The following is a 56,802-nucleotide window of genomic DNA, read 5'->3' on the forward strand; positions in this document are numbered from 1 at the left end:
TGGCCGTGCACCCGGCGCGCGAGCGAGCGCAGCCCGTCCGCGCCGTGATACGAGGCGTACATGGCGGCCAGGATGGCCAGCAGCACCTGCGCGGTGCAGATGTTCGAGGTCGCCTTCTCGCGGCGAATGTGCTGCTCACGGGTCTGCAGGGCGAGCCGGTAGGCCGGGTTGCCGTCCGCGTCCACGGAGACGCCGACCAGGCGGCCCGGCAGCTGTCGCGCATGCGCGCTGTGCACCGCGAGGTAGCCGGCGTGCGGCCCGCCGAAGCCCAGCGGCACGCCGAAGCGCTGCGTGGTGCCGAAACAGGCGTCCGCGCCCTGCTCCCCCGGCGGCGTAATCAGCGTCAGCGCAAGCAGATCCGCGCCGACCGCCACCAGCGCGCCCCGCGCGTGCGCGGCCTCGATGACCGGCGCCCAGTCCACGATCCGGCCGGACGCGCCCGGCTGCTGCACGATCACGCCGAAGAAGTCGCCTTCGGGCAGCTGCCCGGCCGCCAGGTCGGCCTCGACGATCTCGATGCCCAGCGGCTCGGCCCGGGTGTAGAGCAGCGTCCGGGTCTGCGGGAACAGATCGGTGTCGATGAGCAGCCGCTCGGACTTGCTCTTGCGGTTGGCCCGCTGCAGCAGTGTCATGGCCTCGGCCGCCGCGGTGGCCTCGTCCAGCATGGAGGCGTTGGCGACCTCCATGGCGGTCAGGTCGGCGACCATGGTCTGGAAGTTCAGCAGCGCCTCGAGCCGGCCCTGGCTGATCTCCGGCTGGTACGGCGTGTACGCCGTGTACCAGGCCGGGTTCTCGACGAGATTGCGCAGCAGCACCGGCGGGGTGAGGGTGTCGTAGTAGCCCAGCCCGATCATGGAGGTGGCCACGGTGTTCGAATTCGCCAGCGCCGCAAGCTCGGCGAGCGCCTCGTGCTCGGAGAGCGCGGCGGGCAGCGCGTTCAGCCCGTTGCCCTCGGGCGCATCCAGGATGCCGGCGGGCACGGCCCGGGTGGCGAGTTCGTCCAGCGACTCGACGCCCACGGCCTCCAGGATGCGGCCGGTCTCGGCGCTGTCGGGGCCGATGTGGCGGTCGGCGAAGGATCGAGTCCAGATCACGGCTGCTCTCCAAAGGGGTGGGCGGGGGTCGGCTCGGCGGCCGACGTGTCGTCTGCCCTCCCCCTCTGTCCTCGATGCCTGAGAGATTCGGACCCCGGCCTTGCGGCCGTTGACCTTTCACCATGGGCGGGTGACGCGAGGTCACCACTTTCCAGAGGCGTCGAAACTCCGCACGGTCCCTGGTGCCTGAGAGATTGACGGGGAGGTGCTGCTCCTTCGGCGTCCGAGACTATCCCCGGAACTCTCCCGCACGGCTGCGACGCACTGTCAGTCTAAGCGGCGCCAGGTTACAAGAATGTTGCCTGGGCAGGTTTCAGACTGTGGCGCAGTTCAAAAGGCCCGCCCCGGATACCCGAAACGCGCGCCGCAAGAAGCGACGCGCGTCCGGAAAAGGGTGCCTAGCCGGTCTTGCTCATGCGGGCCTTGCGGCGGAAGGACAGCTCGTCCTCGGGACGGTCCGAGGTGGTCGCGGTCTCGGCGCGCTCGGCCGGGAAGTTGGCGATCGCTCCGGTGAGTTCGCGCATGGCGCCGCTGACGGCGATGCCGAACACGCCCTGGCCACCCTGCAGTAAATCGACCACCTCTTCGGCGGAGGAGCACTCGTAGACGGTGGTGCCGTCGGAGAAGAGGGTGATACCGGCGAGGTCTTCGACGCCCCGGCTGCGCAGGTGATCCACGGCGATGCGGATGTTCTGCAGCGAGATGCCGGCGTCGAGGAGCCGCTTGACGATCTTCAGGACCAGGATGTCCTTGAACGAGTACAGCCGCTGGCTGCCGGATCCGGTGGCACTGCGGATGGACGGGACGACCAGTCCGGTGCGGGCCCAGTAATCGAGCTGGCGGTAGGTGATGCCGGCCACCTGGCAAGCGCTGGGCACGCGGTAGCCGACGAGTTCGTCGGGCACCGTGTCATCGGGGAACAGCCCTGGCTGCACCACATCCTGAGGTTGCGGTTGATCTCCCACTGACTACTCCCTTACTGCTTACCTATCAGGGCTCGGGCTCTGTCAATCGACGCTGGAGCGTTGGCCTAACAATCGAGGCTACTCCCCTGATTGTCGCGGCAGAATCGGCACCGGCAAAGCTTGATCAGCCGCGTGTTTTTAACCCTAAACCTGAGGTAGAGACCCTGTTTTGTCCCGTTTGGAGATCATTACCAGGTCAGGAACTGGTCAGCTGTCCGTGGCCTTGAAATCGTCGGGAGATACCGATTCGAGAAACTCCTTGAACTTCTCGACCTCGTCCTCGCGCTCGTCCGGCATGACCAGTCCGGCCTCTTCCAGTACCGGCTCCTCGGCATAGATCGGGCAGCCCACCCGCAGCGCGATGGCCACCGAATCCGAGGGCCGCGCGGAGATGCGCAGATCGTTCTCGAAGACCAGGTCGGCGTAGAAGGTGCCCTCCTGCAGATCCACGATCCGCACCTCTTTGAGGGTGTGCCCGAGCTCCTTGATCAGGATCTTGATCAGATCGTGGGTCAGCGGGCGGATGGGCGTGACGCCCTCCTGCTCCAGCACGATCGCGGTGGCCTCGGCCTGGCCGATCCAAATAGGTAGATAGCGGTCGCCGGAGACCTCTCGGAGCAACAGCACGGGCTGATTCTGTGGTTGTTCGACACGGATGCCGATCACACGCATTTCGCTCATCGCACTGCCTCCCAAGATCCTCACCGGCCGCCCAACCCGGCTGTAATACCGAGTCTAGGCGAAGAATTCAGCCCCCGAGGGAAGCGCGCACAGAGGTCTTCACCAGGCAGGTGTGCAGAGTCAGCGACAATGCCGCCAACTCGCGGACCGTCTCCTCGGCCCGGGCGCGGGCATCCGCGTCGCGGCTCTTGGCGATCGGCGCCGCGATCTGCGCGACCATGGCGGCCTCGCGATCGGCGGCCAGTTTGAAGGCGCGCAGATGCCTTGCCTCCAAACCGAATTCGCTCAGAGCCTTGGCGGTGCGGGCCAGCGTGACGGCGTCGCCGTCGAAATAGCCTGCGGCACCGGGGGTAATGAGGTTGGCGCGAATCAGCTCGGTCAGGAACTTCTCGTCGATGCCCGCCTGCTCGAGCAGATCCGCCCGGGTGATCCGGATTTCGTGGTCGAACCGGAGCTCCTCGGGCGATACCTCACCGGGCACGGCGGTCAGCCGCCGCAGGCGGCCGCCTCCATTGGGCGACAGACCATCTCTCGTGTCGGGCCCAGGTCTGGAATCGGGCACGGCCCCTCCCACGGCGTTCGCCCGGGCCCGGGCCTCCCGGACCCCGAGCGTCGCCGCCCCACTGTCGATCGCTTCGAGCTGTTCCTTGATCACCTTCAACGGCAGGTACTGATCCCGCTGCGCGGTCAGCACGAAGCGCAGACGCTCGACGTCCGCCACATGAAAGCGGCGGTACCCCGAGGGCGTGCGCTCCGGGCTGATCAGGCCCTCCGACTCCAGGAATCGGATCTTGGAGATGGTGATGTCCGGAAAATCCGGACGCAGGAGATCCAGCACGGAGCCGATCGACATGCCTCCGCGCGTCCACTGCGCTGCGCCAGTCATTCCGCTCGGTCCTATAGACCCGAGTCGCTCGTCGCCGGTCGCGGTCCCGTCAGGAAGACGAGACGGAACTTGCCGATCTGGACCTCGTCACCGTTCTGCAGCTCCGAGGAATCCACCGGCTCCCGGTTGACGTAGGTGCCGTTGAGGCTGCCCACATCGACGACCTGGAAGGTGTCGTCGTCCTGGCGGAATTCCGCGTGACGCCGGCTGACGGTGACATCGTCCAGGAAGATGTCGCTGTCGGGATGGCGTCCCGCCGAGGTGGTCGGCTGGTCGAGCAGGAAGCGCGAGCCGGCGTTCGGACCACGCTTGACCACCAGCAGGGCCGCGCCCGCGGGCAGGCCCTCCACTCCCTGCACCGGCTGCTCGCCGGTCTGCTCGGTGCGCGACGTGTCGACCTCGTTCAGGAAGTCGGCACGGAACACCGAAGTGGTCTCTGCTGCCGTTTCCTGGTAACCCGGGTCCTTGTTCTCGCTCACCCTTGCTCTCCTCCTCGAACCGAATAATCCATGCAAGCAGTTGATGCCCTCAGCGATGCGGCACTCCGGCCGCTCCCCGCTTCGGGTAGGTCCGGATAATCCGGACACCGGCTGCGCGCACTTCTGTTGGCATTGACCGTACCCTGCCAGGGCGTACCCGTGCAGGTAGAACTGTGAAGGCTCCTTCAGCCTCCGATAACTCCTTGATAACCTGCGGCATCGAGGAGCTTTCCGAGCGCCGCTTCGAGCGCCTCGGCGGACTCCGCCTCGACCTCGAAGAGCCACCCGTCGCCGTAGGCGTCGGAGTTGACCGTCTCGGGTTCGGCATCCAGAAGATCGTTCACCGCAACGACTTTCCCGGCCAGCGGGGCGTAGATGTCGGACACGCTCTTGGTGGATTCGATCTCGGCGATGCTGTCACCGCTCGCCACGTCGGAGTCCACCGCCGGCAGCTGCACGAACACGACGTCACCCAGCTGCGACTGCGCGTAATCGGTGATACCCACCCGCACCCGGGTCGGACCCACTTTGCTCACCCACTCGTGCTCTTCGGAGTAGCGCAAATCCTCGGGTACTGCGGTCACTGGCAGTGTCCTTTCAACGGGCGTTCCTCTCGGGATCGTCGTCGATCCGTCCGCCGCACACCCTATCGGGAGTGATCATGGTGTGGCACGGGCGGTATCGCTCGGGCCACGGCGACGGCTTTGCGGAGATACAGGATTCCGGTCCAGACGTAGACCGCCGTGCCCCAGATCAAGAATGCACCACCGAACGCGCGGCCGAAACCTGCCGCCGCCCAGTCCATCTGCCCCGCCAGCAGCCAGGGCAGCGCGGACATCAGCGCGAAGGTGGCGGCCTTGCCCAGGTAGATGACCTCGGGCGGGGGGAGGTTGCGGCGCCGGTAGATGCCGAGGGTGAGGGTCAGGATCGCATCGCGGCCGACCAGGATCAGCACCACCCACCAGGGCAGGATGCCGCGAATCAGGAAGCCGCCCAGGGTCGCCAGCAGGTAGAGGCGATCCACCAGCGGATCGAGGATGGCGCCCAGTTTGGACGACTGATCCAGCAGCCGGGCCAGCTTGCCGTCCAGGAAGTCGGTGATGCCGCTGAGAACCAGCAGCGTGAAGGCCCAGCCGTCGGCTTTCTCGGCGAGCAGCAGCCACAGGAAAACCGGGACGCCGATCAACCGGATCACGCTGAGCACGTTGGGCACGGTGAGGATGCGGTCGCTGTAGACCGGTTCGGCATTCCGCTCGGTTGTCACAACCCGGTCATACCCCAATCGCTGCGCCATCTCCATCCGGGCACGCCGCCGCGCCGCCGCCGGAGCCCACCGATATGTTCGCTGTCATACTCACCCGATGAGAGAATGACATCAGTATTTTCTCATCGTATTGGAGGGTGCGAATTCGCGGGGCGTGCTGCGGTTCGGGCCCGAGTGGTGAAGGCTGATCGGTACAGCCCAGGGAGAGGAAAGACCATGCCCGACTTCGACTATGACGTCGTCGTTATCGGCTCCGGGTTCGGGGGGAGTGTGAGCGCGCTGCGCCTGAGCGAGAAGGGCTATCGGGTCGCCGTGCTGGAATCCGGCCGCCGCTGGAACGCCGAGGACATCCCCAGGACGAACTGGAATGTGCGCAAGTCGATCTGGGCCCCGCGGCTGGGGCTGACCGGCACCCAGCGCATCAGCATTCTGGGCAAGTGCGCGGTGTTCTCGGCGGCGGGCGTGGGCGGCGGGTCGCTGATCTACGGCAACACCCTCTACGAGCCGCTGCCGGCCTTCTACACCGACCGGCAGTGGGCCCACATCACCGACTGGCGCTCGGAGCTCGCGCCGTACTACGACCAGGCGCAGCGCATGCTGGGCGTGGCCCCGAATCCGCGCATGACCCCGGCCGACGACGTGATCCGTTCGGTGGCAGAGGATCTGGGCGTGGCCGACACCTTCCACACCACCAATGTGGGCGTGTTCTTCAACGAGGCCGCGCCGGGCGAGGAGGTGGACGACCCGTACTTCGGCGGGGCGGGACCGCGCCGGGCCGGCTGCATCCACTGCGCGCGCTGCTTCACCGGCTGCCCGCACAATGCCAAGAACACCACGCCCAAGAACTACCTGTACCTGGCCGAGCAGGCCGGCGCGCACGTGTTCGAGCTGACCACGGCCACCAAGGTGCGGCCCATGACCGGCGGCGGCTACGCCATCGAGACGCAGCGCTCGGATCGCTGGATCCGCAAGGGGCGCAAGGTGTTCACCGCCGAGCAGGTGGTGTTCGCGGCGGCCGCGCTGGGCACCCAGAAGCTGCTGCACAAGATGCGGGACGAGGGTGTGCTGCCGAACCTGTCGCCGCGGCTGGGCGAGCTGACCCGGTCCAACTCCGAGGCCATCCTGAACGTGGTGAGCAAGGCCCGCGACGACTTCGCCGAGGGCATCGCCATCACCTCCTCGATCCATCCCGAGCCCGACACCCATGTCGAGGTGTGCCACTACGGCAAGGGCCAGAACGGCCTGTTCCCGCTGTCGGTGCCGCTGGTGGACGGCGGCGCGTTCCGGTTCCTGCGCTTCCTGCTGGCCATGCTGCTGCACCCGGTGGTGTTCGCGCGCAGTCTCAATGCCCGCCGGGCGTCGGAGAAGTCGGTCATCCTGCTGGTCATGCAGTCGCTGGACAACTCGCTGACCTCGTTCCGGCGCTGGGGGCAGCTGAAGACCAAACAGGGCATGGGCAAGCCGAATCCGACCTGGATCCCGCTCGCGCACGATGTCGGCCGCCGCTTCGGGGCGAAGGTCGACGGCGACGTGCAGATGCTGGCCATGGACGTGTTCAACATCCCGGCCACCGCCCACTACATCGGCGGCTGCGTCATCGGCGAGGGCCCGGAAAGCGGTGTGGTGGACCCGTATCAACGCGTGTACGGCCATCCGGGCCTGCATGTCGCCGACGGCTCGGCGGTGACGGCGAACCTGGGCGTGAACCCGTCGCTGACCATCACCGCCCAGGCCGAGCGCGCAATGGCGTTCTGGCCCAACCGAAACGAGGCCGATCCGCGGCCAGAGCTGGGCGCCGCGTATCGTCGGATCCGCCCCGTCGCGCCCAAGCACGCGGTGGTGCCGGACTTCGCGCCCGGCGCGTTGCGACTGCCCCTGTTCCCGAACGATCACGAGCTCTCCGCGAACTGAGCGCGGCGGCGTGCCCGGCGGTAATTTGGGGTGTTGTGCCCGTACCATTTCCCGGTATCGATTCGACGAGGAAGGTGAGAGCCGATGCTCGTCCGAGTGCAGAACGCCGCCGGCAGCCACGCCGAGAAGGTGCTCATCGATTGGCTGCGAACCTGGAAGGGCAGCACCGATCCCAAGGGCGTCGCCACCGTCAATTGCAGTCTGTTCCACGGCGATAAGCTGCATCCGTTCGACGCGGTGGTGTGGACGCCGACCAGCTGTGTGGTGATCGAGGCCGAGGCGCTGTCGGAGCGCATGGACGGCGAGCTCGAGATTCCGGTCAACGGCCCCTGGCGGGTCGGCGACCGGATCATCACCTTCGAGGGCGGCGACAAGCGCAGTCCGCTGGACAAGTCCCGCGATCACACCTTCGCGCTGCAGAACTGGCTGGCCGAACGGGGACTCGGGCAGCGCGTCATCCACGGCATCGTGCTGGTGGTGCCGGCGCCCGGTTCGAATCTGCGGGTCACCCAGCTGTGGAACGATCCCAGCTTCCAGGTGCTGCTGGGCGACGAGCGGCGGCTGCGCGACCACTTCACCAGCCTGCTCTCGCGCGGGCGGCCGCAGTGGTCGGCCAATGACGTGGCCTGGGCGTTCCGCGGTCTGGGCATCCTGCCGTACCTGCCCGCGCCGCAGGATCTGCTGAACGAGGGCTTCCTGGGCCCGGTGGATCCGACGCTGTGGCACGGCGGTCCGCAGCAGGCCCAGGCCGAGGCCTTCGCCGAGGAGCAGGCCCGGCTGGAGCGCGAGCACGCGTCGGCACGCGGTCTGAACATCCCCGAGCCGTGGTTCAGCCCGCGCAAGCTCTACCCGCGCCGCAGCGACCGGATCGAGGTGACCCGCGGGCTCATGCGGGTGATGCTGACGCTCGGCTTCCTGGTGGCTGTGCTGTGGGTGGTGTGGTTCATCATCGCGGGGGCGGCGTCGTATTAGACGGCGCCGCAACCGGTGTAGCCGTGAAGTAGCGGAACGGTAGGTAGAGGGCGGTCACGAGCGCGACCGCGGCCGCCGTTCCGCCCAGGACATCGGTCGGATGGTGGTATCCGAAGCCCACCATGCCGATCATGACGGCCGGCAGCACCACCACCATGACGATCACCGTGCCGGTCCGCACGCGGGCGGATTCGGCCACGAGCGCGAAGGCGGTGACGACCGCGACCAGCTGGACGGTGTGCCCGCTGGGGTAGGCGAGATAGTGGTCGAGCCTGCGGTCCCAGAACGGTTTGAGCGCAAAGGTATTGACGGCCACCACCAGCTCGGGGGCCACCAGGGCGAATCCGGCCTGCCACCATTGGCGGCGGTAAGCGAACCACGCCGCGGAGGCGCACAGCAGCGGCAGAACCACATAACTGTTACTGGGGAACACCAGGACTCGGTACACCCACGTGTGCACGTCCAGCCCCGAGTGGATATCGCGCTCCAGCACCAGATCCGCGCTCGTCGACCCGCCGCCCGCCGGAAACGACAGCGGCACAAGCACAGTGACGATGACCCCCGCCAGCACGACAGCGGGCAGGGCGGCACGGCGTATCCGGTGATCCGGCGGGGTGGGGGCGGGCGCGGTCGATCGAGTCACGGCTGCACGATACCGACGGCCCGCCCGCGCCTCAGGATCGGCGCTCGCGCAGCATGCGCCGCAGCAGCCCGTCCCGCAGCCCGATCGCATGCCACAGCACCGCGGACATATGGGCGGTGAACAGGGCCAGCAGCAGATAGGCCAGCCAGGAGTGCAACGTGCGCAACTGTGCGTAGAGGTGCGCGTTCTCCGGCGCGATCGCGGGCAGATGGATGCCGCCCCCGATCCGCACCGGAATCCCGGAGGCCGACACCAGCGCGCAGCCGACGACGGGCTGGAGCAGGAACAGCGCGTACAACGACAGCTCCGACGCCATCGCGATCCGGCGCTCGGCCGGTGACAGCGCCGCCGGGGCGGGCGCCCGCCGCAGCAGCCGGTTGACCAGCCGCGCCACGCCGAGCACCAGGATGGCGATGCCGACCGTCCGATGGACGCTCAGCAGCACGCCGTAATCCCCGACCGATCCGACCAGGGCGGCCCCGAGGAACAGCATGGCCACGATGAGCACGGCCATCAGCCAGTGCAGCGCCCGCGTGGTCAGGTCGAAATGGCCCGCCCGCGGGGTGGGCTCGGCGGGCGCCGTGGCGTCGGCCTCCGGCCCGTCCGGTGTCGTCGGATCCGCTTCGTCGACCGTGGTCCCGGCCGGTTCCATCGCCCCGCTCATGCCAGACCCTCCACCCGCAGCGGCTGCCGGGTCGCGGTCTCGCCCGCCCGGCGTCGATACGACTCGGCATAGGCGGCCGAGCGGGCTTGCAGCACATGGTCGTCCGAGGCCGCAATGCCGTTCGGCAGGACCAGCGGATCGAAGTTGACATCCCGCACATTGGCCGCGGACTCGCTCTGAACCCCGGTCAAAACCAGTGTGCCGGTGTCGATGCCGCGTCGCTCCGCCGGCCAGGGGATGGTCGGGTCGTGTGTCGGATCGGTGCCGCGATTGCCCACCACCGCGATCAGTTTCCAACGCAGCGATTCCCGGCGGAGGTCCCGGACCAGCCCGGTGAAGAGCTGATCGTCACCGGATGCACCGGTGGCGCCGGTGGTTTCGGGTTCGAGCCGCCAGCGGACCGGAGTCCGGGTGCCGTCCGCGTCGACGCATTCGAAGGCGTTGAGGCCGTGGAAGGTCGAGGTGGCGAAGCTCGCCGTCGGCGGGTTCCGCTTGATGACCTCCAGTGCGGCAGCGGTTTTCGGGTGGGTGGCCAGATAGGCGCGGACTCGCTCCGGATCCGGTTTCCCGGTGGCCGGGTCGGGCGCATAGGCCGCGGTCCGGTCGTGGAAGTCCTGGGCGGAGGCGTCGGTGAAGACGGGGATATTGAGCAGCGCCAGCCGCCATTCCTCACCGGCGGGCAGGGTGATCCGCAGTCCGAGCCCCCGGCGCGCGTCGAGAACGTCGGGCGCGAAGGGCTTGCCGCCCGCCAGCGAGAACCGCCCGTCCACCGGGTAGCTGCCGGGCCGGAACACCGCGGCCGTCGACAGCTCGGTTCCGGCCCCGTTGCTCTCGAAGCGTCCCGCCACCGCGACGCCCTTGGCATGGTTGCGCCGATAGCCCGGGACGAAACCGTTGGCGGCCTGCAGGCCGTCGACGATGCGCCGGGCGGTCAGCCGCGCCGGGCCGATGGCATTCTCCGCGAACAGGAATCCGCCGACGCCGGCGGTTCCCGCACCGGCGATCACCGCCGCGGCCAGCAGCGCGCGCCGATTCAGGCGTAGCGGACCGTTCTCCTCGCCCATTCGTATCTCCTCGTGTCGATCGTCGAAACGGGAGAGACAATGCCGCGCGAGCGGGTGCGGACGCCAACCGACACGGCGGGTATCGGCGCGACTTCACGGTTCCGTAAGAACTCGCGCGCCGTGGACGGTGGCGACGATCAGCCCGACCGTGCCGTCGCGGCGGCGGGTCCCGGCTCGGCATGAGTTCGGTCCGGGGTGAGACGGCCTTGATTGTGTGGATCGTGTGTGCAATCTCTCAACGATGCACGGCGGCAACAGGATTCAGCCGCGACGGCGCTCGGGGTCAGCCGAGCATGGCGGCGCGCAGCAGGCCCTCCGGGACGCCGAGTCCCTCGATCAGGGTGAGCGCGTGCGGCCGCAGCCGATCGACGAGTTCGTTGACGCCGCGGCGCACCGCCTTGGCCCGCTCCACGGACATGAACCGGTGCATGATGTACCAGGCCTGGTTCTGCTCGATGGTCCAGTAGACATACAGGTCGCAGAGGGAATCGGCGAGGGCGCGCGCGTCCGGGTCCTCGATCTCCGCGATGCCGTCGATGAAGGCCTCCAGCACCAACCGCTCGATGTGCGCGGTGCCGGCGGCGAGGATGTGGTCCTGGGCATTGTTGAACGCCTCGAAGGGCCCGGTCTCCTTGGCGCGGGCCTGGAGCCGGTGCGCGGCGGTGCGGACCATGTAGTCCTCGCGATCGGCGAACAGCTGCAACTGGACCGACCGCCGGGACAGGTCGGCCTCGTCGACGGATTCGTCGCCGCGGTCGCGCAGACGCTGGATCATCTGCCGCACACCGGATCGCTCGCGCACCACATCGCGCGCCATGGTGGCCGCGAAGCGCACCCAGCCGAGGGCATCGAGGTCGCGCACCTCATCGGCGTAGGCGGTCAGCAAGTCCTTGGCTACCAGCTGGGTCAGGACCACGTTGTCGCCTTCGAAGGTCGTGAACACATCGGTGTCGGCCTTGAGGGTGACCAGGCGGTTCTCGGTGAGATAGCCTGCGCCGCCGCAGGCTTCGCGGCATTCCTGGATCGCCTGGGTAGCGTGGCGAGTCTGGGCGACCTTGAGTCCGGCGGCGCGGTTCTCCAGGGCGCGCTGGGCGCGCGGGTCGGCGGTCTGGCCGGTCTGCACCAGGTGCATGCGGTGCACGAGATCGTTCTGCGCGAAAGCCAGTGCGTAGGAACGCGCTACGAGCGGCAGCAAACGGCGCTGATGGCTGCGGTAGTCCAGCAGCACCGTCTCCTCGCCGGTGTCGGGGTCGGCGAACTGGCGGCGCTGCTCGGCGTAGCGGACGGCGATGCTGAGCGCGACCCGCGTGGCCGCCGAGGCCGCGCCGCCGACACTGATCCGGCCGCGCACGAGGGTGCCGAGGGTGGTGAAGAAGCGGCGGCTGGGGTTCTCGATCTCGGAGCTGTAGGTGCCGTCCGGTGCGACGTCGGCGTAGCGGTTGAGCAGGTTCTCCCGCGGAATCCGCACCTGGTCGAACAGGATTCGGCCGTTGTCGACACCCGGCAGGCCGCCCTTGAGACCGCAGTCGGAGGTGGTCACCCCGGGCAGATCGCTGCCCGCCTCGTCGCGGATGGGCACCAGGAAGCAGTGCACGCCCTTGCTCTCGCCGCCGGTGATCAGCTGCGCGAAAACCGCTGCCATGCAGGCGTGTTCGGCCGCGCCGCCGATGTAGTCCTTGCGGGCCGAGGGGGTCGGGCTGTGGACCACGAACTCCCGGGTCGCCGGATCGTAGGTGGCGGTGGTCTCCAGGTTGGCGACATCGCTGCCGTGCCCGGTCTCGGTCATGGCGAAGCAGCCGAGCAGGCGCAGCGGAATCAGTTCGTCGATGTACTCGCGGTGGCGCTCGGTGCCCAGGTTTTCGACCGCACCGCCGAAAAGACCCCACTGCACACCGCTTTTCACCCACAGCGACAGGTCGGTGTAGGCCAGCATCTCCAGCGCGGTGACCACCGCGCCCGGGTCACCCGGGCTGCCGTCCGGGTGCCGGAAGCCGCCCTCTACCCAGCCGAAGGAGGCGACCAGCTGCATCTGGTCCAGCACGCGCGCCCGCGCCGCCTTGATGTCGAGGGCGGGGTCGCCGTAGAGGCGGTCGTCGTCGAGAATGCCCCGCGCGCGTTCGCGCACGTCACGCCAGGGGCCGTCGAGTGCTGCGCGTAGCTCTTCCGAAATAGAAACGCCGCTCGTCGCCATACTCGAAAACACTACTGCCATCGAACTGCTCAACCTGGTGATCTCCCGCACCCGTGTACGTTGCTGTATGTGAGCACCGATGTGGCTATCGAGGCGGAGGCGCCTTCCGGGCTGCGCGCCCGGTGGCGTCGGATGCTGACCGGCGCGGTGGACCGCTTGGTCGCGGACCGCCGCGCGACGGTCGACGCGGTGGTCGAGGCGCCCGCTCCGGTCCGGCCGATCGATGTCACCGACGATGCGACGGTCACCGAGGTGATGGATCTGGCCGAGCGGGTGGGCGAGGTGGTGCTGGCGTCCGGGACCGCGGTCATGGACACCACGACGCAGATCGAATTCATCGCCTCCACCTACGGGCTGTCCAAGTGCGATATCGATGTCACCTACAACTCGATTCGTATCTCCGCCGACCGGGGACCGCGGCTGCCGCCGTACAGCACCATGCGCGTCGTGCATTACCGGTCGCTCGACTTCACCCGCCTCGCGGCGGCCGATCGGCTGACCCGCCGCATCCGCCGGGAACTGGTGCCGCCGCAGGAGGCGCTGGCGGCGCTGGACGAGATCACTTCCGCGCCGCACCCGTACCCGCGGTGGCTCGCGACGGTCGGCTGGGCGGTCATGGCGGCGGCGGTGGCGCTGCTGCTCAATGGCGGCCTGCTCGTCGCCCTGGTGAGCTTCGCCGCCACCACCATGATCGATCGCACCAACCGGATCCTGAATCGGCGCGGTCTGCCGTTCTTCTTCCAGCACATGGTGGGCGGCATCATCGCCACCGTGCCCGCGGTGCTGGTCTCGACCTTCGCCGAGAGCCTGCATCTGGACCCCGCGCTCATCATCGCCGCCGGAATCACGGTGCTGCTGGCCGGTTTACAGCTGGTCGGCGCGGTCGAGGACGCCATTACCGGCGCGCCGATCACCGCGTCGGCGCGCATGCTGGAAGTGATCATGATGACCGGCGGCATCATCGCCGGTATCGCGTTCACGCTGCGGGTGGCGGAGGTGTTCGAGGCGACGGTTCCGATCGCCGACATGACCTCGACCCGCGATCTGACCAATCTGCCCCTGAAGCTGTTCGCGGGCGCGCTCACCTCGGCGGCCTTCGCGCTCGCCTGTTATGCGGAGCGGCGCGCCGTCGCGGCGGCGGCGGTCAGCGGTGCGGCGGCCACGATCGTCTATCTGCTGGTCCAGCACTTCGGATTCGGCCCGATCGTGTCGTCGGGTGTGGCGGCCACGGTGGTAGGTCTGGCCGGTGGTCTGGTGGCGCGCCGCGCCCTGACTCCCCCGTTGGTGGTGGCGGTCGCGGGCATCACTCCCCTGCTTCCCGGTCTGCGCGTCTATCGCGGTCTCTACGCGCTGCTCAACGACGAATTGATCGTCGGGCTCAACCAATTGTTCAGCGCGTTCGCCGTCGGCCTGGCGCTGGCGGCCGGTGTGACCCTGGGTGAGTGGATCGCCCGCGATCTGCGCCGGCCCCGGATCGTGAAGCGGATGGGCTCGCTGCGCCGGCCACGGCTCAGCTCCGGGTGATCACAGCCCGGCGATCCGGCACGGCCTTTTCACCACGATCCATACTTGTTTTCTATCGCTAAATCACGTTCCGGAATTCACTTATTGTATTCTGATACAACGATTTTCACTCCTCGTGATCTTGACTGCTACCGTGCAGTATGACCACGAGAAGCCCGCGTGACCGCGATGTCTTCGCGCTATGGGGAAAACTCGTAGCCAACCACCGTTTTCTCGTTCTGGGTATCGTGGCGGCCGCCCTGCTCGGTCTCGGCGGCTACGCCTGGGGCTTCGAGAGCCGGCTCAGCGCGGGCGGTCTGGACGATCCGAACTCGGAGTCCGCGCAGGCGGCGGTGCTGGCCGCCAAGGCGTTCGGGCCGAACCACGCCGCCGATGTGATCGTGCTCTATCAGGCGCCCGACGGGAAGACCGTCGACGATCCGGATGTGAGCCAGTCGATCGTGGACAGCCTCAACGGGCTCACCCAGCGCTTCCCGAACGACATCGCCGGCGTGTACGCCACGTATTGGCCCGAGGTCTCCGCCATCCGTGGTTCCTCCGCGGCCTTCGCCACCAAGGACCGGACCCGCGCGGTCGCCTCCGTCGCGCTGAAGGACAATGCCGCCACGACCGTCAAGGACGCGTTCTCGATTCCGGGTATCAAGGTGTACGTCGGTGGCCTGCAGCCGGTCTCGACCGCCCTGACCGACACCATTTCGGCCGATACCCATCGCATGGAACTGCTCGCCATTCCGGCGGTGGCGGTGCTGTTGTTCTTCATCTTCGGCGGCGTGGTCGCCGCGGCGCTGCCGCTCCTGATGGGCGTGCTGACGATTCTGGGCGCGAACGGCATCGTCCGGGCGATCACCAATGTGACCGAGGTGAATTCCTTCGTGGCGCCGGTCGTTTCGATGATCGGCCTGGGCCTGGCCATCGACTACGCATTGTTCATCGTGAGCCGGTTCCGCGAGGAGGTGGCCGCCGGATACGACACGCCCGCCGCCGTGCGGCGCGCGGTGATGACCGCGGGCCGCACGGTGTTGTTCTCGGCCACCATGATCGTCGCCAGCCTGGGCGGCATGCTGCTGTTCCCGCAGGGTTTCCTCAAGTCCATCGCGTACGGCGCGATCGCCACCGTCACCCTGGCGGCGCTGACAGCCGTCACGATTCTGCCCGCCATGCTGGCGATCCTCGGGCCATGGGTGAATGCCCTGGGTATCAAGCGATTCCGTCGTACCGATTCGGCGCGAGAGGTGGAGGAGGGCTTCTGGGGCCGGTCCACCAGCTGGGTGATGCGGCATCCCCGCGAGATCACCGCGGTCCTGATCCTCGGATTGCTGGTGCTGATCGTGCCGGTCCGCAATATCGCCTTCGGCGGCTTCAGTGAGAAATATCTGCCGCCGGACAATGCGACTCGTGTTGCCCAGCAGCAGATCGACACCTATTTCCCGCTCCGCAAGCCCGACCCGATCGAGTTGCTCATCACCGCCAGTGACAGCACCGAGGTCGGTCCCTTCATCGAACAGGCGAGCCGTGCTCCCGGGCTGGTCACCACCGGGGTCTCGACCGGTTTCGAGATTCCGACCCGCTCCCAGACGCAGCCGAACGTCTATCGCACCCAGGCCTATCTGATCGATTCCACCAAGTACGACAAGACCATCGACTATCTGCGGGCACTGCCGGTGCCCGACGATATGACCGTGCTGGTCGGCGGCGTGCCGACGGTTCAGCACGACGCCATCGCCGCGCTGCTGAAACGGCTGCCCCTGATGATCCTGCTGGTGCTGGCCATGACCACGCTGCTGATGTTCCTCACCTTCGGATCCCTGGTCCTCCCGCTGAAGGCCGCCTTCATGAGCGTGCTCGGCCTGGGGTCCACGCTCGGCATCCTGACCTGGATCTTCACCGAGGGCCACGGCGCGACCCTGCTGAACTTCACCCCCCAGCCGATTCAAGCGAACATCCTGTTCCTGATCATCGCCATCATCTACGGCCTCTCCACCGACTACGAGGTTTTCCTGGTGTCCCGCATGGTCGAAGCCCGCGCGCGCGGCGCGACCACCGAGGAGGCCATCCGCTCCGGCACCGCCCAGACCGGCCGCATCATCACCGCCGCCGCCCTGATCCTGCTGGTGGTCACCGGCGCCTTCGCCTTCTCCGACCTGGTCCTCATGCAGTACATCGCCTACGGCATGATCGCCGCCCTGATCATCGACGCCACCGTTCTGCGCATGCTCCTGGTCCCCGCCGCCATGAAGCTCCTGGGCGACCGCGTCTGGTGGGCACCGGCCTGGATGAAGCGCATCCAGCAACGCATCGGCCTGAGCGAACCCGTCCTGCGCGACGAACCCGCTCACCTACGCCACACCGAATTGGCCGACGCCCGAAGCTGATTCATCCCAGGAACCGACACCATGATCGACATCCAGGTCCTCCGACCCGACGATTGGCCCCTGTGGCGCGAACTCCGGCTGCAGGCCCTGACCGAATCGGCGGCGGTCTTCGGTTCGACCCTCGCGGAGTGGAGCGGACCCGGCGACACCGAACAGCGTTGGCGCGCCCGGCTGACCGATGTCCCCCTCAACTTCATCGTGCGCCTGGACGGTACGCCCGTGGGGATGGCCGGCGCCTACATCCGAGACGACGAAGCGGCAGAACTGATCTCGCTGTGGGTCGCCGAGTCGGCCCGCGGCCGCGGCGTGGGCGACGCGGCCGTGCGCGCGGTTGCGGACTGGGCGGGCCGGCGCGATGTCGTGCTCTCGGTCAAGTCCGGCAACGACAGTGCGATCGCGTTGTATGTCCGTCACGGATTCGTCGACGCCGGACCATCACCGGATGACGACTGCGAACGCTTCATGCGCCGCGTCCACCGGACAGTGGGCTGATCAGTCGGCGACGAGGCCGATGCCGCGGCCGATGTCGGCGAGGGTGGAGTCGAAGAGGACGTCGGGGTGGCTGACCGGGATGGGGTAGTTGCCGAAGACCTCGAGGGTGACGTGGCCGTAGAGGCGGGCCCAGAACTGGATCATGACGTAGCTGACGCCGAGGTCCAGTTTTTCGGCGGGGAACTTCTGACCGGATTCGGCGAGCACGCGGAGCAGGTCGGTCTGGAATTTGATGAGGTCGTCGCGGAGCTCGGGCGGGATGAGGGCCGTGGGCGGGGTGACGACGTCGTAGTCGGTGAGGAGGCGGCCGGCGGCGCCGAGGAAGATGCGGCCGACCGGTTCGCCGAATTGCTGCATGGCGCTGGTGATTCCGGCCCCGACCGGGGAGGCGAAGACCAGGGTGAATTCGCGGGAGTGAGTGAGGGCCCAGCGGCGGAAACCGCGGCAGATGGCGAAGAAGCGAACGCCCGCGTCGTCGGGGAGGCCCTCGATGGCGGCCTCCAAATCCTTTGCCAGATCGGCACATACGTCGGTGCGGACGGCGGCGACGAGGTCGTCGCGGGACTCGTAGTACCGATACAGCGCGGGAGCGGTGATGCCCAGCTCCCGCGCGATGGCCCGCAGCGTGATCGCGTCGGGCCCTTGGTCGACCAGCAGTGACCGCGCGACGCGCCGGATGTCGGCGTCGCTGACCGCCGGCATCCGGCCGCGTCGGCGAGGTTCACTCATGCTGACTCCATAGGTCGAAAGAACGGGGCCCCTACCGGGTTACGCACACTACCTCCTCGGGGCCCGGACGCTCATTCGTACGCGACTTCCCAGCTCTTGATGCCGTTGAGCCAGCCCGAGCGCAGGCGCACCGGCTCGGAGATCTGGTGCAGGTTCGGCATCACGTCGGCGATCGCGTTGAAGATCAGATCCAGCTGCAGCCGAGCCAGATTCGCGCCCACGCAGTAGTGGGTGCCGGTGCCGCCGAAGCCGACGTGCGGGTTGGGGTTGCGCAGCACGTTGAACGTGTACGGGTCTTCGAAGTAGTTCTCGTCGAAGTTGGCCGCGCTGTAGAACATGCCGACGCGCTGGCCCTTCTGGATCAGCTGGCCGCTGAGCTCGACGTCCTCGATGGCGGTGCGCTGGAAGGCGATGACCGGGGTGGCCCAGCGGACGATCTCGTCCGGAGCGGTGCGCGGACGCTGCTCCTTGTAGAGCTCCCACTGGTCCGGGTTGTCCACGAACGCTTTCATACCGTGCGTGGTGGCGTTGCGGGTGGTCTCGTTGCCGGCGACCGACAGCAGGATCACGAACCAGGCGAACTCGTCCGACGCCAGCGACTCGCCGTCGATGTCGGCCTGCAGCAGGGTGGAGGCGATGTCGTCCATCGGGCAGGCGCGGCGCTGCTCGGCCAGGTTCCAGGAGTAGCCCATGACCTCGGCGGTGGCGACCTTGTGGTCACCGTTGAACTCGGGGTCGTCGTAGCCGATCATCTGGTTGGACCAGTCGAAGATCTTGCCGCGGTCTTCCTGCGGGATGCCGATGAGCTCGGCGATGGCCTGCAGCGGCAGCTCGCACGCGACCTGCTCGACGAAGTTGCCGGAGCCGTTCTTCTTGGCCTCGTGCACGATTCGCTCGGCGCGCTCACGCAGCGCGTTGCGCAGCGACTCGATGGCGCGCGGGGTGAAGCCCTTGGAGATGATCCGGCGCAGCTTGGTGTGGCGCGGCGGGTCCATGTTCAGCAGCAGGTAGCGCTGTACCTCGATCTCTTCGCGGGCGATGTCGCCGTAGAAGCGGATGACCGCGGTGTTCTCCTCGTTGGAGAAGGTCTCCGGGCTCTTGGAGATCTCCTTGATGTCATCCATCTGGGAGATGGCCCAGTAGCCGCCATCGTCGAAGCCGGTGAGGCCATTGGCCTGCGGCACCCAGAAGGGCTTGGCCTGCTTGCGGAGTGCGGCGAACTCTTCGACCGGCAGACGCTGCGCGAGCAGGTCGGGGTCGGTGAAGTCGAAACCGGTGGGGATGGACGGCGCGGACACGGAACCTCCTTTGGAACACGTTCGCCACCGAGTGAACCACACCACAGCAGGGTTTGTGAACACCTTTTACTAAAACCCGTTCACTAGATTTTGCCGCCTCCGGAAACAGGACGCGCCCGCTGCGAGGAACGCAGCGGGCGCGTCGGTTTCGGAATTGACGGTCAGTATGCGCCCTCGCCCCTGGTCACCGCGCCGATCGTCTTGGCGATCAGGAGCAGATCCAGGACCATGGACCAGTTCTCCACGTAGGACAGATCGAGGCGCATGGCATCCTCGGGTGTCAGATCCGAGCGGCCGCTGACCTGCCAGAGACCGGTGACGCCGGGTTTCACCAGCAGGCGGCGGCGCATGACACCGTCGTAGGAGTCGACCTCGCGCTGGACCTGCGGACGCGGGCCGACGATGCTCATCTCGCCGCGCAGCACGTTGAAGAACTGCGGGAGCTCGTCGAGCGAGTATTTGCGGATGACCTTGCCGACCGCGGTCACCCGCGGATCGTCGCGCACCTTGAAGAACAGCGGGTTGCCGCCGTTGCTCTCGATGAGCGCATTGATGTGCGCCTCGGCGTCGGCGTACATGCTGCGGAACTTGATCATCCGGAAAGGCCGACCGTCCCGGCCGATCCGCTCGGAGAGATAGAAGACCGGACCGCGACTGGTGACCTTCACCGCGAGCGCGATGGCGGCCAGCGCCGGAGCGATGGCCAGCAGGGCGGCGCAGGCGAAGCAGAAGTCGAAGACGCCCTTGCGAATCGACTTCGCACGGTCGTACTGCGGCTTCTCCACGTGCAGCATGGGCATGGAGGCGACCACCCGGTGGGTGAGCCGGGTGCCGGCGATGTCCACCAGGCCCGGTGTCACGATCAGTTCGGCGCCCAATTCGTCCAGCTCCCAGGCCATCCGGCGGAAGTCGGCCGGGCCGAGGTTGTCGGTGGCGGTGACCGCGACGGTGTCGGCCCCCGTCCGCCGGACCGCCTCGATCACGGCGTGATCGCTTGCGACAACCGGGATCTCCCGTCCGCCCACCTCCAGCGCGGCGTCCGCGACCGCCCCCTCGTCCCGGGTGCACACCCCGATCACCTGGTATCCGGAGTCGCGGTCGCGGGAGAAGGCCGCGAGCATGGCCCGCGCCGCCTCCGGGCTGCCGACCACCAGCATGGCGGTGCGGTAGTGGCCGCGGGCGCGGCGCCCGGCCACCCAGCGCCGCCAGATCCGCCGCTCCACCATGAGCCCGATCATGCCGAGCGGCAGGGCGATGGCGAGATAGCCGCGAGCGATGTCGACCCGCAGTAGCAGCGACACAATGGCTATCCCACCGAACAGCTTCAGGGAAGCGGCCACCACACGCCGGTATTCCTCTGTGCCACTGCCGATTACGCGCGGCGACCGGGTGCCGCTGAGAGTCAGCGTGATCGACCATGCCAGTGCCAGCACGGCCGACACCATGGTGTAGCGAACTTCCAGCGGTAGCTGGGAGGCCAGCGGCGGCTCGGCCCCCGCGCCGCCGAAGCGAATCCATTGGGCAAATCCGATGGATAGTACTAAAACGATCAAGTCACTGATAAACAGCCGACGCGCGTAATCCGCTTGCCAGCGTTCACGATCCGAGCGCGGCTCGGGACGTGGAGGCCGGGCCGCGCGCACGGCGCGACCGGCAGAAATTTCGTAACTCATGAAACGAACGCACCTCCCCCACGGGAGAACTCGGTTCCGATCCCCGCTGATCAGTTCCAACGACCGGCCGACGCCGGTTTCCCAAGGGCTTTCAGGACCATGACAACCGATGTGGCCGCCGAGTCTTTCGGTGGCCAGATGCCGAATGTTACACAACCACGGTAGCGCGCAGGATGTAACCCTTAGTGCCCCAACGTTTCCGAAAAGTAACGGGATTCGTGACGACCGGTTTCCCGCACCCCGCCCCCTATTTCCCCTATTCGCAAAATCGCAGGTTGAACTACGCAAGATCCACCGTGTGAGCTGGTCGAAACCCTTGCACTGCACGGCTCGAGCGTTTGCCGACCGGACGCCTGGTTCTGCGGGTCGCAGAAATCCAGTTGGCTTGGCATCATCGGTCACTCGCCGGGGACCCGAACACCACGCAATCCTGTTGTAACGTAAGGCCGGACCGAGCCGACCACAGGTCATCCGGCGCTGCGCGGGCAGCCCGAACTCGGTGAAAGGTGGGGAACTTCGTGCAATGCCGTCTTTGCCATTCCGATCGACTGCGCAGCGTTCTTGATCTGGGCGCCACACCGCCGTGTGAAAAATTCCTCACCGCCGGCGAACTGGACCTGTGCGAACCGACATATCCGCTGCACCTGAGGCTGTGCGAAAATTGCCTGCTGCTGCAGATTCCGGCGCTCATCACTCCGGAGGAAACATTCACGGAATATGCCTACTATTCGTCATTTTCGGACAGCTGGGTTCGGCATGCAAAGCTCTTCGTCGATCAGGCAATCACGCAGCTAAATCTGACTGATAATAGTTTCATAATTGAGGTGGCAAGTAACGACGGTTATCTCCTGCAGCACGCCGTGGCCGCCGGCATCCCGTGCCTGGGAATCGAGCCATCGGTGAATGTCGGTGCGGCAGCACGCGACAAGGGCGTACCCACCGAGACCGCCTTCCTCGACGAGGAGCTGGCCGCCCGGGTGCGCGCCGAACGCGGACCGGCACATCTGGTGGTGGCCAACAATGTCTACGCTCACGTCCCCGACCTGCTGGGCTTCACCAGGTCACTGCGTGCGCTCATGGCCGACGACGGCTGGCTGTCCATCGAGGTGCACCACGCGCTCAACCTGGTGGCGCTGGCCCAGTTCGACACCATCTATCACGAGCACTTCCAGTACTACACGCTGCTGTCGGCCCAGCGGGCCCTGGCCACCGCCGGGCTGGCCGTGATCGACTGCGAACTGATTGGCACACACGGCGGTTCGCTGCGCGTGTGGGCCCGTCCCGAGGGCGTCGGCGCCCCCACCGCGCGGGTTGCCGAGGTATTCCGACTCGAGGCCGATGCCGGTCTGCACGCGGTCGCCGGCTACCTCGAACTGCGCCCCGACACCGAGCGGGTGCGCCAGGATCTCCTGCGATTCCTGCTCGACGCCAAGGCATCCGGCAAGCGCGTGGTGGGCTACGGCGCTCCCGGCAAGGGCAATACCCTGCTCAACTACTGCGGCATCCGCACCGACCTGCTCGAGTACACCGTCGACCGCAACCCCTACAAACACGGACGGTTCACACCCGGCACCCGCATCCCGATACACGAACCGGAGCGGATCGACGCCGACCGCCCCGATGTGGTGCTGGTGCTGCCCTGGAACCTGGAACGGGAGATCACCGCGCAGCTGCGCCACGTCACCGACTGGGGTGGCGAGATCGTCTACCCGCTCCCCCACCTTCATCATGCGACGCTCGACGACGCCGCCGCATCCACTCATGCAGAAAGGCAAGCGAAGTGAAGGTCGTACTGTTCTGCGGCGGTTACGGCATGCGGATGCGCAACGGCACCGAGGACGTGATCCCCAAGCCGATGCAGATGGTGGGCCCGCGCCCGCTGATCTGGCATGTCATGCGCTACTACGCGCACTTCGGGCACAAGGACTTCATCCTGTGCCTGGGCTACGGCGCCGCGCACATCAAGAACTTCTTCCTCACCTACCAGGAGTCGGTGTCCAACGACTTCGTCATCCGCGGCGGCAAGGTGGAGCTGCTGCAGTCCGACATCAGCGACTGGACCATCACCTTCGTCGACACCGGGGTGGAGTCGCCCATCGGTGAGCGGCTGCGCCGGGTGCGCGATCATCTCGCGGGCGAGCGGTACTTCCTGGCCAACTACGCCGACGTGCTCACCGACGCCCCACTGGACGAGATGATCACCCGGTTCCAGCATTCCGGGGCCGCGGCCTCCATGATGATCGTGCCGCCGCAGTCCTCCTTCCACTGCGTGGACGTGAACTCGGCCGGGGAGGTCAAGAACATCACGCCGGTCTCGGAACTGCCGATCTGGGAGAACGGCGGCTATTTCGTGCTGACGCAGGAGATCTTCGAGCATCTGCCGCCCGGCGGGGATCTGGTGGAGGACGCCTGCGGCGCACTGGCCGCGCAGGGCCGGATGTTCGGCTATCAGCATCACGGGTTCTGGAAGCCCGCCGACACCTTCAAGGAGCGCGCCGAGCTGGACACCGGCTATCTGCAGGGTGACCGCCCGTGGATGGTGTGGGAGCAGCGCAGCGCATGATCCGACTCGACACCGGCGCGATCACCGAGATCGCGCTGCTGGCGGCGCATTGCGACGATCTCGCCATCGGGCTGGGCGGGACGCTGCTGACAATCGCCGAGGCCGTGCCGGGGCTGCGGGTCCGGGCGCTGGTGCTCACCGGCGCGGGTACCGAGCGCGCCGAGGAGGAGCGCGCCGCGCTCGAATCCTTCTGTCCCGGCGCGGATCTGGAGCTGCGAATCCTGGACGTGCCGGACGGTTACGCACCCGCGCACTGGGCGCGGGTCAAGGACGCGGTGGGCGCGCTGCGCCGCGACAGCGCGGCCCAGGTGGTGTTCGCGCCGCAGCGCGGGGACGCCCATCAGGACCACCGGCTGCTGGCCGAGCTGGCGCCCACCGAGTTCCGCGACCACCTGATCCTGGGCTACGAGATCCTCAAGTGGGAGAACGACACCCCGCAGCCGGCGGTGTTCCATCCGCTGCCCGCGGGCTGCGCGGAGCGCAAAGCCACGCTGTTGGTGAAACACTATCCCTCACAGCGCAATCGGGACTGGTTCGATGAGCAGTCCTTTCTGGCCCTGTCCCGGCTGCGCGGGGTGCAGTGCCGCGCCCAGCACGCCGAGGCGTTTCTGCTCGAGAAGGCCACCATCACTTTCGGAGGTGCATAGTCATGCGCGTGCTCGTCACCGGGCATCAGGGGTATCTGGGTACCGTCATGGTGCCGTTGCTACAGCAGGCCGGCCATGAGGTAACAGGGCTGGACAGCGGGCTTTTCGCGGACTGCGTGCTGGGCGAGGCACCGCCCGCGCCGCCCGCCCTCGCGGTGGATCTGCGCGATGTGACAGCCGATCAGCTCGCCGGTTTCGACGCCGTGGTGCATCTGGCGGCGCTGTCGAATGATCCGCTGGGCGCGCTGGCGCCCCGGATCACCTACGACATCAACCATCACGCGTCGGTCCGGCTGGCGCGGCTGGCCAAGGACGCCGGGGTGCGCCGATTCCTCTACGCGTCCACGTGTTCGGTGTACGGGGCGGCCGGTGACGGCCTGGTGACCGAGGACGCGCCGCTGCGTCCGCTCACCCCCTACGCCGAGTCCAAGGTCCGGGTCGAGGACGATGTGGCCGCCATCGCCGACTCCGGCTTCTCCCCCGTATTCCTGCGCAATGCCACGGCATTCGGGTTCTCGCCGCGGCTGCGCGCCGATATCGTGCTCAATAATCTGGTCGGGTACGCGGTGCTGACCGGTGAGGTGAAGGTGCTCTCGGATGGCACGCCGTGGCGGCCGCTGGTGCACGCGCAGGACATCGCGCGCGCCTTCGCCGCCTGCCTGGCGGCGCCCGACGAGGCCGTGCACTGCCGCGCCTACAACGTCGGCACCGAGGCCAATAATCTGACGGTCGCGCAGATCGCGCAGGCGGTGGTCGACGTGGTCCCGGAATCCACGCTGGTCATCACCGGCGAGAGCGGTGCGGACCCGCGCTCGTACCGGGTCGACTTCGGTTATGCCCGCAAGGAACTGGGCTTCGAAGCGGAGTGGAGCATTCCGGACGGCGCGGCCGAGCTGTACCGGGAGTACCGCGCGCGCGAGCTCACCGCCGGGGCCTTCTTCCAGCGTTTCACCCGCCTGGCGTGGCTGAAGTCGCTGAAGGAGACCGGGGTGCTGGACGACGAGCTGCGCCGGATCAGGACCGAGGTGTGAGATGAAGGGCGGCGAGCAGCTCGCGCCACGAGCCCGCGCCCGCGTCCCGCTCCGACACCACGGTCACCGGCTGCGGCCAGGTGATGGCCAGGTCCGGATCGTCATAGGCGACGCCCAGGTCCTCGGCCGGGTCGTGCGGGCGGTCGATGCGGTAGCACACATCGGCCACCTCGGTGAGCGCCTGGAAGCCGTGCAGGAAGCCGGGCGGGACGTAGAGATGCCGGAAGTCGGTGTCGTCCAGCAGGAATGCCTGCCGGCGGCCGAAGGTCGGCGAGTCCGGGCGGATGTCGACGAGCACGTCGTGCACCGCGCCGTGCGCGCAGCGCACCAGCTTGGCCTCGCCGCGCCCGGAGCGGCCGTGCATACCGCGCACCACACCCCGGTGCGAGCGCGACTGCGAGTCCTGTACGAACGTCGCCGACACCCCGGGCGTGCCCAGGTGGGCGTCGAATTCCTCGGCGTCGAAGGTTCTGGTGAACAGGCCGCGATCGTCGCGGAACGGCTGCGGGATCAGGATCAGGACGTCGGCGAGGTCGGTCGATTCGATACGCACCAGGTCATCGTGCCATGAGCGGCGAACCCCGGTACGGGTGTCGCGGCTGCGGGCTGGGCCCGCTGGCCCGGGTGCTGGATCTCGGGAAAATGCCTGCGGCAGACGACTTTCCGAGTCTCGCCTCGGCGGGCCGGTATCGCGAAGGAAGTAGCCCGGCGGCCGAGGCGGCGCATCCGCTGGCCATGGACCTGTGCGCCGTGTGCGGGCTGGCGCAACTGGCCGAGGACGACACCGTCACCGCCGAACCGCGCGGCGTGGAGCCGCAGGCACTGCGGGATCAGGCGGCGGACGCGGTGGCCCGGGTGGCCGCGGCGGGCCGGCTGCCCGGCGGCGGGACGGTGCGGGAGTTCGGCAGCCCGCACGGCGGCAGCTGGCTGCCGCTGCTGACCGAGCGCGGGTACCGGGTGACCGAGCGGACCGCCGATGTGGTGATCGACTGCTTCGGCATCATGCACGAGCCCGATCAGCGGGCCGCCTTCGCGCAGCGCGCGGCGGCCACCGCGCCGGGCGGGGTGTTGCTGCTGCAGTTCCACTCCTTGCACGCCATCGTGCGCGAGGGACAGTGGAATGCGTTGCGGCACGGGCATTTCGCCTACTACACGATGGCTTCGCTACAGGGCCTGCTGCGCCCGGCCGGGCTGGTGGCGGTGACCGCATGGGAGTTCCCGCTCTACGGCGGCACGGTACTGGTGGCGGCCGTGCACGCGCCCGCCGCCCCCGACCCCGCCATTGCGCGGATCCTCGCCGCGGAGGCGGCGGTGGCGGACCCGGTGGTGGTGCGTGGGCTTCAGCACGCCGCCGACCAGCAGGTCCGGTCCCTGCGCGCCTGGCTGGAGTCCGAACGTGCCTCCGGTAGAACCATTTACGCATACGGGGCGGCCTCGCGCGCGGTCGCGCTGCTGCATCTGGCGGGCGCGCATCGCGGCCTGCTGGCCGGGGTGGCCGATGCCTCCCCGGGCAAGCAGGGCCGCCGCATGCCCGGTACCGACATCCCGATCCTGTCTCCGGCGGAACTCGTTGCCGCGCAGCCGGATCGGGTCCTGCTGACTTTGCCCGATATGTTGCCGGAGGTCTCGTCCCGGTGGCCCGAACTTCACGGGAAGTGGGTGATCGACGTGACCGAATCGCTATGAAAGTCAGCAAATCTCGCCCGGCACGCGCATGAATCCGCCGGGCACGCACCACGTCGGCCTGTGATACCGATCATGGGATCGCGGCCACACGCAGGGTAATCGAGTGGGATAGTCTCAGCGTGGGGGTCGATCATCGGCCGAGGGGACGGGGGACGGCGTCTCGCGTTCCACAACACTGGGGAATCATCAAACACGCGTAGGCAATACGCAGCAACACCTGATGAGGGAATGGGATTCATCATGCGCAACAACACGACTGCGCTCTCTCGCACCGCGACCGTCGCGGTAGCGGGCACCATCGGCCTGGTTCTGAGCGGCGGCGCCTCGTCGGCCGCCGTCGACGCCGCCAATTCGATCGTCGACCAGCATGGTCGGACGGTCCAGGCCATCTCCGCCGATACCAAGATCGATTTCGTGCCGCCGCTGGACGGCAACCCACTCACCCGGGAGTGGTTCCACAGCGGGAAGGCATGCTTCAAGGTCGACCTCCCGGCCGGCGACCCGTGGACCGGCCACATCACCCTCGGCTACCAGGTCGGCTATCCGGCCACGCTGTCGGGCAAGCTGGAATTCCAGTACCAGACTCCCGGCCTCGAGCTCGAGATCGGCAATGACCCCAAAGCCGATGTCTTCAATCTGATTCCGACGCTGGGCGTGACCCTCGACGTCGGCTTCGGCCCGGGCATCCAGTCGGTGGACGCCGCCGGCGGCGATGTGTCCGGCACCGAGGGCTGCATCACCATGTCCGGCTTCCACGGCACCGTGTCCGGGGTGCTGGGCACCACCACCATCCGGCCGTTCGTGCGGCTGGTGAGCAGCAGCGGCGACACCGTTGTCGCCTACGGGCCGCTGTCGAGCATCTAGCGGCGGTCAGTGCAGCAGGTCCGGGCGGCGCGATGCGGTCGCGACCGTCCGGACCCGCACCCGTTCGGCGGCGGCGCGCGCCAGCCGCCAGTCGCCGCCGAGCACCGCGCCGCGGCCGACGTACTGCGGGTACTCCGCGCCCAGGCGGTGATGGAAGCGCAGCATCTCGGTCAGCTTGCTGACCGTCGAGGTCTGGCTGCACAGGTTGAAACTCGAATTGCGCCAGGCGGCCAGGATTTCCGGCATGCCGTAGAAGTCGCCGAAGACGCATACGCGGGCGAAGAGATCCACGTCCATCGGGAAGACCAGATCGCCGCGGAAGCCGCCCACCCGGTCGAAGTCCTGACGGCGGAAGAGCGCCGCCGCGGTGGGGCCGAAGTCGGCGGGGCCGCGGTGCACGATGGTCCGCATGAGGGCCCGGACATTGCGGCGGCCCAGCAGGTTGGGCAGGCCCAGGTCGGTCTCCTCGACCGCGCCGTGCTCGTCGATGACCTGGAATTTGGACGAGCAGATGGCGATGCCGTTGTCGCCCATGATCTCCAGCTGCTTGTCGAGAGAGCCGGGCAGCAGGATGTCGTCGGCGCAGACGACCTTCACGAAGCGGCCCGAGGTCAGCGAGACGGCCTTGTTCCAGTTCTCGCCGATGGGCAGGGTGTCCTCGTTGCGGTGCACGTGCACCCGCGGGTCGTCGAAGGATTTCGCGATGGCGCCGGTGTCGTCGGAACTGGCATTGTCCAGGACGAGTACCTCGATATCGGTGTCCTGGTCCAGAATCGAGCGCAGCGTCGTCTCCAGGGTGCGGCCGGAATTGTAGGCCGGGACGCACACCGAAAGGTTCTTCATCATTCCCCCTGAACTGGTTCGGCTGGTTCGCCGGGTGCGCCCTCACCTCCTGCCACGAGCCCGTACACCCGATCCAGACCCGCGCGGCCGGCGTCGATCTGTTCAACTGCCCTCTGCTGCAGCGTATCCCGCAGTTCCGGCGCGGATTCCCACAGCTGGCGAATCGCACGTGACAGTTCGGCGTCGAGGTTGTCCACGTCCAGGTGCACGATGCGCAGACCGGCCCCGGCCGCGCCCGCGCCGAACATGTCGGCCAACCCATAGAATTTGTCGTCGTAGTACTGCGACGCCGTTACAGCCACGGCCGGAATGCCCTGGGAGAGTGCGAAAACCGCGAGGTGGTAGGCGCTGGTCACCAGCACCCGGCAGCGCGAGACCTGACGCGCCACGTCCTGCGCGGTGCCCGCGCGCCCGATGACGGGCCGGGTGCTCGCCGCGCCCGTGAGCAGCGGCAGTGTGTGACGGCGGTCCTCGTCGTCGTATTCGGAGATGATGAGCGGGGCCAGCGCGGTGTTCAGCTCGGCGGCCTCGCGGCGCACCACCACGCCGAGGGTGTCGCGGGCCGAGTCGCTCACCTTGGAGTAATCCGAAATGCGCAGGCACAGACCGAGATCGGTGCCGATGCCGGGCCGCCGCAGCCGGTAGGCGAACTCCACCGCGTCGTCGCCGGTGACCACGATCTTCTCGGCGGCGACGCCGAGTTCGGCCAGCAGCTTGGGGCCGCGCCGGCCCTCGCGCAGGGCGATGAGGTCGGCGCCCGGCAGTACCTCGGCCGCGCGGCGCAGCAGGTGCGCATCGCGCATGGGGCCCAGGCCCTGGCCGATCATGACGTTCGGAATGCCTTGGCGCTGTGCGGCTTCCAGCAGGTTGAGGGTGCGATGGGCCTGGTAGAGGTCGACATCGGTCATGTAGCCGCCGCCCTGGGCGATGACCAGGTCCGCGTCGGCGAGGGCGGCGGGCACCGGCGGCAGGTCGGGCATGCCGGCGGGTTCGGGTTCCCGGTCGCCCGTGGCGAGGACGCGGACCTCCTTGCGCGCCCAGTTCTTGGCGCCGCGCAGATAGTGCTTGGGCACCTCCGTGGCGGAGCGCCAGCGCATGGCGGCGGGGCCGAGCAGGTGGACCCCGGCGGCCTCCTCCAGCCGGCCCGCGAGACCGCTCCGGCCCCAGTGCCCGCCGGTGTGGGCCGGCACGGGTTCGGCCTGCGGCAGCACGCCGCGCAGAATGTGGGGTTCGTCGGTGAGCATGCCGATGCGGGCGTGCGGCCAGTGTTCCCGTAGGCGTTCGACGGTCATCACCATCATGGCGATGTCGCCGCGATTGCGTAACCAGTACTCGCCATTGTCGACGAGCACCCTTATTTTCCCGGCACCATCCCCCGCGCCAGAGTTCCCCACGCTCGATTCCTTCCGACGCCCGGTCCGAGCACGAATCCGCAGCGAATCTATCGCACGTCCAGTGCTTCGCGCCATACGGAGCGGGGGTCCCGGAATGCGAAATCGTTTCAGTGACAGGATCATCGGCGCGGCGGCAGCGACCGGTCAGCTGGGGAACAGGGGGCTCACCAGATTGCTGCACAGCCACTTGCCGTCCACGTACTCCATGGACAGGGTGATCTTCTGGTGATTGGTGGTGTCCGCCTTGCCTTGAGTGGAGTTGATCTGGGTGACGTCGACGGCCAGATCGTAATGAGTGTTGCGGCCCGAGGTCACCGTGCAAGCCGCGTCGGCGGCCCGAGTGTGCTCGGAATCCGACTCCAGCAACACACGGATGGTCGGCAGTAGCGTCTCGGCTTCGGATTTCCAGGTGCCGGTCGCGCCCGCGATCACCTTCGACTGCCAGTCGTCACCGTTGCTGTAGTCGTAGGTGGTCATGAGTTCGGCGTATTCGCAAGCGGCCTTGGTGGCGGCGGCCTGGGAGGCGTCACCGGCTGCCGGCGGCTGGGAGATGGAACGGCCCCCTCCATTACCGAAATGGATTGCGCCCGTTCCGAATCCGACACCCAGACCGCCGGCGAGCAGGAGCGCGGCCAGGAAGGCGCCGAGGAGAACCTTGGGGACGCGGCGGCGAGGCGAGGCGGGTGTGGCAGGGGTGGCGTCGACGGGATGCGGGCCGCTACCGGCCGGGCCGTACTGCAGTGGCGGCGCGGTGAGCGGGACCTGCTGAGGATTGATCTGGGTCTGCGGCGCCGCGAACTGGGGACGCTGCGCATTGATCTGGGTCGGCAGCTCACCGTACGAGGCCGGCGCGGGCTGGGTGGGCAAGCTGGGTTTGGTGGTCGCGCCGGTGAACTTGCTCGGGTCGAAGCCCATCCGGGACTGCGCCACAGCGGGATTCGGCGACAGGCCGCCTTGCTCAGCGGATCCATCCTGGCGGAACCCCGGCCCCCAGGGGCCCGTGCTGGCCGTGAGCGCTTGCTCGGCGGCCGCGGCCAGTTCCCCGCAGCTGCCGAAGCGCTCGTCCCGGTTCTTGGCCAGCGCCCGGTCGATGACCGCGTCGAACGCGGCGGGAACGCCGGAGTGCACCAGGCTCGGCCGGGGAATCTCGGCGCCGAGATGAGCCGCCACCAGCTGTGCCGTGCTCTCGCCCGGATACGGCAGCCGGCCCGTGAGCATGTGGAACAGCGTGCAGCCCAGAGCGTAGACGTCCGCCCGATGGTCGGTGTCGCTGCGCAGTTCGAACTGTTCGGGTGCGGCGTACTGGAAGCTGGCGTACATTTCGCCGGTCCGGGTCAGCGCGCCGGTCTGGTCGACGGCCTTCGCAATGCCGAAGTCCGCCAGGTACACCCGTTGCTCCGGGCCCCAGGCCAGCAGGATATTGGCCGGTTTCACGTCCCGGTGCAGGACGCCGGCGCGATGTGCGTGGTCCAGTGCCCGCGCGGTCTCCCCGATGATGCGCACCGTGTGATCGGGCCGGACCGGGCCCTCCCGCACGATCGCCGACACATCGGTGCCCTCGACGTATTGCATGGCCATCCAGAGCCGGTGGTCGTCATTGCCGCGCGCGTACACCGCGACGATGTTCGGATGCGACAGCCGCGCAGCGGTATCGGCCTCCCGCAGGAAGCGCGCCCGCACCTCGGGGTCGTCGGCCTTGCCGGAAGCCAAGAGCTTCAAGGCCACCGAGCGTGGCAGATCCTTGTCCTTCGCGAGATAGACCTCCCCCATCCCGCCCACCCCGAGCAGCCGTTCAACGGTGTACCCCGCGAAAACCTGCCCCTGCGCGAGTGTCCGCCCCACAGCCTGCCTACCTCCGACCACGTCGTGCCCGCCGATCACCGTAACCCAGATCAGGCGGCGCGGCGCCGGCGTTAATCGGCGGGCTCGACCTGGAATCGGAGATCGGTGATCTGGCCGGAGTCGTCGCAGTGCAGCTTGCGCAACCGAACCGGCGCGGTTCCTTCGAACAGTGCCACTCCGCTACCGAGCAGGATCGGCACGATGTGCATCACGATCTCGTCCACGAGCCCGGCCTCGAGGCACTGCCGGGCCAGATTCGCGCCGAAGATCCCGAGGTCACCTTTCCCCGCCGCGGCTTTCGCCGTGGCGACCGCCGCCGCGACTCCGCAGGACAGGAAGGTGACATCGGGATCGTGCGGCGCCTCCCCGGGCCGATGGGTGAGCACGAATATCGGCCCGGACCACATGCCGCCGTACAGTTTCCGATCGCCGGTCCCGGGCCTGTTGCCCAGGTCGTATCCGCGTCGCCCGGACAGGACGGCCCCGGTCCGCCGCATCGCCTCCACCCCGAGCGGGCCCGCCGCGCCGTGCCCGAACATCCACCCGGTGGAGTCGTCCTCCGGTGCGATGAACCCGTCCACCGACATCGTGATGTGCCACAGAACCTGAGTCATGGGAGTGGAGACGGGTCGGGAGGCGCAAACTCATCGGCGGCGGCCGGTCCTATCGGCGCGGGAGCCTGCGGTCCGCGGGCCGCAGCGCCCACGACGCGAGGACCAGCGCCACGATGCCGGCGGTGACGGTCAGATGCATACCTGCGGCGCCGTAATCGCGCTCGACCAGGTGCGAGATGAAGGCTCCGGTCATGTTGAAGAACATTCCGGCATAGGCCCATTCCTTCAATCGCGGGAAGCCGGGAACCAGAATCGCGGCGCTGCCCAGCAGTTTCCACGTTGCGATGAGAGTGAGGAAGTAGGTGGGATACCCCAGAATCGTGTGGGTTTCCTGGGTCCCGTACTGCTGGGTGTACTCGCCGTAGGCGCCGCTGACCATCATGAACGCCAGACTCACCGTGCACGCCCAGTAGGCGTACGTCCGAATCCGGCCCCGCGCGGCCGGGACGGTCCGGGTCGGGATCTGCTGCGTGATGGTGGCCATGGTCTTCTCCTGTCGGGATGCACTCTTCGGTGTCATCTCCTCGACCATCGGCACGCGGGAAATGTGACCGCACCCGGTGCGAGTTTTCTTACGACAGGTCGGAGAAGCGCACGGTGTGGGCGATGGCGGTCACCTGCAAGCCGCCGGCGCTCGGTTGGATGGACGTCAGCTGCGCGCCCAGCGGCAGCCGCTGCAAAGGCACGGTGAAGGTGAGATTTTGCTGCAGCAGGGCCAGGGGAATCGTCGGGCCGCCGGCCGCGGCCTGGACCGAGACCGGAGTGACCACGATGCCGTCCTCGGTCGGCGCGACGGTGACGACGACCGTCGCGGGCACCGAAAGACCCTCCACCGAAAACGTTCCCGTGACGCGCAGTCCATCCGGAGCATAGGAGATCGACTGCACCCCCTCCGGGGCAAAAGTCTGCACGGTGTCGTACGGAACCAGAGCCGTCGCGGTCGCCGTCGCGGCAACCAGATTCGAGGTGCGGCCGTGCACCACGTCGCTCAGTGGCGCCGATACATCGGTCAGGCTGACATCGAGATTGTGAACAGAAATCTGCTGTCCACTCCAGTCGCCGACCTTGATATCGATGTCATGGAAATTGCCGTCGACGGCCTGCGTCAGAAACGGGAAGCCGCCGATCTCCACGCGCGGCTGCTGCGGAAGGTTGTACTCGGCAGCAATCTGGCGCCCGATCTCGTTCTGTGCCACCACAACCCCGACCCGGTCGCCCACCACCAGCGCAATCGCCAGCACAACCACCAACATCAGCAACGCACGCATGCACTCACCCGCTCAGCCATCCCACCATCATGCTGTCGATCGCGACCATCCGCCGCCTCCGACTCGCGACCGGGTCCCGCGTAGGGCGACGACCGGTTATTTCCTCGTGAGGCGTTGGGTAAGCCATGACTCGGCGTCGCGGAGGGCGGCGGTGGCCATGCCGGTCGGGCGGGAGGTGAAGGCGTGGGAGGACTCGGGGTAGACGCGGATATCCACGTCGTTTCCCGCTGCGGAGAGACGGCCTGCCATGGCCAGGTTGTCTTCGAGGAGGAGATCCAGAGAGCCGACCATCAGGAGCGTCGGGGGCAGGTCGGCGAGGTTGCCATAGAGGGGCGATATGTCCGGGTTGGTGCGGTCGGAGATGTGGCCGGCGTAGGCCTGGATGAAGTACTCGTCGGCGTAGAGTCTGCCGCCGGGAGATCGCCCGCTGAGGTCGTAGGCGCCGAACTGCAGGACGGCACCGGCGAACCGATCGCCCAGGCCTCGGTCGCGCAGTCGTAACAGGGTCGTCATGACCAGGGTGGATCCCGCGGATGCTCCGCCGATCGCCAGATCCGTTGTCCCGAACAATGATTCCGCCTGTTCCAGGAGCCAGAGCGCGGCGGTTTCGCAGTCGTCGGGGGCGGCGGGCCAGGGATGCTCCGGCGCCAGGCGGTAGTCGACGCTCACCACGGCTACCCCGAGGGCGTCGGCAAGGCGAGCATTGCGGGCATCCTCGCCGGCCGCCGAGCCGAGATAGAAGCCCCCCGCGTGGATGTCGAGATAGGCGGCTCGGATGTCGGTGTCTCGGGGGACCGTGATCCGCACCGGGACTCGACGGCCGCCCGTCTCGGCGACGTGCTCGGTAGCCCTGGTGCTCGAGTGGGAGAGGGACATGGCCTGTCTGTCCCGCACCTCGAGGAGCTCCTCGAAGGTGGCCGGGCCGGCAACGGGTTTCGAGGCCGCGTTGAGCCGCCGGCATTCCGCGACATGAATGCCGAGTTCCTCATCGATCAGCCGCGTGAGTCCGATTTCCACGTTTCTCCTGTTCCCAGCCCGGTACCGCGTGGATGTCAGCGACGCATCGCCGCATCCGAACACCCTCGCATCGGCTATGACGATGCAATCAGGCGAGGCACCGGACATCAAACAACCAATCCACCTGCCGCCCACAACGTTTGGTTGTGCGCCGCACCGAATGTGGCCCTACTGCGGTTGCTGGAAGCCGCCGATCTTCTCTTCGAGCAGTTCGGCCAGCCGCAGTGGGGTGCGGTCCTCGAACATCGGGCCGATGAGCTGAACGCCCACCGGGAGCCCCTCGGGTGAGAGACCGGTCGGGATGGCGGTGGCCGGCAGGCCGGGCATGGTTGCCACCCCCGCCCAGACGAGCTGGTCGCCGAATGGGTGTGCGACGCCGTCGATGTCGATCCGCCGGTCCCGCATATCGGCACTGTGGTCGTGCGGGAACGCGGGAGTCGGCGTGATCGGACACACGACGACATCGAACTCGCCGAAGAGCTGCCGCCAGGTCTGGCGGTGGAATTCGCGTCGGGTATTCGCCTCGATCCATTCGCGGTGGCTGAAGACGGCGCCGCGCACCCAGGCCACCTCGGAACCCTCTGCGTCCGCGGGCAGTCCGGCGGCGACCGCCCGCACCTGCTCGTACTGCTCCGCCGGCATGCGCGCCGCGAGGTTCGAAACCAGCAGCTGCGTATAGAGGGTCGCGGCTTCGGTGAGATCGGGCAGCAGCGGACTGTGCCGTTCGACGCGAGCCCCCTCGGCGGTGAGCGCGTCGGCGACTCGATTCACCCCGGCCCGCACGGCCGAGCCCGTTGGAATCAGCGGGTGCTCGTCGATGATCAGGACGCGGAAGTCCGACAGCTTCTGGTGGCGGGCGGGCGGCAGAGCCACTTCGTATGCGACACCGAGGGTCAGCGGATCCGGTCCGGCCATGACGTCGAGCAGCAGCGAGAGGTCGCGGGCGGTGCGCGCCATCGGACCGACGACGGCGAGATCGATCTCGGCCGGCAGCGCCGGTGCCGGCGGCGGCACCATACCGCGGGTCGCCGCCAACCCGAGGGTCGGCTTGTGTGCGTATACGCCGCAGAAATGCGCCGGAGTGCGCAGTGAACCACCGATATCGGACCCGATCGACAGCGCGCCGAACCCGGCCGCCAGGGCCGCCGCCGATCCACCGGAAGAACCACCCGGCGAACGCCCGTGATCCCACGGGTTGTTGGTGGTGCCATAGATCTCGTTGAAGCTCTGCAGATCCTGCAACATGAACGGCACATTGGTCTTACCCAGCATCACCGCACCGGCAGCCTCGAGCCGTGACACCTGCACCGCGTCCTCGGCCGGCACATAATCCCGGAACGCAGGCATGCCCCAGGTCGTCGGCAGCCCAGCCATGTTGTAGGACTCTTTGACCGTCACCGGAATCCCGAGCAGCGGCTTGTCCTCACCCCGCTCGCGCGCCTCATCAGCCCGACGCGCCGCAGCCCGCGCCCGCTCGAAGTCCGGCACACAAATCGCATTGATCGCCTTGTCGTCCCGCTCGATCCGCGCAATCGCCTCCTCGGTCAGCTGCACCGAGGTCACCTCACCAGCGCGCATTGCCGCCGAAAGCTCTTCCGCCGCACGAAAACTCCACTCCATGAACCCGACCCTACCGCCGTGCGCCGGTCCCTCGACCCGACTTTCGCCGCCCCACGATCCGCGGAAGAGTCCGCCACGACAGACCTCGCCCGGTTGTCGATCGCGGCCCACCGCAGGTCACGGTGTCCGCGATGGACTGTTCCCCCTGGTGCGGGGCATGGAATACCGCGTCACACAACCAGATAGATGTCTCAATCCCCTGCTCCGCGCTGCGGCCATGTCGCGGCATACGTTCCGTGTAGCCCTGGCGATGGCGACAGCGCCGGCAGCACCAGGCTCGCCTGTCGCACTACCGACGCCGGGGCCACCGACTCAACTGAATTCAAGTGGATATCAGCTGGCGACTGCCGATGGAGTTGTGCCGTTGGCAGCAGTTCCCGAATCACCGAAGACATCCCGATGACCGCGTGCGGTATCCATGTACTCCCGAATCCGGTGGATCAGACCGTCGCGCAACTCGAACACGAAACAGTAGTCGTTGCTGTATCGATTCCCGTTCGCCAGCGTGGCGCTCATCGTCTCCTCCACGATCACGCGGTCACCATCGGAGTAGAAGCCATGGAATTCCACCACGACATCGCCGACGAACAATCGAGGGAAATCGTGCGCGATGAACTGCGTGATGGCCTCGCGTCCGACCATGTGACTGGGGGCGTTCAGCGCGACCGCGGTCGCGTTGCCGGACGGCGCCAGCCACTCCGCGTCGGTGGTGAAGAATGCCGCGATCTGTTCGGCATCATGGCCGGCGAACGCTCGCCAGGCGGCCTGAACGACGTTCCTGCTGTCGAGTGTCATGAACCGCACCATATAGCCGCACATCGAGGCGAGCTGGCGGAAAAACGACAGCATCATCCGGCCGGTCGAACTGGATGCCGCAAGCGGATGGATTGGGCGGCAATGCATCTGGTGCGAATCATGCGGTAAGGTCGAATGACCGTGCACAATCACGAACCTTCCGGCTACGACTGCCCATTCTGTTTCCTTCTCACCGGTGGCGAGACCCCACTCGACAGCCCGCGAGACATCGTGCTGCGCACCGACCGTGCCACCGCCTTCACCGCAGCCCGGTGGTGGCCGAACAACCGCGGACACGTCCTGGTCATACCGAACGCTCATCACGAGAACCTGTACGACCTGCCACCGGAATACGGCCACGCCGTCCATGACGTTGTCCGCGAGATCGCCATTGCGATGCGCGCCATCTACGGTTGCGACGGAGTATCCACTCGCCAGCACAATGAACCCGGCGGCGGCCAGGGCGTGTGGCACTACCACGTCCACGTCTTCCCCCGATATGACGCCGACAACCTCTATGGGTCACACCCGCTGCCTGGGTACGCAACCGGCGAACAACGATGGATCTACGCCGACCGGCTCCGCAACTACTTCGACTCGTCACCCAGCACCTGACTCCGCCGGTTCGGTGCGGTCGCCAGGTCGCCGACTGTTCGTTCCGTTCAGTCGGTTTCGTTGAACTCGATGATGAAAGCGTCGCCCGGGGAGACACCCGTCTTCACACTCGCGATGCGGCGTCTAGCCCAACCACGGAGTTTGCCGGGCGCGGCGCCGGTAGACCAGCTACCGCAACCGCGGCTTCCCGGGCTCGGGTCCTTGTCGGAGAACGCCTGCCGGAGAATCGCTCCTCGTAGTTGAGAATGCGGAACAGGAGAGTGGAGTGCGAGTGATGGACACCGACGTGATCATCGTCGGCGCCGGGCCTACCGGGCTGATGCTGGCCGGTGAACTGCGGCTGGCCGGGGTGCGGCCGCTGGTGTTGGAGCGGCAACCGCAACTCTGGGATGTTCCGAAGGCCAGTGGGATCGGGGGGCGGATTCTGGATCTGCTGCGGTATCGCGGGTTGCTGGAGCGGTTCGAGGCTGCGAGTGCGGATCCTTATCCGCCGTTGCGGTTGCCGTTCGGCGGGATGCATTTGGACTTCACGCGGATGGGGGAGGCGCCGATGAAGGTGCTGCCCATGGCGCAGATGGAGATCGAGCGGCTGCTGGCCGAGCGGGCGGATGAACTCGGTGCGGAAGTTCGCCGGGGGCATCAGGTGAATGGGGTGCGGCAGGACGAGGATTCGGTGACCGCGGAGGTGAGCGGGCCGGAGGGGGCCTACACCGTGACCGCGCGGTATCTGGTGGCTTGCGATGGCGGGCGCAGCCGGATTCGGGATATGGCGGGGATCGCGTTCTCGGGCACGACTTATCCGGATGTGGTGCGGCTGTCACAGGTTTCGGTGGGCGACGAGGTGACCGTGCACGAGAACGGTGATCTCGAGGTGCCCGGATTCGGCAGGGTCGCGGCGGGATTCACCCGGACCGACAACGGTCAGCTGGCGTTCGCGGCCACACCTGATGGGGTGCTGCATCTGTCGACCACCGAGGACGAGTCCGTCGAATACGACGATGACGTGCCGATGGATATGGATGAACTGCAGGCCAGTATTCACCGGGTGCTGGGCGCCGAGATCCCGATGAAGGACGCGAAGCGGTTGTCGCGGTTCACGTTCAAGGATCGCCAGGCCGAGCAGTATCGGGCCGGGCGGATTCTGGTGGCGGGGGATGCGGCGCACCTGTTCCCGGCCACGGGTATCGCGCTGAACGCGGGCATGCTCGACACCGTGAACCTGGCGTGGAAGCTGGGCACCGGAGGGGCTGCTGGACACCTATCACGACGAGCGGCACTACGCTGGTTCGCGGGCGCGACTGCACGCCCGGGCGCAGGTGGCGTTGCGGCGCGGGCTGGATGCGGCGGCCGAAGCGCTGCGGGCGCTGTTCCAGGAATTGGCCGCCGACGAGCAGCCGCTGCGGCGGGTGGGCGACCTGATCGCGGCCAATGACACCCGGTACCCGGGGGCCGGTGACCATGCGCTGATCGGTACGTTCGCACCGGATCTCGCACTGGACACCGAACGGGGTGCGAGCAGCGTCGCCCAGCTCATGCGCACCGCCCGCCCGATCCTGCTGGTGCTCACCGATCGTCCGGAACTACGCGAGATCGCCGAAGGCTGGCACGATCGGGTCGAGATCCACACCGCCACAACGGATCAGCGGCCCGCCGACGCGCTGCTGATCCGCCCGGACGGGCATATCGCCTGGGTCGCGGCCATCGACGAACCCGCCGAGGCTGCCGCGTCCACGCTGCGCGAAGCGCTCGCCGCTTGGTTCGGCGCACCCCTGACGGCCGCCGTCGGGTAGTCCCCGACGCCTGCTGGTCAGCCCCGCAACGGCTGACCAGCATGCGATTCCCGGCCCTGCACAGCGGATTCCGGCACCAGGAAGTCAGCCGGCCGGCGAGCTTACCGGCATCCGGCGGTCTCCGGAGACGAGTCGGCGAAGTACGCACCGCCCCGGTCATCGGCGCCAGCTGACGCTGCGAAAACAACGCCACCCATCGCTGCGAGTCACACCCGTGAGGGTGGCCCCGGGGGCATGTGGTCAGGCGGCGTCGAGAGCTGCGGTGATCTTGCGGGTCATGTCGGTGACGGTCGGGGTGGATCCGGTTTTGTGGGTGGCGGCTTCGATGGCGACGAGGACGGTAGTGCGGAAGTTGGCGGCCTCGGCCGGGGAGTGGTTGGTCAGCAGGGTCATTGCTGCGGTGAGGGCGGGGAGGACCTGGTCGGCCAGGGCGGCTACGGATTTGGACTCGAGGCGGACGCCGGTGGACTTCTCGGCGAGGATGTGGCCGACCAGGCCGGTCGCGGAGCCGAGGGCGATGCTGCCGGCGGTGGCGGCCTTGTGGGGCGAGCCGCCGGCGGCGTCGGCGGCCGAGATCAGGGAGACGGCGCCGTAGGCGGCGGTGCGGAGGGTCTGCCTGTCCTGGGCGGTGAGGGTGGCGGTCATGGTGGGCTCCTCGGTTCGAGTTGCGGTGTTGTTGACGTGAATTACTTTCGCGGGGGCGGCTGACGTCCAGCTGATACCGGCCTGACACCTGCGCTGACACAAAGTCCGGCCGATTCCGCGCGGGGATGATCCGTCCGATTCGCGCCTCGATGATCCGTCCGATTCGCGTCTCGATGGTCGGGCCGATTTGCCGCCTGGAAATCGGCGACTCGGAAAATACTGGTCGGTGGGTTGATTGCGGGCCGATAGCCCGCCCGGCAGCGCGGATTGGCATACACTTGCGCTGCAAGGGCGTTCGGATCGTTATCTCGGTCCGAATGTGGGTGACGGACCCGGGGGTGAGGGTTTTGACGCGGCCCATTCGGGTGTTGATGACAGGGTCGGAGTGGTTCACGGCCGCTCATGGGGGTCTCAACCGGTACTTCACAGATCTATACGGTGCACTCACGCGTGACACTCGAATCAGTGTCGGCGCAAGGGCTTTCGGAGACGGTCCGGTCGGTGCGGGGTCGTGGGGACCCATCGGCGGATCGACCCTCCAGCGCGCACGGACCGCGTTTCTGGACCGGGCCGGGCTCACCCGCGACACCGTGATCGATCGGCATTTCTGCTTGTACGGGCCTGCGGCGGTACGAAATCCGCTGGTAGTGCACTTTCACGGGCCGTGGGCGGCGGAGAGCCGGATGGCCGGAGAGGGCACGCGGGCGGTGCGTGCCAAGTATCTGGTCGAGCGGCTGCGATATGCCAGGGCGGACCGGTTCGTCGTGCTGTCGCAACATTTCGAAAGGTTGCTGGTCGGCGACTACGGCGTGCGGCCCGATCGGGTTCGGGTGATTCCGCCGGGTGTGGATCTGGAGCGTTTCACGACTTCGGAGCCCGAGGCCGACACCGGAATCGTGTTGTGCGTGCGGCGGTTGGAGAAGCGGATGGGTATCGACGTGCTCATTCGCGCCTGGTCCGACGTGTCGGCCAGGCATCCCGACGCCCGGTTGATCATCGTCGGAACCGGGACCGCCGAGGCCGAATTGCGGGCGCTCGCCGCTGACCAGCCGTCGATCCGATTCACCGGATCGGTGTCCGACGCGGAGCTCACCGAGCTGTACACCCGTTCCGATCTGACCGTCGTCCCCTCCCTCGCACTGGAGGGATTCGGGCTCATCGCCCTGGAATCCCTTGCCGCCGGACGCCCCCCGATCGTGTCCGATTGCGGCGGATTGCCCGATTCCGTCCGGGGTTTGGACGCCACGCTCCTCGTCCCGCCGGGCAATGCCGAGGCACTCGCCGCCCGCATCGCCGCCGCCCTCGACGGCTCCCGGCCCGCCGCGAAACAATGCCGCGCCCACGCCGAGTCATTCTCCTGGGCGGTCGCGGCGCATCGGCACCGGGATCTCTACGCGGAGCTCGTCGGCTGATGGCACCGCTGAAGGCCGTATTCCTGGCGCACACCGCGGCCCCCTCCGGAGCCGAACTGGCAACGCTCCGCCTGGTCTCGGCCATGCCCGCCGGGCAGACCGCCGTGCTCTACACCGAGGACGGCCCGATGCTGCGCCTGATGGCCGCGCGCGGGATCGAAACCCGCGTCGTCACCAATAGTTTCGACTCCCGCGCCATGACCATCGACAAGGCCGGGATCCGCAGCCTGTTCATCGGCGCGACGGGCCTGCTACGTCTGGGCTGGACACTGGGCGCGATCGTCCGCGACCTCGACGCCACCGTCCTGGTCGCGGGCAGCACCAAAGCCATGCTCATGGGCGCGGTCGCCGCCCGCCGGGCCCGGGTCCCGCTGGTCTGGCATGTGCACGACCGGGTTTCGCGCGACTACTTCGGCCGGGTGCTCGCCCTCGTCATCCGAGTGCTGGGCTGGGTGGTGGTCAGCGCCGTGATCGCCAACAGCCGCGGCACCCTGGCCTCGCTGTACACCTGGCGCCGAGCGGCCGTCGTCGCCTATCCGGGCGTCGAGTTCCCACCCGACAACGACACCGCGGCAGACGAATCCGCGCTCCCCCGCGAACGACGACCCCAGGAACAACGCCCCGCCGGCGAGACCATCATCGCCGTCGTCGGCCGCCTCGCCCCCTGGAAGGGCCAGGACCTGTTCCTGCGCGCCCTGGCCGATGTGCAAACCCTCCCCCGCGAGGTCTTCCTGGTCGGCGGCACCTTCTTCGACGAGGAGACCTACCGCGCCGAACTCGAGGTGCACGCCACCGCCCTCGACCTCCCGGTCACCTTCACCGGCCACGTGGACGACCCGGAACCCTATCTGCGCCACGCCGATATCCTCGTGCACTGCTCGGTGCTGCCCGAGCCCTTCGGCCAGGTCGTCGTGGAGGGCATGCGCGCAGGCTGCGCGGTCATCGCGACCCGCCCGGGCGGACCGGAGGAGATCGTGGAGCCGGGGGTGAACGGCCTGCTGGTGACGGCCGGCGATCGCGGCGAGCTCACCCGCGCCCTGGACACTCTCATCGCCGATCAGGAGCTGCGCGTCAAGCTCGCCGATGCCGCCCGGGTGCGATCCCGCGATTTCGATGTCGCCGAGTCGGGCCGGATCGTGACCGACCTCCTGACCGGTCTGCCCGGAAAGCGGTGGCGGCGTGGATGATCCGACCGATCCACTGCCGGCCTTCGACCCACCCACCGTGCGGCTGGAGGCCCTCGGCACGCTGGGCCGGTTGCGACAGCGCCGCCACATGCGGCACGGGATTCCGGAGGTCGACCAGCAAGTCTCCGCCTTCGAGCACGACGCCCGCGGTGATTCCGGTCCGGCCGGCCCGCGGCAGCGCCCCGCCGGACCGAACGGCCACGAGAACGGCACCGGCCGTGGCACGGTGTCGTTCGACGAGCAACGGGCCGCCCGCTATGCCGCGCCCTCCCGCGGTCCGGTGCTCCCCACCTTCTACGGCGATCCGGTCGACCCGCCCACCGTGCGGCTCCCGATCGCCCGCCCGGCGCGCGATGCCACCGGTGCCTACCGACAGGCCGCAACGGACGGCGAAGCACCCACCGCCACAGATCATTCCCAGGCCGACGGTGAGCATCGCAAGGATTCGTCCTCCGGCCTGGGCAGTATCGGCAGCATCATCCGCGATATCGGACTGGTGACCTTCGGCAAGTACGGCCAGTACGTCATCACCCTGGTCACCGTCCCGCTGCTGGCCCGCATGCTGGGCCCGCACGGCACCGGCCTGCTGGCCATCGGCATGTCGTCCTACTTCATCGGCTCACTGGTCGTGGATCTGGGCGTCACCTCGTTCCTGGCCGCCAAAGTGCCCGAGGACGATCCGGGTCACCTCGAGGTGAACCGCCTGCGCGGTACCTACCTCGCCATTCGCGCCACCACCCTGACCCTCATCGGTGTGGCGCTGCTGACCAGCCTCGCGATCGGGGTGTCCCCCAAACTGCACATGGTGCTGCTGGGCCTGTTCGCCGGTGGCTTCTGGTCGATCTCGGAGGACTGGCTGCTCATCGGCCAGGGCAGATTCGGCAGCTCCACCATGTATCAGGGCGTGGGCCGCATCGGATATCTCGGCCTGCTCGTCGGACTGCTGCCCCGATTCCCCAGCGCCTCCATGGCCGTGCTGTGCCTGCTGGTCTCCTCCATCGCCACGGTGGCGCTGACCTGGTGGGACTCCTTCCGCAAGTTCGGACCGCCCGCCCGGCCCTACGGCGTGCGGGCCGTCCTGCGTATGGCCGCACCGATTTTCACCTCCCGGCTGCTGGTCACCGGCTATGGCCAGGGCTCGGCGGCGGTGTACGGCGCGGTGCTGGAGGCGGCCTCGCTGGGCCTCTACTCCGCGGGCGACCGGCTGGTCCGCGCGATCCAGTCCACCCTGGACCCGATCGGCTTCGCCCTGCTCCCCCGCATGGCCCGCCGCAGCGCCCATGATCAGTTCTGGCGCAATCAGATCCAGATGCTGATCGGCTGCGTGGCCCTGGCCTGCCTGGCCGTGGTGAGTGTCTGGGTACTGGCCCCCATCCTCATCCACCTCATCTACACCCACGATTTCGACGGCGCGATCCCCCTGCTGCGCGTCGAGATCCTCATCCTGCCCGCCACCACCATCACCTCGTACGTGACCACCGCCGTGCTGCCGGTCAAGCAGGACACCATCGGCGTGCTGATCGGCGCGATCATCGGCACCTGCGTCGCCGCGGTGGCGCTGGTGGTCGCCGCCCGGACCGGATCGGTCTGGACCCTGGTCTATGGCACAGTTTCCGCGGAAATCAGCGTCGCGCTGTGGTACATCATCCGGGTGCGGTGGCTCATGGTCCGGGAACGGGCCGACCGCGGCGGGCCGGTCGAACCTGCCAGCGCGCTGCTGACCAAGGGGGATTTGGCGTGAAAGTACTTTTCGTCGGGGATGACTGGGTGGGCAGCAACGCACGCTCGCTCGCCGACGGATTCCAGCAGGCGGGGCACGAGGTGGTGGTGATCGACACAACCCCGGTCACGCTGCCCGCGCGGCTGTCGCCACCGTGGGTGTATTCGAAGGTCGCCCATCGGCGCGCGCCCTGGAATGTCGAGGCGCTGCATCGCGAGATCGACAGCGCCGCCACCGCATTCGCGCCCGATGTGCTGTTCGCCTTCAAATCGGTGCACCTGGACCAGCAGCGGCTACTGAGCGCCCCGGCCGGTCTGCATGTGCACTACAGCCCGGATGACGTATCCAATCCGTACAACACCAGCCCGGAATACTTGGCATACGAAGCCGAATGGGATCTCATCGTCACCACCAAGTGGCACAACGTTCCCGAGCTGGCCGCCCGGGGCGCCCGGCACGTGAAATTCGTTCGCAGCGCATACGATCCGGCCCTGCACCACCTCACCGCCCGCCGCACCGTCCACAACTATCTGGTCGGTTTCATCGGTGCGGTGCGCCCCGACCGTCAAGACCTCTTGATTTCGCTGGCCCGGGAACACCACGGGGACATGCTGTTACGCGGTCCCGGCTGGCGGCGCGTGCGCGCGCTGTGGCAGACCGGTGCCGATGTCGGTGGCGCGGTCTATGGCGAGAACTTCTCCACGGCCGTCGCCGCGGTCACCGCGAACCTGGTGCTGCTCAATTCCGATAATCGCGACACCCACACCTGCCGCACGTTCGAAGTCCCGGCCGCCGGTGGTCTTTTCGTCGGCGAACGCACCGACGAACACGCCGAACTGCTCCAGGACGAGGCCGAGTGCTACCTGTTCTCCGGCCCGACCGAGCTGCGCGAGATCCTGCGCCGCTGCGCCAAGTATCCCGATCAGGTCGCCAAGGTCGCCGAGGCCGGTCATCGCCGCATCGTGAACGGCGACCACCGGTACGTGGACCGCGCCCGCGAGATCATCGACGCACTGGCATGAGCGGCCGCGCGCACCAGGCCGCACAGTGTAGCCGCGCGCAGCGCCACCCATGCCCGGAACGGCGCAACGGATCTACCGCGCCGGGGGCGAAAAGAACGGCCGCGCAAACGGGTAACGCCCCGGCCCGCGGCGCGGACATACGGGTGATGGGAGAGTGATGGCCTCCGCACAATTCGCTGTATTCCTCGTCGCCGCCGCGCTGGTGACGATCGTCGTGGCCGCGATGTTCCTGCCCGGTGTGGCCCGGGTGTTCCTGATCGCGCAGACCGCGCACTGGTCGCTGTCGTATGTCGCGCGGCCGGTGGTGCTGCTGTGGGTGCAGCCCGTCCCCAGTTACGGCGACAATGTGCCCGATCCGCGGCTCTACGAGTACGGCTACGACGGCGGCATCGCCGCGGTGCTGCAACCGGTCATCTTCGGACTCTGGGTCTATGCCGCGCTGATCATCGGCTACGTGCTGTGGGTACGGCTGCGCCCGCGCGAGACCACTCCGCGCGTAGCGCCTTTCGCGGGCGAGCCCATCTTCACTCAGACCCTTTTCCTGCTCTACGGCGTCGGCACCCTGGGCCGGCTGGCGGCCTACGCCACCGGCACCACCGGCAAGGCGGGCGAACTGGAGAGCCCGAACCCGCTCATCAACCTCGTCACCATTCTCGCCACGCTCGGCGCGGTCGGCCTGATCGTGTTCTACCGCAACGAGTCCGGCCGCACCACCGCGCTGGTGGTCGGCGCGCTCACCTGCGGCGAACTGGTGTGGACCGCCACTGTGCAGTCCAAGACCCCGATCATGGGCGCGGCGCTGGCCATTGCCGTGCGCTTCGCCATGACCGGCTGGACGCGCGTCAAGGTGGTCGGCGTGCTGAGCATCACCGGCCTCGCCATCGGCGGCTTCGGGTGGTTGCAGTCGCTCAAGACCGATGCTGCCGCCAAAGCCGAAGCGGCACAGGTGGATGCGCAGTATCCGACGGTGGTGCACCCTTTCCTGAGCATGCTGCGCCGTTTCGACCTGCTCGAGGCCGCCACCGACTCCTGGTTCGCGGGGCCGAGTTCCTGGCTGACGCCGAGTCAGGTGGCGCAGCACGCCGTGCAGAGCCTGATTCCCACCCAGCTGCTGGGCGCGGAGAAGTTCCGGTCCGGCGCCGCCTGGGCCGAGCAGGTGCGCGGGCGCTCGGTGGACATGTCGACGGTGGAAGTGTCCCTGGCCGAGGGCAATATCAACGAGGGCTATGTGCTGGGCGGCTACATCGGTGTCGCGGTGGGGGTCACGATCACGTTCGTGCTGCTGCTGATCTGGATCCGGGCTCTCTACAGCAGGTACCTGGCCATGGCGATCCTGGGCCTGTCGGTGATCGAGGTCCCGGTCCTGTTCGAGCGCGGCATCCTCGGCACCGTCGAGATGCTCGGCAAATATCTGCAGGCCATGGTGCTGGCATGGCTGGCGTATCTGGTTGTTGGTGAATTCCGAAGACGGATGGAACAGCTGCAGGGGGCACCGATTCCATCCGGGAAAACGAGGACAGCGCAATGGGTTTGATCGACTACTGGCGGCTGCTGCGGCGGCGCTGGCCGATAATCGTGGTCGCGGTGGTGATCTGTACGGGGGCGGCGTACGGATACGCGAGCACCCTGCCGACCGAGTACACCGCGTCCAGTTCGGTGTACGTGTCCATGGCCACCGGGACCTCGGTCAACGACTCCTATCAGGGCGGGCTGGCCGCACAGCAGCGCGTGCGCTCGTACGTGGATCTGGCCTCCAGCGTCACCGTCGCCACCTACGTGCACGATCAGCTGGGCCTGAAGAGCTCGGTGAACGACCTGCGCGGCCGCATCACCGCGGTCTCGCCGCCGGCCACCACGATCATCATCATCACGGTGAAGGACTCCACCGCCGCCGGGGCGCGCGCCCTGGCCGACGAGGTGGTCTCCCAGTTCCGGGCGCTGGTCTCCCGGCTCGAAGTCACCCAGAGCGACGCCGCGCCCGCCGCCCGCGCGGAGGTCATCGACAAGGCCCAGACACCCAGCCAGCCCAGCGGACCGCAGAAGAAGCGCTACTACCTGCTCGGCGTGCTGGCCGGACTGATGGTGGGCCTGGGCGTGGCGATCCTGCGCGACAAACTCGACAAGCGAGTCCGAACCTCCACCGAGCTGGAAGCCTTTCTGCCCGTGCCGATTCTGGGCATCGTCGACGACGGACGGCCCGGAGCGGCGGGCGAGCTGCGCCGGCTGCGCACCCGGCTCACCGAGGATCCCGCGCTGGTCAGCCTGCTGCTGACCTCGCTGTCGCCGCACTCCGAACCGGATGTGGCGATCGGGCTGGCCCGCACCTTCGCCGATACCGGCGCGCGGGTGGTGCTGGTGGACGCCGACACCACCGGGCACGGCTCGTCCCGGCGCAGTCCGGCGGCCGCGGCGGCGGGACTCTCGGAACTGTTGCGCAACAACGCGACTCCCGCGGGGTTCGTGATGGCCTGGCCGGAGGTGGGGATCACTGTGCTGCCGCTGGGCGGCATGGATTTCCGCACCCCCGACCTGCTGGACTCCGAGCGGTTCAGCGACATCATGTCCAAGCTGCGCAGCGAATTCGACCACATCGTGGTGGAGGCCGCACCCGTCACCGCGGCCGCCGACGCCATCGCGCTGGCACGGCGCGTCGACGCCACCATCGGCGTGATCGAGCTCGGGCAGACCACCTCCGACCAGGTGCGCGGGGCGCTGGCCACCTTCGGCCACGACAACCAGCGAATGATCGGCACGGTCGTCTTCTCGCGGCCGCATCGCAGCGTCGGCGAACTCGTCAAGCATCCGCTCGATCTGGTGAAACGGTGATCGAGGAGGACGGGGGGACAACGGACAACCGGTCGGACGCCGCCGTGCGCCGCCGACGGCTGCTGGCCGCCGGACTCGGGGCGGCGGCCATCCTGCCGGTCGCGGCCGCATGCGCGAAAACCGATTCCGGCGCAACGGAATTCCGTTCGCCGCAGGTGACCGATCAGCCGTCGGCCCGGAATGTGAAGGACTTCGGCGCGGTCGGGGACGGGAAGGCCGACGACACCGACGCCTTCGCCAAGGCCGCCGCGGTCAGCGACAAGCCGCTGGTGCTCTACATCCCGGCCGGGCAGTACACGCTGAAGAAGTTCCCGGCGCTCGCCGACTACGCGACGGTGCTGGGCGACGGGGCCGATGTCACCACGATCACCTACGAGGGCGATGACACCTTCATCGCACTGCAGCGCAAGCAGCGGGTTCGCTTCTCCCGCCTGGGTTTCTACTTCTCCGGCCCCAAGGCCACCGCGGTGCGGCTGTCGGAGTGCTTCCGCTGTACCTTCGATTCGGTGGTGCTGCGCGGCAACCATCTCAGCGACAACGCGCCCCGATTCCAGGACCAGCGGGGACTGGTGCTGGATCAGAACACCGGGGGCACGACCGTCATCAATTCCGATATCAACAATTTCGGGTACGGGATCGTCACCTCGTGCATCCAGAACTACGTGACGTCCTCGAAACTCACCAACAATCACATCGGGGTGCTGGGCACCGGCGGCGACCACAATGCCGGATTGGCTTTGGCCAATGTCGAATTCGTGTCCGACAACGATCCCAGGACCACCGACAAGCACCTGGTGGTGGACGGCCCCGCGAACGACTGGTGGCTGACCAACGTGTGGTTCGAAGGGGCCGATACCGCGCTGTCCATCGGCGGACCGGCCGGCGGGCCCGCCCAGTTCGGTCTGGTCAACTGCAAGGTGGCCGCGCGCAAGGTGTGCCTGGACCTGATCCACTGCCGCCAGCCGTATCTGGCCAATGTGCAGTTCGATCCGGATCTGGACGCGCCGCCCATCGAGGTGCGGGTGGATCCCAAGGGCGTGGCGGAGGGCACGGCCGTCAACCTCATCTCCGGGTCCTACCAGGACGTGGATCCCAGGTCGTTCCCGGACGGCTGGCACGTCATCGGGCGCGGGGCCATCCACGGCGCGCGCTTCGCCGGGACCACGGTGGCGCAGGCGAGTCAGCCCGATGCCGACATCTTCCAGGTCCAGGACCGGGACGGGACCGTATTGTCGGCCGTATTGAACAGTGGGGCTTATATTTCCGATCGCAGCGAAGGGGGAATCGTGTTGAAGGACTCGGCGGGCACGTACTGGCGGCTGTCGGTGGGCACGGACGGTGCAATCAAGACCTCGTCGCTGGGGAAGCAGCGACCGCACTCGTGAGCGGCGCGGGGGCACGACTGCGACTGGGCCCGGCGCGGCTGCACGGCAGCACCCTGCTGCTGCGGCTGCCGCGCTTCGCCGACTACCAGGAGTGGCGGCGGCTGCGGCTGCGCAATCGCGAACTTCTGGAACCGTTCTGGCACACCTCGCCGCTGGACTGGGACACCCGGCACAGCGAGAAGGCCTGGGTGCGTGAATGTCTGGAGGCGGCGACCAATGCCCGTACCGGGCGGCGGATCGCCACCGTCATCGAGATCGACGGGCGCTTCGCCGGGCAGGTGGAGATCGGCAATATCGATCCGCAGGCCCGGCAGGGCGAGATGGGAATCTGGATCGATGCGCAGATGGGGCGGCACGGATTCGGCGGGATCGCGGCGGGACTGATCCTCGACTTCAGCTTCGAGGTGCTGGGGCTGGAGCGCATCAATGCGCCCATCTCGCCGGGGAACGCGGCGGCCACCAGTGGTGCGGTGCAGATCGGGTTCGTCCGCGAGGGGCGCATGCGGCTGCACTTCGATGTGGGCGGGGCGCGGGCCGATCACGATCTGTGGTCGATGACGCGGGCCGAGATTCCGCCCAAGGGATTCACCGAGATGTGGACCGAGCGCACGCTCGAGCATCGAACCCCGCCCCCGGACGAACCCACCGCAGCACCGGGGGAGAACGGAATACCCGATACTGCAACAGTTTTCGGGGTTCTGGCCCGGTATCGCGCGGGCCAGCTGTGGCGGGCTGCCCGGCAGGCGCTGCCCACCCGGCCCGTCATGCTCCGGCTGACCGGGTTCGACCGGGTGGCGCTGCGCAGCCTCCGGCCCTCCGACGGCCCGGCCCGCGCGACCGCCCGGCGTAACGGTGCGTCCCCGGCGACCGACGGAACCGATAGCACCGGTTCGTCCTGGTGGCGCGAATTCGCCCGCAGCACAGCGGGAGTGCGCTCCCCCGCCGGTCTGCTGCTCGTCCTCGACGCCGCGGGCGCCTATGCCGGGGAGGCCCGGCTGTTCGACCTCGACATGTTCGATCGCAATGCCCGGATGCACATCTGGGCCGATCCCGCCCACGCCGACGACGGAGTCCGCCTGGCGGCAACCCGGGCCCTGCTGGCACACGCCTTCGACCGGCTCGGACTGTTCCGCGTATACACGGCCATCGCGGCCGGGGATACCGCATCGGCTGCGGTCGCCGCCTCGGCGGGACTGCACAAGGAGGGAACCATGCGCAGCTACACCGGACTCGACGGGCACCGCGGCGACCACGAACTGTGGGCCATCACCGCCGGGGGTGCCGATCATGCGTGACTACCGGCGCAGCGCCGCCCTGCAGGCGCGCCTGCACGATCTGGTCCCGGGCGGCGCGCACACCTACGCGCGCGGCGCGGACCAGTATCCGGAGGCCATGGCCCCGATCCTGGTGCGCGGCAAGAGCGCCCGGGTGTGGGACGCGGACGGCAACGAGTACGTCGAGTACGGCATGGGGCTGCGCTCGGTGACCCTCGGCCACGGGTTCGCGCCGGTGGTCGAGGCGGTGGCCCGGACCATCGCCGACGGGGTCAACTTCTCCCGGCCGACCGAGCTGGAACTGTTGGCGGCCGAGGATTTCCTGAGCCTGGTGCCGGGCGCGGACATGGTGAAGTTCGCCAAGAACGGCTCCGACACCACGACGGCCGCCGTGCGGCTGGCGCGCGCGGTGACCGGGCGGGAGGCGGTGGCGATCTGCGAGCAGCCGTTCTTCTCGGTCGACGACTGGTTCATCGGCACCACCGAGATGAACGCGGGAATACCGGCCGTTCCGACGGTGCGGTTCCGCTACAACGACCTGGCGTCGCTGGAAACAGCCCTGCGCCGCACCGCGATCGCGTGCGTGATCCTCGAACAGGCCACGGCCCTGGCCGAACCCGCGCCGGGCTTCCTGCAAGGCGTTCGCGCGCTGTGCGACCGGTACGGCGCGCTGCTGGTCTTCGACGAGATGATCACCGGGTTCCGCTGGTCCGCCGGCGGCGCGCAGCGGATCTACGGCGTGACCCCCGACCTGTCGTGCTGGGGCAAGGCGATGGCCAACGGGTTCCCGCTCTCGGCGCTGGCCGGCAAACGCGAGTACATGGAGCTGGGCGGGCTGCGCACCGACGCGGACCGGGTCTTCCTGCTGTCGACCACCCACGGGCCGGAAACCGCGTCCCTGGCCGCCTTCCGGGCCGTCGTGCAGACCTACCGCAACACCGATCCGGTGGCGCGCATGGAGGAATCCGGCCGCCGCCTCGCCGCCGAGGTCAACGCCATTGCCGCGGACCTCGGGATCGGTGACCACCTCGAGGCGGCGGGCCGGCCGTCGTGCCTGGTGTTCCTCACCCGGGACGCGGAAGGCGTTCCCTCCCAGCCCTATCGGACGCTGTTCCTGCAGGAACTGCTGGACCGGGGTGTGCTGGGGCAGTCGTTCGTGAACTCGGCCGCGCATACCGACGCCGATATCGACCACACCATCGACGCCTGCCAGTCGGCGGCCAAGACCTACCGCAAGGCCCTCGAACAGGGCACGGTGGACGGCCTGCTCGCCGGACGGCCGGTGGCTCCGGCGCTGCGGCGCACGGCGGCACCGCGTCGTCTCGCGCCGTAGCCGAGTATCGCACCGTAACCCCTTCTCGCGCAGTAACCCAGGAGCTGTGATGTCCGCACCCCGGATCGCCCTCGTCCACGAGCGATTCACCGAATACGGCGGCTCCGAGGCCGTGGTCGCCGAGTTCATGAAAACCTGGCCCGGCGCACCGGTTTTCGCGCCCATCGCCGACGCGGAGTGCACGCGCGCACTCTTGGCGGCTGCGGGCCCCTCGATCGAAACGGGCTCGGCGGCAACCGGACTCGTGCACGACACCTGGCTGTCGCGCGCCTACGCGGCGAGCGGGCGGCGGTCGCATGCACCGCTGCTGCCGTTCGTGCCGGGAACGCTGCGCAGTCTTCCACTCGACGGCGAGTACGACGCGGTGGTGGTGAGCCATCACGCCTTCGCGACCCAGGCGGTCTTCGCCACCACCGCACCGGTGATCGCCTATGTGCACAGCCCGGCCCGGTGGGCCTGGGACAGCGCGTTCCGGGCGCGGGAGGCCGGAGGACGGGCGGGGCAGGCCGTTCTGATGGCGCTGGGCGCGCTGGCCCGGCGCAACGAACTGCGGGCCGCACCGCGGCTCGCGCACGTGGTGGCGAACTCGCAGGCGGTGGCCGATCGGGTGCGGGACTGGTGGGGATTGCCCGCGTCGGTGGTGAATCCGCCTGTGCGCGTGGACCGTTTCTCCCCCGATCCGCGCATCGACCGTGAGGACTTCTTCCTGTTCGCGGGCCGGCTGGTGCCCTACAAGCGCCCCGATCTCGCCATTCGCGCCGCCCGCGCGGCCGGGGTGCGCCTGGTGATCCTCGGCGACGGCCGCTATCGCCGCCAGCTGGAGGCATTGGCGGGCCCGGAGACCACCTTCCTGGGCGCGGCCTCCGACGAGGTGCTGCAGGACATGTACCGCCGCTGCCGGGCGCTGCTCATGCCCGGCGTGGAGGACTTCGGCATCGTCCCGGTGGAGGCCATGGCCTGTGGCGCACCGGTGCTGGCGGTCGGTGAGGGCGGGGCGCTCGACACCGTCGTGCCCGGTATCTCCGGCGAGCACATTCCGACCGGTTCCGATGATTCGGTGGTGGCCGGATTCGCCCAGGTGATGCGCGATTTCGACCCGGCCGACTATCACCCCGAAACCATCCGCAAGCACGCCGCCACCTTCTCCCCCGAGGCCTTCCGCGCCCGAATCGCGGACATTGTGTCGCGCAATTCCCGCTGACCGACTATGCATTGAATCCGAACGGATTCGAGAACAGCGGAACAGGTGAGGCAGTGAGTGGTGTCGGAGCGGTATCCGGCGCGCTGGTGACCGGTGGGGCAGGGGATGTCGGGCGCGCGGTGGCGCGGCGGCTGGTGGACGCCGGACGGCCCGTGTGGGTCGCGGATGTGGATGCCGAGGGTGCGCGTGCGTGTGCGGCGGAGCTGGGGGCGGAAGCCACTGCGCTGGAACTGGATCTGACGAGCGCGGAGAGCATCGAAGCGGCCGCCCGGACGGTCGGCGGGCGGGTCTCGGCGGTGGTGCACTGTGCCGGGGTCGCCGTCGTGGAACCGTTCCTGGACAGCGGAACCCTCGCCTGGGACCTCATGTTCCAGGTGAATCTGCGCGGGCCCATGCGCCTGACCCAGCTGCTGCTGCCCGGCATGCTCGACGCCGAGGAAGCCCGCATCGTGCTCGTCGCCTCCGACGGCGCGCGAGCCGGCGCCTTCGGTGAAACCGTCTACGCCGCATCCAAATCCGGCCTGTTCGGTTTCGCCAAATCCCTCGCCCGGGAGGTGGCCCGCGACGGCGTCACCGTCAACGTGGTCTGCCCCGGGCCGCTGGAGGGCAACATGGTCGCACACGCCATGGCCGATCATCCCGAAACCCTCACCGCCCTCGAAAAATCCATCCCCCTCAAACGCCTGGGCCGACCGGACGAAGTAGCCTCCCTCATCGCATGGCTGGCAAGCCCGGAAGCCAGCTACGTCACCGGCCAGCTGATCAGCGTCAGCGGCGGCATCACCATGCAGTAGGAGTTGCCCACATGCCCTCTCTCCCCCTCGTCGACGCCCACATGCATCTGTGGGACACCGGTACGCATGCCTGGTATCCGGGCCTGGCGAGATTCGCCGCCGCCGGACGACCCGACATCGCGCAGAACTTTCTACCGGCCGACTTCGATCGGGGGCTGGGATCGATCGAGGTGGCCGGGCTGGTGCACGTGTCGGCCACCACCGCGCCGCATGCCTATCTGGACGAAACCCGTTGGGTGGACGGCATTGCCGCGGCCGGGTCGCGACCGTACGCGATCGTCGGGGCCGTCGATCCCACCCTGCCGACAACCGAGCTCATCGCGCATCTCGACGAGCAGGCCCGCACCGAGCGGTTCCGCGGGGTACGGGTTTTCGAAGGGCTGTCGCCGAATACGCCTGCGGCCGATGCCCTGGCGAGCTGGCTGCAGGAGCACGACGCGGTCTTCGATCTGGTGACCGAGCCCGGCGAGATCCTCGACTGGATCGACTTCCTGGCCGGGTACCCGGAGCTGCGGGTGGTGCTCGAGCACCTGGGGTTCCCGCAGGGGCATTCCGCCGAGGCCCGCTCCGCCTGGCACAATGCGATCTCCTTGGCGGCCAAGGAGACTCAGTGGCTGTGCAAGCTCTCCGGGTTCGGGCTCATCTGCCGGGATCTGGCGTGGCCGTCGCTCGAGTACTGGCTGGAATCGAGTGTGGCGCTGTGGGGGTGGCGGCGGCTGATGTTCGCGTCCAACATGCCGGTGGATTCGCTGGCCGGGACCTACACCGAGCTGGTCTCGGCGATCGACCACATCGTCACCACCGACGCCACCGATCAGGAGGCGGAGTTCTTCTACCGGGCCAACGCACTCGACACCTACCGCCTGAAATAGGCAACGCGGCTAGCGGTTCGGCAGTGATCGGGGCAGCCCGAAGCGTGGGAGCACGGCGGTGTCGAACCTGGTCAGCCCGCTGATCCGGTCACCGGCGAGGGTCAGGACATAGAGGCCGGTGCCGTGGGCGGTGCCGTCGGGGCCGCGCAGATAGGCCCCGAACGCCGGCTGGCCATTGGCGCTGGTCGCCACCAAATCGAAGCGGCGGCCCGCGCCGAATATCGCCGCGCAGAAACGGGTTACGACCTCGATGCCGGCGTATTCGAAGGGCATCGGCGGCATCGACATGAACACGTCGTCGGTCAGCAGGGCCACCAGCGCGTCCAGATCGGCGGACTCCCACGCGGTGGCGAACTTCGCCGCGACCGCGTCCTGCGCGGCCGAACGCGGGGCCGATTCCCCCTCGGCGGTCGCGGGCAGCCGCTGCCGCAGGCCGGTCCGGGCCCGCTTGAGAGCGCTGTTGACCGAGTCGACGGTGGTGTCGAGCATGCCCGCCACCGCCGCCGCGGGGAATCCCAGGGCGTCACGCAGGATGAGGACGGCCACCTGGCGCGGCGGCAGCAGCTGCAGGGCCGTCACGAAAGCCAGTGAAATGGACTCGGTCTGCTCGAGGCGGGCTTCCGGGCCCAGCGGCATCGCGATCGCACCCGCCACCAGATCTTCCGGGAGCGGTTCGAGCCAGACGATCTCGCCGAGCCGGGTCGGCTCCGGTGGCTGTACATGGGGCACGTTCCACTCCTCGGCCGGTCGCCGGCCTGCCGAGCGGCGCGCGTTGAGGCAGCGATTGGTGGCTATCCGGTAGAGCCAGGTCCGTAGCGAGGCACGCTCCTCGAAGCCGTCCAGGCCGCGCCACGCACTCAGCAGCGTTTCCTGCAGCGCGTCCTCGGCGTCCTGCAGGGACCCCAGCATCCGATAGCAGTGCACCAGCAGCTCACGCCGGTAGGGCTCGGTCAGCTCCGCGAACGCCGCGCTGCTCCCGGCCCGCGCAGCCACCATCGGATCGTCGACTGCCACTCTCGCCACCTCTTCCGTCTCGAATGCTCGTGCATATCGACACCGGCCCTGGCGCGAACTGGGCGGTGCGTGCGCGCCCAGTTTCGGCGGGCTCCGGTTTCTACCTCAGCAGCAACCGAACACACCGATCAAGGAGACCCGCATGGGCACGATCGTCATCACCACCAATGTCAGCCTCGACGGCGTCGTCCAGGACCCCGACGGCCGGGAGGGCTTCGCCCGCGGCGGCTGGTTCCCGGCGCCCGCCGGCACCGATTTCCAGGCCTGGGCCGAACTCGAGACGCGGGAGGCGCTGGGCGCCGACGCCATGCTGCTCGGCCGCCGCAGCGACGAATGGTTCGCGCCGCGATGGAATTCCCGCACCGGGGTCTGGGCCGACACCTTGAACAGCCTCCCCAAGCATGTCGTGTCCTCGACCACCGAACCCCCGCGGTGGGTCAACGCGACGGTCCTCAAAGGCGACGCCGTCTCCGAGATCGCGGCACTGAAGCGGTCCGTGGCGGGCGAGATCATCGTCTACGCCAGCTATGAGCTGGTACGCACACTGATCGAGCACGACCTGGCCGACGAACTTCGCCTCGTCGTGTTCCCCGTCGTCCTCGGCGAGGGTAAACGTCTCGTCGATC

At 68.1% G+C, this 56,802-nt stretch carries 54 protein-coding genes and 1 riboswitch (2 of these 55 only partly in view); of the genes, 28 read left to right on the plus strand and 26 right to left on the minus strand.

The annotated features are described in order from the left end of the window. From gcvP to ACWEQQ_RS18190, 7 genes are all read right to left on the minus strand, one after another. A protein-coding gene (gene gcvP, locus ACWEQQ_RS18160; RefSeq protein ID WP_452348972.1) for an aminomethyl-transferring glycine dehydrogenase crosses the window boundary here: on the minus strand, window positions 1-1,094 show its start. Its footprint begins 1,747 nt before the window's first position; only the first 1,094 of its 2,841 coding nucleotides appear in the window; it begins with the start codon at window positions 1,092-1,094; its stop codon lies beyond the left edge, outside the window. A gap of 163 nt (window positions 1,095-1,257) precedes the next feature. Next, window positions 1,258-1,353: riboswitch (glycine riboswitch) on the minus strand. A 139-nt stretch (window positions 1,354-1,492) separates the two neighbouring features. After that, window positions 1,493-2,059 (minus strand): MerR family transcriptional regulator, encoded by a 567-nt coding sequence (locus tag ACWEQQ_RS18165; protein ID WP_354850586.1) that lies wholly within the window; start codon window positions 2,057-2,059, stop codon window positions 1,493-1,495. Window positions 2,060-2,266: 207 nt separating this feature from the next. Continuing rightward, window positions 2,267-2,740 carry a bifunctional nuclease family protein gene (locus ACWEQQ_RS18170; protein ID WP_040807814.1) on the minus strand — a complete coding sequence of 158 codons (474 nt, stop codon included), beginning with the start codon at window positions 2,738-2,740 and terminating at the stop codon, window positions 2,267-2,269. 67 nt (window positions 2,741-2,807) lie between these two features. Then, on the minus strand, window positions 2,808-3,593 hold the full coding sequence (gene ftsR, locus ACWEQQ_RS18175; RefSeq protein ID WP_364625020.1) for a transcriptional regulator FtsR: 786 nt from the start codon (window positions 3,591-3,593) through the stop codon (window positions 2,808-2,810). 44 nt (window positions 3,594-3,637) lie between these two features. Then, window positions 3,638-4,105, minus strand: a complete 468-nt coding sequence (gene garA / locus ACWEQQ_RS18180; RefSeq protein WP_354850581.1) for a glycogen accumulation regulator GarA — start codon at window positions 4,103-4,105, stop codon at window positions 3,638-3,640. A 185-nt stretch (window positions 4,106-4,290) separates the two neighbouring features. Continuing rightward, a complete protein-coding gene (gene gcvH, locus ACWEQQ_RS18185; protein ID WP_364625017.1) occupies window positions 4,291-4,689 on the minus strand; it encodes a glycine cleavage system protein GcvH in 399 nt (132 codons plus the stop codon). Window positions 4,690-4,751: 62 nt separating this feature from the next. Further along, entirely contained in the window at window positions 4,752-5,369 is a 618-nt protein-coding gene (locus ACWEQQ_RS18190) for a CDP-alcohol phosphatidyltransferase family protein (RefSeq protein ID WP_354850575.1), read from the minus strand. A 216-nt stretch (window positions 5,370-5,585) separates the two neighbouring features. On the opposite strand from ACWEQQ_RS18190, the gene ACWEQQ_RS18195 reads away from it, so the two are divergent. Both ACWEQQ_RS18195 and ACWEQQ_RS18200 read left to right on the plus strand, forming a co-directional pair. After that, window positions 5,586-7,280, plus strand: coding sequence for a GMC oxidoreductase (locus ACWEQQ_RS18195; protein WP_452348973.1), 1,695 nt, complete (start codon window positions 5,586-5,588; stop codon window positions 7,278-7,280). Window positions 7,281-7,364: 84 nt separating this feature from the next. Next, window positions 7,365-8,252 carry a nuclease-related domain-containing protein gene (locus ACWEQQ_RS18200; protein WP_452343705.1) on the plus strand — a complete coding sequence of 296 codons (888 nt, stop codon included), beginning with the start codon at window positions 7,365-7,367 and terminating at the stop codon, window positions 8,250-8,252. Here the strand turns inward: ACWEQQ_RS18200 and ACWEQQ_RS18205 are convergent. Genes ACWEQQ_RS18205 through ACWEQQ_RS18215 form a run of 3 tightly spaced genes read right to left on the minus strand, consistent with a single transcriptional unit; the run spans window position 8,227 to window position 10,623 of the window. Continuing rightward, window positions 8,227-8,895 carry a phosphatase PAP2 family protein gene (locus ACWEQQ_RS18205; RefSeq protein WP_452348974.1) on the minus strand — a complete coding sequence of 223 codons (669 nt, stop codon included), beginning with the start codon at window positions 8,893-8,895 and terminating at the stop codon, window positions 8,227-8,229. The genes ACWEQQ_RS18200 and ACWEQQ_RS18205 overlap by 26 nt on opposite strands. 31 nt (window positions 8,896-8,926) lie before the next feature. Continuing rightward, on the minus strand, window positions 8,927-9,559 hold the full coding sequence (locus ACWEQQ_RS18210) for a cytochrome b (RefSeq protein WP_452348975.1): 633 nt from the start codon (window positions 9,557-9,559) through the stop codon (window positions 8,927-8,929). Continuing rightward, a complete protein-coding gene (locus ACWEQQ_RS18215; RefSeq protein ID WP_452343702.1) occupies window positions 9,556-10,623 on the minus strand; it encodes a catalase family peroxidase in 1,068 nt (355 codons plus the stop codon). The genes ACWEQQ_RS18210 and ACWEQQ_RS18215 overlap by 4 nt, the downstream gene beginning before the upstream one ends. Window positions 10,624-10,635: 12 nt before the next feature. Here ACWEQQ_RS18215 and ACWEQQ_RS18220 point away from each other — a divergent pair, with 12 nt between their 5' ends. Then, entirely contained in the window at window positions 10,636-10,806 is a 171-nt protein-coding gene (locus ACWEQQ_RS18220; protein ID WP_452348976.1) for a hypothetical protein, read from the plus strand. A gap of 100 nt (window positions 10,807-10,906) precedes the next feature. Here the strand turns inward: ACWEQQ_RS18220 and ACWEQQ_RS18225 are convergent, their stop codons facing one another. Beyond that, window positions 10,907-12,814 (minus strand): acyl-CoA dehydrogenase family protein, encoded by a 1,908-nt coding sequence (locus ACWEQQ_RS18225; protein ID WP_452348977.1) that lies wholly within the window; start codon window positions 12,812-12,814, stop codon window positions 10,907-10,909. A 132-nt stretch (window positions 12,815-12,946) separates the two neighbouring features. Here ACWEQQ_RS18225 and ACWEQQ_RS18230 point away from each other — a divergent pair, with 132 nt between their 5' ends. The 3 genes from ACWEQQ_RS18230 (at window position 12,947) to ACWEQQ_RS18240 (ending at window position 17,202) form a co-directional block, all read left to right on the plus strand. Further along, a complete protein-coding gene (locus tag ACWEQQ_RS18230; RefSeq protein WP_452343770.1) occupies window positions 12,947-14,338 on the plus strand; it encodes a threonine/serine ThrE exporter family protein in 1,392 nt (463 codons plus the stop codon). 140 nt (window positions 14,339-14,478) lie between these two features. Then, window positions 14,479-16,710: an MMPL family transporter gene (locus ACWEQQ_RS18235; RefSeq protein ID WP_452348978.1), complete on the plus strand. Its 2,232-nt coding sequence runs from the start codon at window positions 14,479-14,481 to the stop codon at window positions 16,708-16,710. 21 nt (window positions 16,711-16,731) lie between these two features. Next, window positions 16,732-17,202 (plus strand): GNAT family N-acetyltransferase, encoded by a 471-nt coding sequence (locus ACWEQQ_RS18240; RefSeq protein WP_452348979.1) that lies wholly within the window; start codon window positions 16,732-16,734, stop codon window positions 17,200-17,202. Here ACWEQQ_RS18240 and ACWEQQ_RS18245 read toward each other — a convergent pair whose 3' ends face one another. The 3 genes from ACWEQQ_RS18245 to ACWEQQ_RS18255 all read right to left on the minus strand — a co-directional run bounded on the left by ACWEQQ_RS18245 (window position 17,203) and on the right by ACWEQQ_RS18255 (window position 20,782). Then, a complete protein-coding gene (locus tag ACWEQQ_RS18245) occupies window positions 17,203-17,931 on the minus strand; it encodes a TetR/AcrR family transcriptional regulator (protein WP_354850554.1) in 729 nt (242 codons plus the stop codon). 71 nt (window positions 17,932-18,002) lie between these two features. Continuing rightward, a complete protein-coding gene (locus ACWEQQ_RS18250) occupies window positions 18,003-19,229 on the minus strand; it encodes a cytochrome P450 (RefSeq protein ID WP_452343698.1) in 1,227 nt (408 codons plus the stop codon). Window positions 19,230-19,390: 161 nt separating this feature from the next. Beyond that, window positions 19,391-20,782 (minus strand): sugar transferase, encoded by a 1,392-nt coding sequence (locus tag ACWEQQ_RS18255; protein WP_452348980.1) that lies wholly within the window; start codon window positions 20,780-20,782, stop codon window positions 19,391-19,393. Between the two features lie 638 nt (window positions 20,783-21,420). Here ACWEQQ_RS18255 and ACWEQQ_RS18260 point away from each other — a divergent pair. The 4 genes from ACWEQQ_RS18260 to ACWEQQ_RS18275 are packed head-to-tail and all read left to right on the plus strand — an operon-like array spanning window position 21,421 to window position 25,143. Then, entirely contained in the window at window positions 21,421-22,686 is a 1,266-nt protein-coding gene (locus ACWEQQ_RS18260; protein WP_452349015.1) for a methyltransferase domain-containing protein, read from the plus strand. Then, window positions 22,683-23,465 carry a sugar phosphate nucleotidyltransferase gene (locus ACWEQQ_RS18265; protein WP_452343696.1) on the plus strand — a complete coding sequence of 261 codons (783 nt, stop codon included), beginning with the start codon at window positions 22,683-22,685 and terminating at the stop codon, window positions 23,463-23,465. Before ACWEQQ_RS18260 ends, ACWEQQ_RS18265 begins: the two co-directional genes overlap by 4 nt. Further along, window positions 23,462-24,112 (plus strand): PIG-L deacetylase family protein, encoded by a 651-nt coding sequence (locus tag ACWEQQ_RS18270; RefSeq protein WP_452348981.1) that lies wholly within the window; start codon window positions 23,462-23,464, stop codon window positions 24,110-24,112. Before ACWEQQ_RS18265 ends, ACWEQQ_RS18270 begins: the two co-directional genes overlap by 4 nt. A gap of 2 nt (window positions 24,113-24,114) precedes the next feature. After that, a complete protein-coding gene (locus tag ACWEQQ_RS18275; RefSeq protein WP_452348982.1) occupies window positions 24,115-25,143 on the plus strand; it encodes an NAD-dependent epimerase/dehydratase family protein in 1,029 nt (342 codons plus the stop codon). On the opposite strand, the gene rfbC is transcribed toward ACWEQQ_RS18275, so the two are convergent. Continuing rightward, window positions 25,127-25,696 (minus strand): dTDP-4-dehydrorhamnose 3,5-epimerase, encoded by a 570-nt coding sequence (gene rfbC / locus ACWEQQ_RS18280; RefSeq protein ID WP_379402062.1) that lies wholly within the window; start codon window positions 25,694-25,696, stop codon window positions 25,127-25,129. The two genes, ACWEQQ_RS18275 and rfbC, sit on opposite strands and share 17 nt — an antisense overlap. Window positions 25,697-25,710: 14 nt before the next feature. Between rfbC and ACWEQQ_RS18285 the strand changes: the two genes are divergently transcribed. Continuing rightward, the gene (locus tag ACWEQQ_RS18285; protein WP_452348983.1) at window positions 25,711-26,829 is read left to right on the plus strand and encodes a transferase; all 1,119 of its coding nucleotides are present in this window, start codon (window positions 25,711-25,713) and stop codon (window positions 26,827-26,829) included. Between the two features lie 240 nt (window positions 26,830-27,069). Further along, window positions 27,070-27,693, plus strand: a complete 624-nt coding sequence (locus tag ACWEQQ_RS18290; RefSeq protein ID WP_354850530.1) for an MspA family porin — start codon at window positions 27,070-27,072, stop codon at window positions 27,691-27,693. Window positions 27,694-27,699: 6 nt separating this feature from the next. Here the strand turns inward: ACWEQQ_RS18290 and ACWEQQ_RS18295 are convergent, their stop codons facing one another. From ACWEQQ_RS18295 to ACWEQQ_RS18335, 9 genes are all read right to left on the minus strand, one after another. After that, a complete protein-coding gene (locus tag ACWEQQ_RS18295) occupies window positions 27,700-28,539 on the minus strand; it encodes a glycosyltransferase family 2 protein (RefSeq protein ID WP_452348984.1) in 840 nt (279 codons plus the stop codon). Next, window positions 28,536-29,888 carry a polysaccharide pyruvyl transferase family protein gene (locus ACWEQQ_RS18300; protein WP_452348985.1) on the minus strand — a complete coding sequence of 451 codons (1,353 nt, stop codon included), beginning with the start codon at window positions 29,886-29,888 and terminating at the stop codon, window positions 28,536-28,538. The genes ACWEQQ_RS18295 and ACWEQQ_RS18300 overlap by 4 nt, the downstream gene beginning before the upstream one ends. A 186-nt stretch (window positions 29,889-30,074) precedes the next feature. Next, window positions 30,075-31,772 carry a protein kinase domain-containing protein gene (locus ACWEQQ_RS18305; RefSeq protein ID WP_452348986.1) on the minus strand — a complete coding sequence of 566 codons (1,698 nt, stop codon included), beginning with the start codon at window positions 31,770-31,772 and terminating at the stop codon, window positions 30,075-30,077. Window positions 31,773-31,843: 71 nt separating this feature from the next. Next, entirely contained in the window at window positions 31,844-32,386 is a 543-nt protein-coding gene (locus ACWEQQ_RS18310; RefSeq protein ID WP_452348987.1) for a dihydrofolate reductase family protein, read from the minus strand. A gap of 49 nt (window positions 32,387-32,435) precedes the next feature. Then, complete coding sequence (locus ACWEQQ_RS18315) at window positions 32,436-32,870, minus strand: DoxX family protein (RefSeq protein WP_452345486.1); 435 nt, start codon at window positions 32,868-32,870, stop codon at window positions 32,436-32,438. Between the two features lie 88 nt (window positions 32,871-32,958). Continuing rightward, entirely contained in the window at window positions 32,959-33,654 is a 696-nt protein-coding gene (locus ACWEQQ_RS18320) for an LmeA family phospholipid-binding protein (protein ID WP_452345487.1), read from the minus strand. 96 nt (window positions 33,655-33,750) lie between these two features. Beyond that, window positions 33,751-34,671 carry an alpha/beta hydrolase gene (locus ACWEQQ_RS18325; protein WP_452348988.1) on the minus strand — a complete coding sequence of 307 codons (921 nt, stop codon included), beginning with the start codon at window positions 34,669-34,671 and terminating at the stop codon, window positions 33,751-33,753. Between the two features lie 168 nt (window positions 34,672-34,839). Continuing rightward, window positions 34,840-36,291 (minus strand): amidase, encoded by a 1,452-nt coding sequence (locus tag ACWEQQ_RS18330; RefSeq protein ID WP_452348989.1) that lies wholly within the window; start codon window positions 36,289-36,291, stop codon window positions 34,840-34,842. A gap of 333 nt (window positions 36,292-36,624) precedes the next feature. Then, the gene (locus ACWEQQ_RS18335) at window positions 36,625-37,233 is read right to left on the minus strand and encodes a nuclear transport factor 2 family protein (RefSeq protein ID WP_452348990.1); all 609 of its coding nucleotides are present in this window, start codon (window positions 37,231-37,233) and stop codon (window positions 36,625-36,627) included. Between ACWEQQ_RS18335 and ACWEQQ_RS18340 the strand changes: the two genes are divergently transcribed. From ACWEQQ_RS18340 to ACWEQQ_RS18350, 3 genes are all read left to right on the plus strand, one after another. Next, window positions 37,222-37,701 carry an HIT family protein gene (locus ACWEQQ_RS18340; RefSeq protein ID WP_452348991.1) on the plus strand — a complete coding sequence of 160 codons (480 nt, stop codon included), beginning with the start codon at window positions 37,222-37,224 and terminating at the stop codon, window positions 37,699-37,701. The genes ACWEQQ_RS18335 and ACWEQQ_RS18340 overlap by 12 nt on opposite strands. Window positions 37,702-37,975: 274 nt before the next feature. Further along, window positions 37,976-39,133, plus strand: coding sequence for an FAD-dependent monooxygenase (locus tag ACWEQQ_RS18345; RefSeq protein ID WP_452348992.1), 1,158 nt, complete (start codon window positions 37,976-37,978; stop codon window positions 39,131-39,133). After that, window positions 39,108-39,491 (plus strand): aromatic-ring hydroxylase C-terminal domain-containing protein, encoded by a 384-nt coding sequence (locus ACWEQQ_RS18350; RefSeq protein WP_452348993.1) that lies wholly within the window; start codon window positions 39,108-39,110, stop codon window positions 39,489-39,491. Before ACWEQQ_RS18345 ends, ACWEQQ_RS18350 begins: the two co-directional genes overlap by 26 nt. Window positions 39,492-39,731: 240 nt before the next feature. Here ACWEQQ_RS18350 and ACWEQQ_RS18355 read toward each other — a convergent pair whose 3' ends face one another. Continuing rightward, window positions 39,732-40,136, minus strand: a complete 405-nt coding sequence (locus ACWEQQ_RS18355) for a hypothetical protein (protein WP_452348994.1) — start codon at window positions 40,134-40,136, stop codon at window positions 39,732-39,734. A gap of 371 nt (window positions 40,137-40,507) precedes the next feature. Here ACWEQQ_RS18355 and ACWEQQ_RS18360 point away from each other — a divergent pair, with 371 nt between their 5' ends. The 12 genes from ACWEQQ_RS18360 (at window position 40,508) to ACWEQQ_RS18415 (ending at window position 55,162) form a co-directional block, all read left to right on the plus strand. Next, the gene (locus ACWEQQ_RS18360) at window positions 40,508-41,548 is read left to right on the plus strand and encodes a glycosyltransferase family 4 protein (RefSeq protein ID WP_452348995.1); all 1,041 of its coding nucleotides are present in this window, start codon (window positions 40,508-40,510) and stop codon (window positions 41,546-41,548) included. Further along, window positions 41,548-42,735 carry a glycosyltransferase family 4 protein gene (locus ACWEQQ_RS18365; protein WP_452348996.1) on the plus strand — a complete coding sequence of 396 codons (1,188 nt, stop codon included), beginning with the start codon at window positions 41,548-41,550 and terminating at the stop codon, window positions 42,733-42,735. Before ACWEQQ_RS18360 ends, ACWEQQ_RS18365 begins: the two co-directional genes overlap by 1 nt. Before the next feature lie 457 nt (window positions 42,736-43,192). Continuing rightward, window positions 43,193-44,476 (plus strand): oligosaccharide flippase family protein, encoded by a 1,284-nt coding sequence (locus ACWEQQ_RS18370; protein WP_452349016.1) that lies wholly within the window; start codon window positions 43,193-43,195, stop codon window positions 44,474-44,476. Next, window positions 44,473-45,477 carry a CgeB family protein gene (locus tag ACWEQQ_RS18375; RefSeq protein WP_452348997.1) on the plus strand — a complete coding sequence of 335 codons (1,005 nt, stop codon included), beginning with the start codon at window positions 44,473-44,475 and terminating at the stop codon, window positions 45,475-45,477. Before ACWEQQ_RS18370 ends, ACWEQQ_RS18375 begins: the two co-directional genes overlap by 4 nt. A gap of 157 nt (window positions 45,478-45,634) precedes the next feature. After that, a complete protein-coding gene (locus ACWEQQ_RS18380; protein WP_452348998.1) occupies window positions 45,635-47,011 on the plus strand; it encodes a hypothetical protein in 1,377 nt (458 codons plus the stop codon). Next, window positions 47,002-48,303 (plus strand): Wzz/FepE/Etk N-terminal domain-containing protein, encoded by a 1,302-nt coding sequence (locus ACWEQQ_RS18385; protein ID WP_452345498.1) that lies wholly within the window; start codon window positions 47,002-47,004, stop codon window positions 48,301-48,303. Before ACWEQQ_RS18380 ends, ACWEQQ_RS18385 begins: the two co-directional genes overlap by 10 nt. Further along, a complete protein-coding gene (locus ACWEQQ_RS18390; RefSeq protein WP_452345511.1) occupies window positions 48,303-49,688 on the plus strand; it encodes a glycosyl hydrolase family 28-related protein in 1,386 nt (461 codons plus the stop codon). Before ACWEQQ_RS18385 ends, ACWEQQ_RS18390 begins: the two co-directional genes overlap by 1 nt. Further along, entirely contained in the window at window positions 49,685-50,983 is a 1,299-nt protein-coding gene (locus ACWEQQ_RS18395) for a GNAT family N-acetyltransferase (RefSeq protein WP_452348999.1), read from the plus strand. Before ACWEQQ_RS18390 ends, ACWEQQ_RS18395 begins: the two co-directional genes overlap by 4 nt. Beyond that, window positions 50,976-52,295, plus strand: a complete 1,320-nt coding sequence (locus tag ACWEQQ_RS18400; RefSeq protein ID WP_452349000.1) for a glutamate-1-semialdehyde 2,1-aminomutase — start codon at window positions 50,976-50,978, stop codon at window positions 52,293-52,295. Before ACWEQQ_RS18395 ends, ACWEQQ_RS18400 begins: the two co-directional genes overlap by 8 nt. Before the next feature lie 49 nt (window positions 52,296-52,344). Next, window positions 52,345-53,496, plus strand: a complete 1,152-nt coding sequence (locus ACWEQQ_RS18405) for a glycosyltransferase (RefSeq protein ID WP_452349001.1) — start codon at window positions 52,345-52,347, stop codon at window positions 53,494-53,496. 53 nt (window positions 53,497-53,549) lie between these two features. Further along, on the plus strand, window positions 53,550-54,290 hold the full coding sequence (locus ACWEQQ_RS18410; RefSeq protein WP_452349002.1) for an SDR family NAD(P)-dependent oxidoreductase: 741 nt from the start codon (window positions 53,550-53,552) through the stop codon (window positions 54,288-54,290). Between the two features lie 11 nt (window positions 54,291-54,301). Next, the gene (locus tag ACWEQQ_RS18415; protein ID WP_452345503.1) at window positions 54,302-55,162 is read left to right on the plus strand and encodes an amidohydrolase family protein; all 861 of its coding nucleotides are present in this window, start codon (window positions 54,302-54,304) and stop codon (window positions 55,160-55,162) included. 9 nt (window positions 55,163-55,171) lie between these two features. Here ACWEQQ_RS18415 and ACWEQQ_RS18420 read toward each other — a convergent pair whose 3' ends face one another. Beyond that, window positions 55,172-56,176: a sigma-70 family RNA polymerase sigma factor gene (locus ACWEQQ_RS18420; protein WP_452349003.1), complete on the minus strand. Its 1,005-nt coding sequence runs from the start codon at window positions 56,174-56,176 to the stop codon at window positions 55,172-55,174. Between the two features lie 142 nt (window positions 56,177-56,318). On the opposite strand from ACWEQQ_RS18420, the gene ACWEQQ_RS18425 reads away from it, so the two are divergent. Continuing rightward, window positions 56,319-56,802, plus strand: partial view of a dihydrofolate reductase family protein gene (locus tag ACWEQQ_RS18425; RefSeq protein WP_452349004.1) — the 5' portion only. Its footprint extends 95 nt past the window's final position; the window shows 484 of its 579 coding nt (coding positions 1-484); the start codon lies at window positions 56,319-56,321; its stop codon lies beyond the right edge, outside the window.

The sequence above is a fragment of the Nocardia sp. NPDC004123 genome (assembly GCF_053603795.1).

Excerpts from the sequence above, each read along its gene's own strand:
- ACWEQQ_RS18285 (WP_452348983.1), top strand. The coding sequence starts at position 25,711 with ATGAGCGGCGAACCCCGGTACGGGTGTCGCGGCTGCGGGCTGGGCCCG.
- ACWEQQ_RS18195 (WP_452348973.1), top strand. The coding sequence starts at position 5,586 with ATGCCCGACTTCGACTATGACGTCGTCGTTATCGGCTCCGGGTTCGGG.
- ACWEQQ_RS18290 (WP_354850530.1), top strand. The coding sequence starts at position 27,070 with ATGCGCAACAACACGACTGCGCTCTCTCGCACCGCGACCGTCGCGGTA.
- ACWEQQ_RS18295 (WP_452348984.1), bottom strand. The coding sequence starts at position 28,539 with ATGATGAAGAACCTTTCGGTGTGCGTCCCGGCCTACAATTCCGGCCGC.
- ACWEQQ_RS18230 (WP_452343770.1), top strand. The coding sequence starts at position 12,947 with ATGCTGACCGGCGCGGTGGACCGCTTGGTCGCGGACCGCCGCGCGACG.
- ACWEQQ_RS18320 (WP_452345487.1), bottom strand. The coding sequence starts at position 33,654 with ATGCGTGCGTTGCTGATGTTGGTGGTTGTGCTGGCGATTGCGCTGGTG.
- ACWEQQ_RS18360 (WP_452348995.1), top strand. The coding sequence starts at position 40,508 with ATGACAGGGTCGGAGTGGTTCACGGCCGCTCATGGGGGTCTCAACCGG.
- ACWEQQ_RS18340 (WP_452348991.1), top strand. The coding sequence starts at position 37,222 with ATGACCGTGCACAATCACGAACCTTCCGGCTACGACTGCCCATTCTGT.
- ACWEQQ_RS18240 (WP_452348979.1), top strand. The coding sequence starts at position 16,732 with ATGATCGACATCCAGGTCCTCCGACCCGACGATTGGCCCCTGTGGCGC.
- ACWEQQ_RS18345 (WP_452348992.1), top strand. The coding sequence starts at position 37,976 with ATGGACACCGACGTGATCATCGTCGGCGCCGGGCCTACCGGGCTGATG.
- ACWEQQ_RS18215 (WP_452343702.1), bottom strand. The coding sequence starts at position 10,623 with ATGGGCGAGGAGAACGGTCCGCTACGCCTGAATCGGCGCGCGCTGCTG.
- ACWEQQ_RS18210 (WP_452348975.1), bottom strand. The coding sequence starts at position 9,559 with ATGAGCGGGGCGATGGAACCGGCCGGGACCACGGTCGACGAAGCGGAT.
- ACWEQQ_RS18225 (WP_452348977.1), bottom strand. The coding sequence starts at position 12,814 with ATGGCGACGAGCGGCGTTTCTATTTCGGAAGAGCTACGCGCAGCACTC.
- ACWEQQ_RS18355 (WP_452348994.1), bottom strand. The coding sequence starts at position 40,136 with ATGACCGCCACCCTCACCGCCCAGGACAGGCAGACCCTCCGCACCGCC.
- ACWEQQ_RS18380 (WP_452348998.1), top strand. The coding sequence starts at position 45,635 with ATGGCCTCCGCACAATTCGCTGTATTCCTCGTCGCCGCCGCGCTGGTG.
- ACWEQQ_RS18200 (WP_452343705.1), top strand. The coding sequence starts at position 7,365 with ATGCTCGTCCGAGTGCAGAACGCCGCCGGCAGCCACGCCGAGAAGGTG.
- ACWEQQ_RS18365 (WP_452348996.1), top strand. The coding sequence starts at position 41,548 with ATGGCACCGCTGAAGGCCGTATTCCTGGCGCACACCGCGGCCCCCTCC.
- ACWEQQ_RS18235 (WP_452348978.1), top strand. The coding sequence starts at position 14,479 with ATGACCACGAGAAGCCCGCGTGACCGCGATGTCTTCGCGCTATGGGGA.
- ACWEQQ_RS18170 (WP_040807814.1), bottom strand. The coding sequence starts at position 2,740 with ATGAGCGAAATGCGTGTGATCGGCATCCGTGTCGAACAACCACAGAAT.
- ACWEQQ_RS18245 (WP_354850554.1), bottom strand. The coding sequence starts at position 17,931 with ATGAGTGAACCTCGCCGACGCGGCCGGATGCCGGCGGTCAGCGACGCC.
- ACWEQQ_RS18275 (WP_452348982.1), top strand. The coding sequence starts at position 24,115 with ATGCGCGTGCTCGTCACCGGGCATCAGGGGTATCTGGGTACCGTCATG.
- ACWEQQ_RS18270 (WP_452348981.1), top strand. The coding sequence starts at position 23,462 with ATGATCCGACTCGACACCGGCGCGATCACCGAGATCGCGCTGCTGGCG.
- ACWEQQ_RS18315 (WP_452345486.1), bottom strand. The coding sequence starts at position 32,870 with ATGGCCACCATCACGCAGCAGATCCCGACCCGGACCGTCCCGGCCGCG.
- ACWEQQ_RS18310 (WP_452348987.1), bottom strand. The coding sequence starts at position 32,386 with ATGACTCAGGTTCTGTGGCACATCACGATGTCGGTGGACGGGTTCATC.
- ftsR (WP_364625020.1), bottom strand. The coding sequence starts at position 3,593 with ATGTCGATCGGCTCCGTGCTGGATCTCCTGCGTCCGGATTTTCCGGAC.
- ACWEQQ_RS18385 (WP_452345498.1), top strand. The coding sequence starts at position 47,002 with ATGGGTTTGATCGACTACTGGCGGCTGCTGCGGCGGCGCTGGCCGATA.
- ACWEQQ_RS18330 (WP_452348989.1), bottom strand. The coding sequence starts at position 36,291 with ATGGAGTGGAGTTTTCGTGCGGCGGAAGAGCTTTCGGCGGCAATGCGC.
- ACWEQQ_RS18415 (WP_452345503.1), top strand. The coding sequence starts at position 54,302 with ATGCCCTCTCTCCCCCTCGTCGACGCCCACATGCATCTGTGGGACACC.
- ACWEQQ_RS18405 (WP_452349001.1), top strand. The coding sequence starts at position 52,345 with ATGTCCGCACCCCGGATCGCCCTCGTCCACGAGCGATTCACCGAATAC.
- ACWEQQ_RS18400 (WP_452349000.1), top strand. The coding sequence starts at position 50,976 with ATGCGTGACTACCGGCGCAGCGCCGCCCTGCAGGCGCGCCTGCACGAT.